Source organism: uncultured Pseudoalteromonas sp. (assembly GCF_963922945.1).
In the GTDB taxonomy this organism is placed as follows: Bacteria; Pseudomonadota; Gammaproteobacteria; order Enterobacterales; family Alteromonadaceae; genus Pseudoalteromonas.
On the sequence record NZ_CAWUKC010000018.1, the window covers coordinates 1 to 50,724 of the forward strand.

Consider the following 50,724-nt stretch of genomic DNA (forward strand, 5'->3'; position numbering starts at 1 on the left):
ACTTAGTTACAACCTAGCTCAGTCCTAAAACCATACATTGATGATTCAATCGTTTGCGCACTGTTATACGATAAGTTTGGCATGACATTTACACCTGAGCGCGACTCAACTTCATCAATACTTACTTCGGTATTTTAAAAGTTATCACTGCAATTTGCTGTTTGCTTCATAATAAATGCCGATGATTTAATTGTGCTACTAGTTTGCTACATAACAATTTTAAACTAGCCACTTGGAATGGTATGCGCTTCGTTATCTTGTGGTAACTCTGCAAAATAATATTCGTATAATGGACCAGTTACTACGTATAAATCATTTCCATTTTCTACGTGATTTCGCACTGCAGATTCAAGCCTAACCCATGGTCCTTGATTTAATGCGGATGATTGCGGCGTAATATTAGAAAGTAAGTTTGTTAGTTTCCAACGTGTCTTATTACTAAAAGATGCTAATGGTACTTGATGGCCTCTGTCGGTATTTATAGTTGCGTATGCATCGGTGTAATCATTAGTGTGAATATAAATCAGGATCGGCTTTCCACCTTCTGCTTCTTGATGGTCCCCTCATAGTGCTAGTCGTAACATGGTAAGTCACCCAATCAGCAAACTTTATATAACGATTATTTTTTAATGTATAAATGCTTCGCTCAATTGTATTCCCATTATCTAAACCTGTTGGGCAACCTTGTAAACAATTGTCTGCACTTGCACTGTGCGCAAAGCATAAACCTGACAGTACTATTGATGCCGTTTTTATTGCCTTCATTGCTTTATCCTCAATTAAATGAGGGTAAAAATTAGCAGTACATTATTACAGCAATGTGTATCTAACTAATTGTTTATAAATACAATAATATCGTCTTAAGCTTTTAATATTATTAATAAAAAGTCGCGAATATACAGTTACCCTCGCCTTATATACAAGGTAGTAACGTCGCTTGCAGACCTAGTGAATAAAGGGATATTTATACGCTGACCTGTATTATGTTAAATTGTGTATGTTATTTATTTTCGTATATAATTACCCTAATCTAAAGCGTATACACACAATTTTGCGTGTAAATAGTGAGCAATTTATAGCGTTTTATACTTAGATGGTTTAATACTAAAAATAGATGAAAACAAAAAGCCGTTTAAGCAATTGATTACACAAAAATGAAAACAGCTCAAACGGCATCGTTTTATATGCATGTTAGGCAAAATGGTTAAATTACCCCTTAAAATTAGGGTGTTTTAACACTTTTTATCAGCCAAAAACTCAGCCATCAACGCAGTTACTCGTTCTGGTTACCTAGTGCTCTGCTTTTTCTATCCAAGTTAGTGTTGTATTTGCTAAGGTTTGAGCTAACTGAGGTGCATATTTAGGTTTTGAAAGTTATCTTCCTCACCCCATAAAATGAGGGTTTCATGCTTTAAGCTTTTAAGAGCACCCGCAATTGCTTGTGTGTACTCTTTATTAAGTCGGCGCATATTATTGAATAACGCTGCTTTACTTTGCTCATTACTTCATTGGTTTAAGTACTGTTTTTTTAGCTCATCGCTCATTACGGTTTTATCGTATACACCTTTTGGCATAAAATCATTTAGCGTATCAACAAACTCATCAACCGATGTTTCTTGTTCTACAACAGGCTCAAGCAAAGGTTCAAATTCGGGTATTGACCAAGAATCAAAACAAACACTATCAATTAATTTTAAGCTGTTTACTTTTTCTGGGTAATTTACTATCGCCATGAGTTGTTCTATTTCATCGCCAATATCATGAGAGGCAATGTCTGCTTTAGTAATACCTAGCTCATCCATAAATTCACTGATTATTTTGCACGGGGCATTAATTGATAAATCAGTATTTTTTGGCATAGCCGATTCGCCGTAATTGAGTAAATCAGGTGCAATAATACGATGTTGCTCTCTCAGTGATGGCATAACATTTCGCCACAACGATTTGTTAGTCGCAATACCGTGTAATAATAGCATCGGTGTACCCTCGCCCATTTCTTGATATACAATTTTATGGCCTTTAACGGTAATGGTTTGTGTTTTACTCATACTTAATATCCTCATCAATATTTTAAATTTAGCCTAAACCTATATATGAGTAGTGATGAGCAAATATCATCCCTGCTTGTTTTTAAAATAATTTTTTTGGCGTTTTATAATTACAAAACCCTGAGAGCGTTTAAAAGCAAGGCGCGCGGCAATTAACAGTAGGTAGGATTTATTTCCATTTAAGTGAAATGAGTAAAAATAAAGAGTATGAAATAACTTTCAATTTTAAAAATTTGAATCAAAGTAGCTGCTACATGAAATAATTTCTGACAGCTTAGGCCTATTATAAATAATAGGCCTTGTGTAATTTAAAGGTATATCGGTTTGTTCAAAAATCGTTTTAGTTTGGGTTAGCTTAGCAAGCGCTTAATCTTATTAATTAATACTTGCTGCTTAACTGGTTTTTCGAGCATGTCGTCAAACCCAAGTTCAATATACTTATTATTACTATTTGTTTGAGAATCAGAAGTGTGAGCAATAATTTTAGTATTATGACCTGTGTTGTGCTTTTTAATTTTAAGCATCGCGTCTGTGCCTGACAGTTCAGGCATAACAATATCCATTAAAATAATATCGTAATTATTTTGCGACACCATTAACATAGCTTCTATTGCGTTACTTGCGTAATCTATAGTTATGTTTTCATCTTTGAGCATGGCTTTAATAACCATTTCAACGAGCGGCTCATCATCAACTAATAACAACGATTTACTTTTATTAAACGCTGTATGCGATGCAGTTACAGTCGTAGCTTCTTGCTTGTTTGCATTGGTTGGTAATAATTCTACGGTGTTAACTAATAACGTTAAATCAATAGATGTTGTTTTACCACGCTCATTTACTGTTATGTCTTTACCACCTAACATATTGAAAATTGACAGAAATAGACGAAGCTCCAATGTGGCATCAAAATCTAAATGAGCCTCTTCGGTATTACGCTTAGAAACCATTTTAAGCTGACTATTAAAGCTCCCCTGGTTTGAAAGGTTATCTATAGAAAAGTTTAGCGATAAAAAGTGTTTTTCACCCTCTTTTATAAGCTCAGAAATAAGAGTTAATTTATTTTTATTACTGCACTGTATAAGTTCACTCGCTAATTGGGTAATTAATTGCATAATTAGATTTTCATCACTGACTATACCTTGATTGGTATTAACCTTGTTATTAACAACAATTACGTTTTCTTCTGACTCTTTATTGATGATATCGGCAGTATTATTTATTAACTTTGAAAAATTAATACTGCTCATCTTAAGCTTTAATTTCCCTGTGTCTGTTTTATTAATATTTATCAATTGCTGTATAACGCAACCTAACTGTTTGCATGCTGTATCTAACTCATTAAATAAATTAAATTGAGTATTTTTACTATTTATTTCTTTTATAGACTCTAAAAGAGTAAGTGGTGCTTTTAGTTGCATCGTTAAACGTGTTACAAACTTATCTTTTATTTGATTTGTTTGTTTTGACTTTTCTACGACTTGCGCAAGTAAAAGTTCTTTTTTATGTGCCTCGGTTTCATCTCTAAAATAGCAAACAAAGCCACCAAAATCAGTATGTCGTTGAACTACCGTTATCCAGCGGCCATCATTAAAGCCTATTTCAATCAGTTGGTTATGATTATTATCACGTTTATTATGCTCTTTATAATGCGTAATAATATTATTTTGCTGAGCAATACTAATAATTTGGCTGTAACTTAACTGCTTATTATTGTGTAAAACATTAATAAATAATTCATTAAATGCCTGATTAGTTATGACTGGTATTTCTTTACTATTGAAAATGGCAAATCCATGAGGAAGAGCATCAAGAGAGGTTGAAAATAACGACTCACGATTAAGTATATGTCTGTTTTTATCTTTTATTTCATCATGTAAGCGTCTAGGTAAGCGTAAAAAATAATAAACAAATACAAATATGGCTAAACTAATGAGTGCAAGTTTGATGAGTTCAAGCTTTGATACTTTAGGCGGTATTATAGGTTTGATTGGTTGTACATGTAAGCGCCATGTGACAGGAAATCGACTACTAGCTGCACTTATACTATTCGGTATGGTTTTTACGTTTAATTCTCCTCTACTTCCTAGTATAAATTGAGGTGTTGATATAAATAGATTGTAGTTTTGGGTGTTTAATTTACCTACAATAGCGCTTAAAAACTTACTTAAATCAAAGGCTGTTAAGGTATAAAAACGGGTATTCTCCATGTTTATTTCGGAAATTAAAAACGCAGTATCAGCCACAGTATAAACCTCAACTGATTGCTTATTCGCACGTGCAGAAAACCGATTTAACCAGTTTTTAAAACCATAGGCTGCTAAATCAAAATTGTTTTTTGACCATAGGGCTAGCTGTTTATAATCACGATCAAATACAACAAACCCTTTGTAAGTTAAGCTGTTCGATACCTGTGTTTTAACTAAATCACTTAATTGTTGCTGAGTATAGCTTTGTTGACTTTTTAAAAATCCTGCTACAATTTTGTCTTTTTGGGTAATATATAACGCTTGATTATCAAAGCGTTCAAGCGCATCAAACAATGTTTGCCTTAATTGTTGTGTTTGTGTTTCGTAAGCTCGTTTTTTTTCATTTTTTTCTAATGTGTATAAAAGTAACGCCGAAAAAGCGCAAATAACCAAGGCGATTAAAAATGCCACAGGCGCTAAACTAAATAGGTGCACATACTGACTCATTGATTTATTTTTAGTCGGTTTTACCGGTTTATTTTGCGTAAAATTTTTATTGAGTTGTGTTTGCACCAACTGTGCAAATGAGACGAATTGATCTTTTTGAGAACCAACGAGTGTTTTAGGAGCTAGTTCAGCAATAATAAGCACGCCCATTAATTTATTTGCTAAGTCGTAAATTGGGTACTGCGCGTAAAAACGAACCTGCTGGCAGTGTCTTTTAGTTAAGGAGTCAAACAACGTGTCTTCGATAGTATGCAGCTTCTCTTCTGTGCAAACGCTTAAAAGGCTACTTAGTTCACTCTCTATATTATAAGGGTCATCGCATGTAATGATTTGCTGTGTATAAATAGCCTTGTAATCAACGTATTTAACTATTGAAACGTCAAAAAATTGCTTCATTAAGCTTAATGTTTCTGCTATTGAATTATTGATCTCATCGTGCGTGTCGTTAAACTCGTTGATGTTATTTACATATGACATGTTCATGGACGTACTCCTTCACCTTTAGGGGGAGTAGAAATCCAACGCGTACTATTTGCACCTGTATGCGAAGGAAGTAAAACCCTAAATGGCGGTAGTAGGTTGTTTAAAGCAGGTTCGCCTGTAGCTAAATTTAAAACCGGCTCGGCCGAAGCTAAATTAAGTGAAGCCTCGCAATAAGTCACTCCAGGCTCAATACCAAGCAAAGCCAAGGTTTGAATAATAATCTCGTTGTTTAATAAATCGATACCCAATAATTCAAACGTAGTTTGTAAAATGGTAAATACTAAAGTTTCTACAATGTTTTCATCTTCTTCGAGGCGTGTACCTTGCGGGCAGCAAATGCTGCCAAGCTCAATATCTACACTCGCAGTTAAACCAACCAGTGCCAGTGCATCAAGCGTTGTACCTAAAAGCACCTCGACTTGAGGTAAATATAAATCGAGAATATCGCCTTGCGATTCGTAACCTGTTTGACATTCAGTACATGATTGAGATACCTGTTGAGGACTCACCCCCAAAAGCGGATTGCCAAGGGTTGTTACACCCACTAAACAACTGCTATCAGCTTGTTGCTTGTCAACCGAAAAACTTTCGCACGGATTACCTGATACCACTTTTTGAGACATATAACGAGACACTATTTCATCACCGGTTGCAGGGCATGCTAAAGCTGTACTTTTAAGTAACTGCCCCATAACTGAGTTATTTAGCTGCCCTATTGCATAGTTTGGGCCTTGTTGTAATGCGTTTATATAGCTCACATTGCCTGTATTTGAGATGCTGCTTATCCCATTACTATCTGAAAACTCATCACTTAAGCTTTTAATACAGGGATTACCTTGGCAATTGGGCGCATCATAATAAATTGCTTCACGAGAGGTGAATCTATCATCGCGAATACCAATTAAGGCCCGATAAGTGGCGTTTGCCTGGCGGTCGGTATAAAAAATTAAAGGGGCTTGGTGTTCATCAAACCCAATGGCAATGCCTAAGGGGGTGTTATTAGCATCCACAACCGTAATTTGGTTATCGACTTTTACGTGATAACGTTTTACTAGTGCATCACGTACTAAAATAACACCGCCAATTGAGCCAATAATTAAAATAGTAATAATTAAAATAAGCTCTATAGTCAGTATGTATCCGTGCTGATAACGTCTATTCATAGTGCGCTCCTATAACACTTCTACAAGCATTTTTAGTACATTCATTACTTGTAATGCAGCCGGAAAAAATACCAGTACTAAAAACATAGGAAAACAAATTAAAATTATGGGAAACGTGGTATGCAGTGCTTTTTTATTTACTTTTTTAGCTAACAAAATATTCTTTTTAAGCGCAAAACTTTCTAATTGGGACTCAACAGCCTGTATGAGTGGTGTGCCAAGTTTAGAGCCAATCAGCATTAAGTTTGCTAATTTTTTTAACCCCGTCACCCCTGTTCTTTCATACAAAGAATTAAACGCTATCTCGCGGTCTTTACCGGCTTTAAGCTCAAATAAAAATAGCTTTAGTTCTTTATATAGCGGATGCTTTTTACTTAACCCGTGTTCAACCGCTAGCGAAAAAGACCGCTCCAGCGAAAAACCTGCACGCATATACACCAACAGCACACTTAAAAAAAACTCTAAGCTATTGTTTATTTGTATTTTTCGTTGACCTTTTTTGAATAAAAACCAGCAATCGGGAGCAAAAAAACTCAGTGCACAGATACAAGTGACCACGCTTATGCTAAGTGTAAAGCCACTGATCTCTATGGCTGTGTAGGTGCAAAAAGAAGCAGCCATTTTAAAACAGTACATACTTAACATTATTTTGTTTAACTGGTATCCCGCCTGTCTAAATTGATTTTTTGAAATAATAATAAGTGGGTACCAATTTAAATTAGTTTTTACAGGCTGTTTTATTTCTGCTTTTAAAGACTGCTTTTGAATATGAATAAATGCACCCATACTCACTAATAGCCCAATAAATAAAAATATATCTATCATAATGTTACCCTCAAGCTGAGGCGTAGCCATAAAAAACCAAATAGCTGGCAAAGCACAGCAATGGTAATAAATGCCATGCCATTAGGGTTAGTTAACAAAGGTTCAAACCAGGTCGGGTCGGTGTAATTAAACAAAGGGACTAACGCATAAGGTAAAATGCCACTAAACAGCGCAGCGTACTTGGTACCAGAGAGCTTTGCCTTGAGCTGTTGACGGTCTAATGTTCGCAAAGACATCATTTTGCAAACACTTTTTAGCATGTCTGTTAAATCACATTGGCTTTGAGAATGAGTAATTATACTGTGTGCAAATAAGCGCGTTGTCTCGCAGTTATAACGACTTATTAAAGGCGTAAATACACCATGCACATCACTACCCATCGTCATGCGCTGTAACAATAATTGGCTTTGTGGTTTTATATATTTGTCAGCATGTTCATGCGCAAATTGCATCGCTTGAATAAGCGAAAGCCCAGTACTTAGGCACGATTGTATGGTTTCTATGTACTCTAAAAATAAGTGCTCAAACTTAGCAAGTTTGTAATGGGCTAAATCTATAACCACAATAAAACAGCTAATAAACACGACTAAAGATAAAATTAAAGCGCTGGTTGTTGCTTGCGGGTAATAGTAAAGCGCACCGTACCAGGCACATGTGCCAAGCGAGCACGCCACACTAATAAATGACACACTGTGTATGTTAAGCCCTAAAACATTTAAAGAAACGCTAAGAATGTCTTTCTCTTCAAGTATATCCGTATCAAGAATATTATTTGCGGGCTGTGTTTTTGTCTTAATCGAAATAAACACACTCAGCGCCAGTGTAAATGTTATAACACTTGCTATGGCCAAGAGGTAATCTAGCTTATTCATCGCTTGACCCCTCGCTTGTTTTTAGCAGTTCAATAAGTGCATTCGCATTTGCACCTTGGCTTTGCATAAAATTTATTACGCTTGAATTACTAATCACCTCTATATCAACGTGCTCAGTATCATTGACACTGTAAAGTGCAGAAAATTTCGCGCAGCCATTTACTCGTCTTATTTCACCGATACTTTTTAGCGATCTTTCGCCATGTGTATTACGCGAAACATGCACGATTAACTGAATACTTGATGCGATTAAAGCACTTGTATGGGTATCGCTAAGCTGGGCATTATGTAATTGCACAAGCGTAGATAACCGAGTGACTGCGTCGAATGCGCTATTTGCATGAATTGTTGTCATTGAACCTTGGTGACCGCAATTCATAGCTTGAAGCATATCAATAACTTCACCCGCACGTACTTCGCCTACGAGTATTCTGTCGGCACGCATTCTAAGGGCAGCTTTGACTAGGTCACGCAATGTTACAGCGCCTTTACCATCGTTATTGGTGTCGTGAGCTTCTAATTGCACAACATGGTTGTGATGAAGATTTAACTCCGCACTTTCTTCAATAGTAACAAGGCGTTCATTAGGGTTTATAGAATTGGCAAGTACATTTAAAAGGCTTGTTTTACCTGCACCGGCATTTCCGCAAACTAAAATATTAACGCCTAAACTAACGGCTGTTTTTAAAAAGCTGAGACATTGCTCAGTTAAAAACTTATTTTTGATTAAAAATTCACCATCTATTTTTTTATGATTAAACTTTCTAATCGACACAATAGCCGCACTCGTGCATGCCGGTGGCACCACAATATGCACCCGGCTGCCATCTTTTAGTTTACCATCGACAATCGGCATAAGTGCATTGACTTGACGCCCACAACTATCGAGCAATCTATCAACAAAACGACGTAAATGTCGCTCATCATCAAACTTACTGGCGGTGCACAGTAATTTGCCTTGTTTATCAATCCAAATACTTTGCGTATCGTTAATTAAAATATCGCTCACCTGATCATCAAGCATAAACTGCGCTATGGGCCCTAAGCCTTGTATTTCATCACACACAGCTTGAACTACTTGTGATTGTTGGTGGCTGTTGTAAGGCAGTTGCGCAAATTCCTCTAGATCACTGCAAAGTGACGCCACTTTTTCGTGTAATCTATCATCGAGTAAGGCACTGGGATCGTGTTCGTATTCTTCAATTACAGCATCGTGAAGAGTTTTTTTAAGCGTCTCAAACGTATTTAAATTTGTTTCGAGTGGTTCTGTTTTGCTTGATAAATTAAACATAACACCTCACTTAGCAACATAAACTGCTTGATTTTTAACGCCTTTAACAACTTCTATTGTGCGGCTAGTTTGTAGTTGAGAGAAGTTTTGTAAGCGCCCTTGCTCTATGTCGTAAGCGCTGTGCACTATTATTGATACTTTATCTTGGCTATCAATGGCTGCTAGTGAATATACATCTTTAGGAAGCACAGCGAGTACAAGAGATACACCTGCGCTGCTAGTTGTTTCTTTTTTGCCTAGACTATCCATTACACCGCTTTTTTGAGCTTGTGTTTTTGGTCCTTTTGAAATACCAATGAGTTGTACATCACGCGCTACGGTTCTAACAAGGCGGTTTGTTTTGGCAACAATGTCTAATCTATCGCCTTTATGAACACGTGATAAAGGGATGTCTAAGGTCGTTAGTTTTAATGTGTAGAGTACTCTGCCTGCTGGAATCGCCTCTGATAAATTTTGACTCTTAACCTGAATAAAGTCAGTTTCAAATAATGGCTGCTTATCTATTTTGTTTGTTGCTAACTGCTTACCAATAAAGGCACGAGGATTTTGAATACTCAGCGCCATATTAGAGTAGTTACTTGGGTCTATCTCTTTTTGTGCAATATCGTGCACGCTAATCACTTGCCCGGCCGACATATTTTTATTTACGACCCATGCTGTGATCAAGTCTTGATCATTTGCTTGCCTAATCCCAAGTGCTGAGGCCAACATGCCAGAGGTGATAAGTAATGTGAGAGCAGCGGTTGTTGCGCCTTTATTATTTTTACTTTTCATGATTTCCTCCTGACAAATTTCACTGCCACACAGCTGTGGCAGTGTACTTTAGGTCGACTTAGACTAATTACCTTGCGAACCACCTGCTGCTGTTCGAGTTGCAGCATCACCACTTGGCGTTGCACTAATAAGTGCTGCACTTTCACTGAAGTCTGAGGCAACAAAGGTGAACGAACTACCATCACCTGCGTATACATCAACAGAATCAACAAAACCTGAGCCAGAAATTTCTGCAGTGCCTTCGGCGTTGATCATGCCATCAAACACATAGCTTTGATCTAAAGAACCAATGGCTTCAGCCACATCCTCCAGCTCACTGGTTACCGAATCTCGTAAAGTTGATAAACCAATTACCAGGGCTGCAACCATTGAAGTTGATAGAATAATTAACTCAGATGTAAGTACAAAACCTTGTTGTTTCTTTGCGTTTAAGTTGCTTTTCATAGTTTTCATAATGATCACCTTAAATGTGTTAGAGCTTATGCCCACAATACATATAGCGAGGACCGTGCCATTTATTTTAACTTTTAAAATCAACACCTTAAACAATATGCTAAAGTAACCTCTTTGATTCTGCGTGTTATGATTCGCATTTTGCAAATCATAATTAAAGACTGGATGAGCACATGCAAAAGGTGAAAAAAAAGCAAATTTTTAACGTGAATTTCTTAAAAAATTTTCTTTGGTATTAACGTTTTTGAGACTATTAACGCTAGGTTTATAACACTGAGATGCATGTTAAAGGCTAGCGTTTAGTTTATCTAATTAGAGGTAATTTTAGGTGGGGGTTACAAATAAAAGCGGTGTAATAAGGCTAACAAAAAAGGCCTTGAGGCCTTATTAATTACAATTACCGAGTACCGAAAGCTTGGCATAGCGGACTGTTGCTTGTTTATATTGTGGGTTATGACTCATTGCTTGATTATAGTAATGACAAGCAAGTGAGTTATCGGGTGTTGCCTCAGCTATCAGTCCCTTGTGGTAATAATAAAGGCTTTTATGCGTACCAAATTTATAGGCAAGTTCTAAATAGTTAGCAGCCATAACATAGCGCCCTTGTGAATAATAAATTGCTGCCATTTGTAGATAAGGCGACGCTTTAGTACCAAATTCATCGATAGCATATTGGGCAATTTGTTTGGCTTTGGCCAAATTACCTTGCTCGGTAGCAAGCGTAATAGCTAAAGACAGCGAATTTAACGGAGGATTAGGTAAATTCAATAGCTTATCGGTAATTGGCTGAGCTTGATCAGCGCGCCCGCTTTTGTATAGCGCATAGGCGGTGAGAGATAAAATAGCTTTATCGTTTGGGTGTTCTAGCATTAACTGATTAAGGGAATGTACAAGTGATAAACAGTTAGCAGCGCGTGGGCCCTCGCATGTTAGGGCGGTATCATGTAAATCATACTTGGTAACAACATCACTCAACGCTGTGTGAGGGTTTACACTCGGTACATAGTCAATATGCGCACAACCTGTTAAACAGATTAAAATAAATATATAGATATTTCTCATAACCCTTGCTCCTGTATAAAATCACTCATTTGGCTGTCTAAATCAACACTCTGCCACACCCGAAGCGTATTTACTGGCTCTCGTACTAAATTTGGTGTGACCACAATAATCAGCTCTCTATTGTTTTCACTGTTACTGGTTGCTTCACTTAATTTACCAAATAAGCTATTACCATTTGTGTTTGGTACAAAGTCGTGGCTTGCGTTATTGTCTGTGCTTATCAATCCACCAATAATTAAGGGTTGTCCATCTTGCAGACGAGTTGACGTTTGCATACTGCGAGTATTAAAAGCACTGCTATTTAAACTACTGCCTGTGCTTTGTGCTATTTCAGCAGTGAGTGTTGTATCAGGTAGCGAAATAACGGGGTTTAAATCAAGAGTGATACGGTCTTTATCGTCAACTAAGGCGCGTACGTTTAATTCTACCCCAAAGGATTTGAATTCAGTGCCACTGAATACCGAGCCGCTATTGCCTTGTTGCCCACTGGTAACCCCAGATGGACTATAACTGGTGGGTACCGGCACCTCACCGCCTACTTTAAATACTGCGCTTTCACCTGCAAGAACCGTTAGTGTAGGACGCGATAATGTTCTAGATATGCCTTCTTGCTCTAGTAGAGAAAACAACATATCAATGGCAAATTGTGAGGTAGATAACTGTAAATTGTTAGTCAATTGTCCACCAATGAGTTGCAATGCATTTTCAATCGACGCTGAGCCAGACTCTCGTGATTTCATGCCCTCTAAGCCAAATAAGCTTTGCTCATTGTTATAGCCATTGGATAATACACTAATATCGGGACGCCACTGTTTTAATCGTCGCTGATTAACTTCGTACAACTGCACAGATACTCTCACTTGTGGCAAATCTTCGACTTCTATACTCGAAAGTACCCTGCCGTTTGCCACTGAAAGCAACGTTGCCCTAGCTATATTTGAATTAACATTACTGAGAGTTAATCCTGAGTCCTCATCTACCAAGCCGCCAGACTCATTTGCAAGTACTTCTATGCTACTTGTGTCATTTTGCGCAGTGTTGTTGGTCAGCGCATTTGGATTAAGTGCTGAAGATGGCGTTTGGCTTAGTTGTTCTGGTTCAAATAACTTACTAATGGTATTGAGTAAACGGACTAACTCGATTTGATTTTTTACCGAGCCGCTAAGCATAAACACATCGCTTTGATCGTTTGATAGCTCGTCCACTGAAATACGCTCTACATTGACCTTATCAGCCCCCATAGACTTTAAAACTTGTGCTATGCGCTCTTCTTTTGGTTTTGGCGCTTGAGTGACTTTAATAAGATTAATAATAGCCACCTTATTTGAGCTTTGTGCCAAGCCATTGTTTAAATTTCCCATACCCTGTAAGCGCTGTGCGAGTGAATTGAACATTCCTTGATTCGGTGCAGAGGTAATAACAGGTTGAGATGATTGCGAGCTTGTTGCGTATAAATAGTTTTTTGCAGCTTCATGTGCAGCATGGCGATAATTTAAAGTAGGTACCTCACCGCGCAGTACAACGGCATGCCTGTCAGGAGCGATCGTCAAAACTAAATTAGGGTGAATATCATTAAGGGCATTTTCAAGTACGCTGTAGTCTTCGGTTACACCGAGCAAAAATGTTTCTGATGAATTGTCGTCGTACCACACCATCATTGATGTGCGGCCTAACTTTTTAGCTAAAATTAATAACTCCCGCCCATTCACTACATTTACATCTAATGTGGCCTCATGCCCTAATGCAACACGGGCTATATCGCGGTTGAATACAAAGCGGGTATGTGTCCATTTAACTAAATGTGTTACTTTTTTAACTCTATCTCCATTGGCGTTTTCTATGTAATCCAAGTTACTTTGTTTGGAGTACGCACTAAACGATAAGAAAATAAGTATAAAAACAATCGATTTAAACATATGCTCGTCCTCAAGTATGCTTTGCTATAGCAGAGCAAGTTTAAGACCAGTAAAGTTTTTTATTTAAATTCAATAAATTAAAGAGGGTTAGAGGAGCTAGTAAGGTGTATTTAGTATTTTGATTTGCAAAATGCAAATGAAGATAAGAGTGTAGGCACAAAGCGCGGCTTTGTGCCTATATGCATTAATGCAGCGCGGCTGTAAAAGGAATGTTTTTACAAATTTCGGCTTCTGCAACGAGTAGCTCTTCCAGTCGAGTATCAACCTCTTCTTTATCAAAGTATTCGTATGCAAGCTCAACAAATAAGTTTTTATGTTTTTCTTCTGATTTAGCAATCGCCACATAAAAGTCTTTTTCTTTACCCTCTGGCAAAGCTTGTGCAACGAGAGAGAAACGCTCATGCCCACGTGCTTCAATCACACCGCCAACCAGTAATCTATCCATTAAAAATCCATCGCGGCCATGTCTAAATAACGCGCGAATTTGCTTTATGTAGGGATCTTTTTTGTCATCACCTAAAGTGGTATTACGATCCGTAAGGAGTTTTAGCACTTGTTTAAAGTGAATTAACTCCTCTAGCGCCAAATCTGTCATCGCTTTTACCAGTTTACGTTTATCTGGGTAATGAGAGAGCATAGATACGGCCATGCCCGATGCTTTTTTTTCAGCAGCGGCGTGATCTTGTAAAAATGTATTAAAGTCGGCTAAAACCGCTTCAGTCCACTCAAAGGGGGTGTTGTATTTTAATTCAAACATTTTTTGTACTACTTAAAAAATAATGCGGGGATTTTAGCGTATTTAATAGTAAAAATCTTGCAAGCTAGAGCAAAATTAAAGCATATAAGGTAAATGCTTATCTATGCGCCCTTTTGCTGTCGAGTCGATTTTTAGCGGGTGTTTTATATCGTTCCAGGCCGTGACTTTGCCACCCATATTCATTTTTTCAAAATCGGTGCAATGTGTTTCTATCCCTAAAAACATTTTAAGGGCATTAAAGCTGTGTGGCTTTGCTATATCGATTTCTAAAAAATCATCGCTGCGGTGTTTAAAATAGTCACGCGCCTGAGTTAAATGTGTGTTGTAACACTTAGCTAAATACTCATCTTGATAAATATTTTCAATTGATAGGTTTTTAAATGTATTTAAATAACAACGTTTTATATGAATATTAAAGCCGCCGTCTGTACGCGTTAAATTAGTATGCATACGCAGTAATAATTGCCTAATTGAGGCAATCCATGGGGCTTTTTCACGAGCTAAATAAATAAACTTTGCACCGGGATAATGCTTATCGAGTACTTGATAGTCATTAAAAATTGGAGTGTCGGCGATTGCTTTTGCATTTTCAAAACAATGCGTAGTGTAAGCTGTATGCGCAGTGGTAATGCCAAACTCTAAAAAAGCATTGCAAACACTTGTTGTGCCCGTTCGTGGCAGGCCTATGATAAATATTTTACTCATATACTAATTACTTAGCTATTGCGTGTTATTAGCAATAATAAGGCGGATATTATTATCACTAAAAAAGTGGCAATGGTGCCAATTTGACGATACTTGAGGTTATTTTCGACTATGCCTAAATTATGAAATACACGCCCCACTAATAATGCACCACAGAGTAGGTTACAGTAATGACTTGCAAGGCCTTGATATTCTGCTAAAAAAAGTAAAATAACGGCAAAGGGTACATACTCCATAAAGTTAGCATGGGCACGTATTGCACGTTGCAATTGAGGGTTGGCATTATCGCCAAGTGATACTTGCTCACTGCGACGAATTTTTATTACGTTATAACTCAAATAAATAAAGTAAAACGCTAAAAGCGCCGCATACGTTGAAACTATCACATTGATATCCTAATTTATTTTTTTGTAATAATACCATAGTTTTGCAAAATCATAAGTTTACTAAGGAACTATGCTACAGTGTGAGATGTTGAAGTTTTTATCGTATAAAAAAGGAATCTATGTTTACACCTCGTAAAGTAGCCGATCGCTACCGTGAAATGATCAACAGTATTGGTTTTTATCCGTCAATGTTTTCTATTGGTTTTTTACTTTTTGCTGTACTTACTATGTCGCTTGAGTATGTTGCCCCCGTAGAGCAACTAAAGTCGTATATGTCGGTGGTGCTTGTAGATAGCGCTGAAAATGCCCGTACTATTTTGAGCACCTTAGCGGGCAGTATTATTTCGCTGACGGTGTTTAGCTTTTCTATGGTGATGGTGGTGTTAAACTCGGCGAGTGCTAGCTTGTCTCCGCGTGTGGTACCCGGCCTTATTACTCGCAAATCGCATCAAATGGTATTGGGCTTTTATTTAGGTAGCATAATTTACTCCATTATTATGCTTATAAATATTAATAAGCTTGAAGGCGGCGATACCGCTATTCCATCACTTGGGGTGTTACTTTCTTTGCTGTTTGGCTTAGTGTCACTGGGGTTATTTGTATTTTTTATTCACTCAATATCTAAAGCTATTCAAGTAGATAATGTACTTAATGGCTTATTTGGTCAAACTAAACAAGAGCTTAAAGCCATTGTTGATAGACAGTCAGAAAAGCCATTCACTGACTTTCCTGACTTTACACAATGGCATTCGCTCAGCAGTAACACCGAAGGCTACTATAAAGGCGTTCATACCGATAAATTATGCGCCATTTTAGCTGAAGAAAATATTCGGGTGTATATTTCGGTAAACCAAGGCTATTTTACCGTTAAAGGCTATCCGTTTTTAAAATGCGATAAAGACATTTCTAACAACGAAGAACTTGTCGCAAAAATATTAGATTGCTTTATTTTTTACATAGAAGAGTACATTAGTGATCATTATAGGTATGGGTTAACGCAGATTTCTGAAATTGCCGTTAAGGCAATGAGCCCAGGAATTAACGATCCCGGCACTGCGGTTAAATCGATTGATATGCTTAGCATTTTATTAATTGAGCGCCTCTCATTAAACGATACAAATTATTCGTTTAAACACAGCGATAACGCCCCGTTACTTTTTATACACGAAACCAGTTTTGATGAGTTATTGCACGATAACTTTACGCCACTGCGTAATTACGCAAAAAACGATGCGTATGTTATGACGAACGTATTAGAGGCATTTAAAAATATATTGTTTGTCGCACATAAAGATGAAGCTGCCCAAAACAGCCTATTTAATTACTTAGAGGCCATTGTTGATGATATAAATGAGCATGTGAGTAATCAATACGACAGGCAAGAAGTTACAAATATGCTTAATGCGATTGCTCGCATTAGCAAAGCCCAAGGCGATAAATTAGTGGCGCGGTTTGAGCGCCACAACGTTTAGTCTACTCTATAAAGTATACTGCATAGCTCGATGCGGTTACTTTAATTTCGCCAGCATGATACGCATCAGGAACAAAATTTCTCGGTGCGCTATCTGCCATCATCATTGTTTTTTCTGCGCGTGCGTAAGGCTGAGCGGGTATGTTCATAGGACTCAATGATGCTGTGTATAAGCCCTTTAATTCAACGCCGTAATCTGCACTTAACTCTTTTGCCGCTTTACGTGCATCTTTAGTGGCTAGCTTTTGCGCCTTTTTGAGCAGCTCTTCATAATTGCTCGCTAAAAATTGAGTATTATTTATTTGGTTAATACCGTTATTTACGAGGTTTTGTAACAGCTGAGGGTATTTGTCGATTTGTGAAAGTTTAACACTTAACGTACGTGATACTCTAAAGCCCTTAAACTCTTGCTCACCAGAGCTTCTGTTGTATTGGCTTTCACGATTAATAGAAATATGCCCTGCGTTAATATTACCGTCTTTAATACCAAGCTCTTTTACTAATTTGATCGCCTTTGCCATGGTTTTATCGGCTTTGTTTTTAGCATCAATGAGATCTTTGTTTATTTCAACTATGCCAACGCTTAGTTGTACGTAGTCAGGCATGGTAGTGATGGTTGCTTCACCTTTAACGTATATGTGAGGCGCATTAGGTGTTGAGATTGCATGCGCATTAGTGCTCATAGCACTTGCAGTAAGTGCACTCGCTAATAATAAAATGTGTGTTTTCATTGCATTATCCATTGTGTTTTTGTTGTCACCATTAAAGAGCCTACGTGGTTAACAATAAATGAACAAGCACAAAAAAACAGGCAATTGCCTGTTTTTTGTTAAGGGCTGTAACCCGATGTACAGCCTTATAGCCTTTACGTTACTGCAGGTAATTAAATGCTACAACGTTTATAGTTACGATACTCAGGAAGCCAGTAATTTTTATCAATGGCCGCCCACAAAGCATCATCACTAATTTCAAGAGCGACGCCCTCTTCTATTGCTTTTTTAGCCACTGCAAATGCAATACGTTTACTTAAGGTTTCAATTTCAGTTAGGGCTGGTAATAAACTACCTTTACCGGTGTTTGCTCGTGGTGATGACTCAGCTAGCATTTCGCTCGACATACTCAGCATTGCATCAGTAATGCGTGTTGCTTTTGCAGCAATTACACCCAGGCCAATACCAGGGAAAATATAACTGTTGTTGCACTGTGGAATTGGGAACACTTCACCATTAAATTCAACGGGTTCGAATGGGCTACCTGTTGCAACTAGCGCTTTCCCCTCAGTCCATTTAATAACATCAGCTGGGTGTGCCTCAACCTGTTTAGATGGATTGCTTAATGGGAAAATAATTGGTTGCTCACACCCTGAGTGCATTGCGCGAATCACTTGTTCAGTAAATAAGCCAGGTTGTCCCGATACACCAATTAAAATATCAGGTGCTGCGCAGTGCATTACATCCAATAATGAGGCGTATTCACCACTGTATGTCCAATCACTTAATGCAGCTTGCGGTTGTGCAAGTGCTAATTGGAAATCACGTAAGCCTTGCATGCCTTCAGTAACCAATCCAAAACGATCAACCATAAATACTTGGCTGCGTGCTTGAGCTTCGCTAATACCTTCAAACACCATTTGGCTAATAATTTGCTCTGCTATACCACAGCCTGCAGAGCCAGCACCAACAAATACCACTTTTTGTTCACTGAGCTTTGAGCCCTTAACACGACACGCGGCAAGTAAAGAGCCCACGGTTACTGCTGCAGTACCTTGAATATCATCGTTAAAGCTACAAATTTCGTTACGGTAACGTTTAAGTAGTGGCATAGCGTTTGGCTGAGCAAAGTCTTCAAATTGCAGTAATACATTTGGCCAGCGACGTTTAACCGCTTTAATAAATAAATCTAAAAACTCATCGTATTCGTCTTGTGCAATACGCTTATGACGCGCACCCATGTACATTGGGTCGTTCAATAGTTTTTCGTTATTGGTACCTACATCTAGCATTACAGGTAACGTATATGCTGGGCTAATACCACCACACGCTGTGTAAAGTGATAATTTACCAATTGGGATCCCCATGCCACCAATGCCCTGATCGCCTAATCCTAAAATACGCTCGCCATCGGTAACGACTATCACTTTTACTTTGCCTTTAGTGGCATTTCGTAAAATATCATCAATTTGATAGCGATCCTCATAAGAGATAAATAAACCACGGGCGCTGCGGTATATATCTGAGAATTTTTCACAGGCATCACCAACCGTTGGCGTGTAAATAATAGGCATCATTTCTTCAAGATGATCACGCACTAAACGGTAGTAAAGTGTTTCGTTGTTATCTTGAATGGCTCTTAAATAAATATGTTTATTTAAGTTATCGTTAAAGCTTGAATACTGCTGATAACAACGCTCTACCTGTTCTTCAATGGTTTCAAAACGAGGCGGAAGTAAACCCGCAAGATTAAAGTTTTCACGCTCTTTTTTACTAAATGCACTGCCTTTGTTTAAAAGCGGCGTTTCAATTAGGCCAGGGCCAGAGTAAGGAATATAAAGGTAATTAGGATCAGTATTAGTTGTCATATTTCCAGGCTTTAACGGAGTCTTAAGTTATGATCTGCCATTATCATTGTAAAAGGTTAAATTGCAATGACAATTAAGCTTGTCAGACCATTGAGAGAAAACACATGCAGGCCTCACTGCCTGCATGGCTATTATACATAAATTAAAATTTGATAGTGGCGTTTTTGTCAGTTAAATCCGACAAAGCAATCCCTTCACGACGCGGATCGGCACCGCCGTACAATTTACTGTTTCTAACCTCTACGGCATGTAGGCCAGAGTTTAAATCAAGCACACGCACATTATGGCCACGTTTAGTTAATTGTGGTGCAATGGTTTCAAGTGCAGTGCCTTTTTCTAGGCTAGTATAATCGTTACGATTGGTCGTTCTTGGCAGATTTATTGCCTCTTGTGCGGATAAATCCCAATCCAGTACACCAATAACCACTTGCGCTACGTAGTCTATAATGCGGCTGCCACCTGGCGAGCCAACCACTAAACGTAAACTACCATCGTTGTTAAACACCATGACCGGCGACATAGAGCTGCGTGGGCGTTTACCTGCTTCAACGCGGTTAGCCACGAGTTTACCATCGATACGTGGTGAAAGTGCAAAATCGGTTAATTGGTTATTTAAAATAAAACCATTGACCATCACTGTTGAGCCAAACGCCATTTCAATTGAGCTGGTCATTGATACCGCATTACCAAAGCTATCAACAATGGATACGTGTGATGTAGAGGGTAGCTCATAAGAGTCATCTTCGGCGTAGCTTAAGTAACCCACTGGGTTGCCTGCGGCTGCTTTTGTGTCTTTTTCAGTAATAAGCTTAGCGCGTGATGCAATGTACTTTTTATCTAAAAGCTCTTTTGTTGGCACTTGCGTAAAGTCTGGATCGCCCATGTACATATCACGATCGGCAAATGCAATGCGTGAAGCTTGGCTAAAGTAATGTATAGCTTCTTCGCTGTTAGGCTTAAGCGCGCTCATATCTTTGTGTTCAAGCAAGCCTAAAATTTGCAAAACTGCCACACCGCCACTACTTGGTGGGGCCATTGAGCACACATTATAAGCGCGGTATTCAATACATACTGCATCACGTTGCTTACTTTTATAGTTCGCTAAATCTGACTCGCTTAATGTACCCGGCGCAATTTTTGATTTTTGCACCGCATTTACCATTTTCTTCGCGTTATCGCCTTTATAAAATGCATCAATGCCCTGTTTAGCTATGTCTTTGTATAGATTTGCTAAGGGCTGGTTTTTTTTAATAGTACCCGCTTTAATTAGTTCGCCATTAGGGTAAAAATACTCATTAATCACCGGCATAGTCATTACACCAGGGTTTAATTGTCGTGCCAATAAACCGTGTAAACGTGGCGACACCTCAAAGCCTTGCTCAGCAAGTTTAATAGCGGGTTTAAACAACTCGCTCCACGCAAGTTTGCCGTACTGTTTATGCGCATTGGCAAACGCATGTAAAATCCCTGGCACACCGACCGAGCGACCACCAACTACAGCCTCTATCCATTTTACGGCTTTGCCGTGCTTATCTAAAAATAAGTTTTCATCTGCATTTTGAGGGGCTGTTTCACGCCCATCAAAACTAGTTAGTTTATTATCGGCTTTGTTGTAGTACATCATAAATGTACCCCCACCAATGCCTGATGATTGTGGTTCTACTAAGGTCAGCACTAATTGCGTTGCAATGGCCGCATCAACTGCGCTGCCGCCTTTAGCTAAAATCTGTTGCCCCGCTTGTGAGGCATAAGGGTTGGCTGCGGCCACCATATATTGCTCACCGCTTACTAATTGTTTTTGTACAATTGATGTGGTGGCTTCTGGTTCGCGAATTTCTACTTTTGCAGGCTCTTTGGCTATTGTTGGCAGCGTTACTGCAAACAGGCCAATGGTAAATAATGACTTAAGTTTAAAATGCATAAAAATACTAAAAACACTTAATTACATAGTTGTAATTGGCATCTTAAAGTTAAACGGGCACAATATGCAAAAATTTTGACTAAAAAAATATAATAAAATGCTGAATTTACCACTCCAACTTCGTTATTTACTTCCTCCCCTATTTTTGATTATTTTTAGCATTATTTTTGCTGCATTTGATTTAAATTATTTACTTGAATTTAACCGAGCTTTAATTGAAAACGGAGAAGTTTGGCGAGTGTTTAGCAGTCAATTTGTTCATGCTAATTGGGCACATTTAGGGTTAAATGCATTAGGTGTATTTTTAATTTGGTTACTGCATGGCGAATATACAAATCCAGCACGTTATGCCTTTAATACGTGTTTTTTAGCTCTATGGTGTGGGCTCGGCGTATTATGGTTTTGCCCCTCTATATTTATATACACAGGGCTTAGCGCGCTTTTGCATGGTGTCATTATTTGGGGGGCGGTGAAAGATATTACCTTAGGGCTTAAATCTGGCTATTTGCTATTTGTAGGTGTGTGGATAAAAATAATGATGGAGCAAGTTAGTGGCCCCGATGCCAGTATTGGCCAATTAATTAATTCAACCGTAGCCATTGATGCGCACTTAATTGGCGCGTTAGGCGGCATGGTACTTGCTGCTCCTTTACTACTAAAGTATTTAAAAAATAAAAACGCCACTTAATTTAGTGGCGTTTTTTTACTCATTTTAAAGTGTTTCTTTAAATAGTTTGTAAATACGGCGGTATTCATCTAACCAGCTCGATGGCTGTACAAAGCCATGTGGCTCAACTGGGAAGATAGCCGTTTCAAAGTTTTGCTTTTCAAGCTCAATTAAACGCTGCACTAAACGCACTGAGTCTTGAAAAAACACGTTATCATCAACCATAGGCGCGTTAATTAATAAGCGCTTATTTAAACCCTCAGCATAATAAATTGGTGAGCTTCTCTCGTACGCAATCGGGTCTACATCTGGGTGGTTTAATATATTTGCTGTGTACGCCGTATTATAATGCGCCCAATCGGTTACTGGGCGAAGTGCTGCGCCAGACTGGAATAACTCTGGGGCTGTAAATAGCGCCATAAAAGTCATAAACCCGCCGTATGAACCACCGTAAGTGCCTACTGCGTTAGTATCTACATTGGCGTTTTTTACCATCCATTTTACGCCATCTGCTAAATCTTGCGTTTCAGGTGTACCCATTTGACGATAAATTGCAGTACGCCAATCGCGGCCATAGCCTTTAGAAGCGCGGTAATCCATATCCATCACTATGTAACCTTCATCAGCGAGTAATGAATGAAACATAAACTCACGAAAATACACAGACCAACCCATGTGTGAGTTTTGTAAGTACCCTGCTCCGTGGTTAAAAATAACCGCTTTGCGCTTTTTACCGGTTTCACCTTCTACATAGTCACTTGGGTAATACACTTTTGCGTAAATTGGCTGGTCGGTATGACTCGATGGCACAGCCACAATTTTAGGTGCGGTGAGCTTTTTAGCTAAAAACTCCTCCGATACCGTGTAAGTTAAACGTGTTGCCTGCGTATTGGCTTTCGCATCGGCAACATAAAGCTCTGTTGGCATGGTAATTTTAGAATGCTTAAGCAGTAACTTACTTTCATCAGGGCTCAATGTGTAGTCGGTCATACCGTTTAGGTCAGTCACTTGCTCGTTTTTACCTGTTTGTGGGTTAACACGGTAAATTTCGTAAAGACCTGGGTGCTCTACGTTTGCCTTGTAATAAATAGCGCTATTATCATGGGTTAACGTAATGTCCGATACTTCATACTGACCACTTGTTAAAGCGGTTGCTTTGCCATTAAGCGGTTTTTTGTAAAGCTGGCTATAGCCCGATTCTTCAGAAAGGTAATATAAAGTATTTGAATTATGTAACCAGCCAAAGTTGTTAAACGCGTAGGCTATCCAAGCATCATCATGTAGGCGGTGCTGAGAAACCAGCTTATTATTTTCAAAATCGACTGTGGCTATCCAACGGTCTTTATTATCCCAAGCTTCAAGCATAATGGCCACTTGCGTACCATCATCATTCCAAAGCACTGCACTTTGGTTCAAACCCCAGTCCATTATTAGATTAATACCACGTGGTGACTTTTTAGATTTATACGTTTTACCATCACGTGCATAGTTTTCTTTTTTAACATCAGCTAAAACGTCTTCATCAAAACCTGGTAGTGTATTAAAGCTCAAAGGTGTTTGTGTTTTATCCGCTAAGTTTATGTAAATAAGCGCTGATGTTTGCTCTTTTGCATCAGCCACTCGACGGCGCACTTTTTTAGGCTCAATCGTGCCATCATTTGTAATGTAGTTTGGCATTATGTCGCTTTGACCACGCCACGACTGTTGTTTTTGTACAACTACAAGTAAGGCATCGCCATTTGGCGAAAGTTGCGCCTCTTTAATAACGTTACCTTCACCTAAGTAATAAGCGGTGTTTGCAATAGAGCTATTCTGCGTTTTAATTTGCTCATTTCGTGTTTGCGCGTCTTGCTTATTTTTATGTTGCAGCGCGACAAACTCAATCAGTTTATGTTGCTCTTTTGCTATGTAAGTGCTTGGCTCTTGTAACCCTTTTGGCTTATCGGTCAATTTTAAGTTAGCAAGCTCTGTACTTAGCCCTGTTTTTAAATCTACTTTAAAAAACACATTACCTTGGCGGTACACTAAATCGCCATTATTTAAAAACTGTGGTTTAGACTCATTAGCTGAAGTCGCTGTTATTTGCTTAAGTTCACCCGTTGTTAGGTTTTTAACAAAAACATTGCCTTTAAACGTATAAGCTTGAAGTGTTCTATCTGATGAATAAACAGCTTTAGAAGCACCGACAGTATGCAGCTTATCAAGCGGCACTTGCTGAGCATCTTTACTGTTAATTGGCTGGCTATAAATATCGTTCAGGTTGCTGCCTTGCTGCTTTTGAGCATAAATAATAGTGGCTGAATCACTAGACCAATACGCATTTTTAGGCTGGTTGCCTATCCAGTCAGGATCGGCCATTGCTTGCTCTAGCGTAATATTTTGCGAGCCTACATCAGCAGGCGTGTTTACAACCACGGCAACGCTCGTTGTAGGTAAAGCGCTTTCTTGCGATGATGAGGTATTCGCGGTAGCACTACAACCTGCAAGCATAATGCTTGAGGTTACAGCAAGCGCTACTAATGTTTTTGATGACGTGAGGTTAAAAATCATAGTGCTTCTGAACGGTTATTATAATTGACCCGTATTTAAGCAGAAGCACTTGAGTTATTGCAATTTTTTAAGATAAACAGCACTTTTATGAGGTAAAGCAGAGTTTACTCTATGGTTAAGTCAAGCCACACTAAGCGGTGATCGCTCGATGCGTTTCTGTCTTTAATCAACCTATATTGTTCGCTTTTTTCAGTTGGCCAAAACACACCACCACCTTGTACTTTAAACCCATAAGTAGAAGGTAATACATAATCTACTCGTGCCTGCCAGTTAGCAGTAAAGTGCTTAGCGTATGACTGAGTGTATTGCTCTTTAGCACCAGCGCTTTGCGGTATAAATTGCGAATTTATAAGTGGATTTTTTAAAATTTGATTGGTGGTATTAACCCGTGCCTTATCGCCCTCTGGTGCTGCGTTTAAGTCACCTAAAATAACAAAGCGAGAGTTTGCTTTTAATCCGCCTTTTTGGCCGTTATCGTCGTAAATATAGGCTTTATTAGCGACATAATCGGCAATTAACCTAACTTCGTCATGATTACGTTTGCCGTTTCTGTCTTCATCGCCATCGAACACTGGCGGTGTTGGATGCGAGGCAAGTACATGCACTGTTTTATTGTTTACGACAACGGGTACATCCCAAAACGATTTAGAGCTAAGTCTGAGCGCTTGCCATTCTTTCGTGTTATACCAATTCTCTTTTGTTTTAGGGTCTATTGGCATTTGCGCATTGGGCATATCTTTATATTTAAAGGTTTGTAATGTACGCAACTTGTCTAGATTGATTGGGTATTTTGACAAGATAGCCATGCCGTAATGCCCTTCAAAAAAGCCAAAGCCTTGAGCATCACCCATTACTTTCGTTTTTTTACCATTATTGTCTAGGTCAAAATCGGTGGCTAAACCCGTATTTACAGGAGCTATAAAACTATAGGGGTAATCAATAGTTTGTTGGTTATTTTGGCTAACCGTTAAGTAATGTTTTTTAAAGTATTCAATACCTTGTGATTTTGGTATGTAGTCAAACTCGTTTAGCAAAATAATATCAGGGCGAACACGCTGAATTATTTCCGCAACATTTTTTATTTGCTGGTGGTCTGATTTTAGCGCATTAGCGAGCGCATCTGGATTAACCTGTTCACCTTTTGCCGTGTGGTTAGTGGCATCCATACTTACATTAAAGGTGGCAATACGAAGGCTTTGGCTGGCTGTAACATTTAAACTAAATGAAGCAGCAAGGGCTAATGCGCTAGACAGTAATTTATGTTTCATTTTTTTACTTCAAAAAATTAAAAAATAGACTTTACCAGTATAACAGTACGAATACCTATTTTTATGACAAAAAAATACCGGCCAAGGCCGGTATTTAACTAATTTATTACAGCCCTTACTCACTTAGCATAAGTGCAGTAGCAGTTTTTAAAATGCCAGGGTACTCTTGCTCAGGTAGGTAATCGGCAAGTTGCCCAAGCTTATCGGCAAGGTTATTAATGTTATCTGCAGATACATTAATATGCCCCATTTTGCGTCCAGGCTTAGCTGTTTTTCCATACCAGTGGCTAGTTACATCATTAACTTTTAAAACTTCGCTAGGAATACTTGATTGGCCCAGAACGTTGATCATGGCGGTAATATGCTTAAGCTCTGTATTACCGAGTGGTAAACCAGCAACCGCTCGCATGTGGTTTTCAAACTGCGAACAATGGCAGCCTTGCTGGGTCCAGTGCCCTGAGTTATGAACTCGCGGCGCAATCTCGTTAACCAGTAAAGTGCCGTTTACATCAAAAAACTCAATGGCAAGTACGCCAACATAATTAAGCTCGTTGGCAATTTTTGTAAATGCACTATGGGCCTGCTGCCCAATCAGTCTGTTATGTTTACCCGCAATTGATAAAGTAAGCACACCATTGGTGTGCTCGTTTTCTGTAATTGGGTAAATGGCCACATTACCTTGCTTATCGCGTGCACCGATAATAGAGACTTCACGGTCAAACGGGATCATTTTTTCAGCAATAATGCTGTGCGGGGTGTCTTTAGTGCCAGAGGCAATAAAATCAGCCATTTCTGACCAAATTTGCTCTATTTGATCATCTGATTTTAAACGCCACTGCCCTTTACCATCGTACCCTGCTTGGCACGTTTTAATAACCAGCGGTTTGCCTAGGTTTTTAACTGCTAATTCTAAATGCGCTTTTTCTGTGATCAGTTGATACGGCGCACATGCTACGTTTGTTTTATCTAGTAACGCTTTTTCTAATGCACGGTCACCACCGGTTTTTATGGCAGCTTTTCCTGGGTAAAATTTATTACTATTACAGCACAGCGTAAGTACGTCATCTGGGATATGCTCAAACTCAGCGGTAATCGCATCGGCGTCACTAATCGCCTGCTCCAGTGTGGTTGTGTAAATTTCACCGGTTAGCGGATGCATAATTTTTTGACTGCCTACGTCGTACGCAACCACATTTAAATTAAGGGGGGCGCCTGCAAGGCTCATCATTCGCGCAAGTTGGCCGGCACCTAAAATTAAAATTTTCATTTTTACTCTGCAGGATTAGGGTTAGCTAAAATAGTCTCGGTTTGCTCTTTACGAAATGCTTCAATTTTTGCAAAAATTTCTGGGTTTTGGCACCCTAAAATTTGCGCTGCAAGCAAGCCTGCGTTGGCAGCCCCTGCCTCGCCAATAGCTAATGTACCGACTGCTACGCCTTTTGGCATTTGGCAAATAGAAAGCAGCGAATCAACACCATTTAACGCTTTCGACTTAACTGGAACACCCAGCACTGGTAGCGAAGTAAATGCTGCTGCCATACCCGGTAAATGCGCTGCGCCGCCAGCGCCTGCAATAATCACTTTTATGCCGCGATCGCTTGCAGAGTTTGCATAATCTGCAAGAAGTTGAGGAGTGCGGTGTGCAGAGACCACTTTTGTTTCGTACTCAATACCAAATTTTTCGAGCATGAGCGCTGCGTGTTCCATGGTTGGCCAATCTGATTTAGAGCCCATAATAATGCCAACAGTCATAAATACTCCTCAGTAATGTATTTTAAAAATAGCGGACTTATGTCCGGTTTTAGGCGGGTATTATACCCAAACAAAGTTTAATTGCGACTCACAAAAACAAAAAAGCCATGTTTAAACATGGCTTTTAAAAGGTGCTAGGTGAAAAAGGTTTATACCTCTTTACTTGCTAGGTACTCACTATAGGTACCTCTAAAGTCTATCACTTGGCCGTCTTTTATTTCCCATATGCGCGTTGCAATCGATGATACAAATTGGCGGTCGTGTGATACAAATAATAATGTGCCTTCATAAGCTTCTAATGCAAGGTTTAATGCCTCGATAGATTCCATATCCATGTGGTTAGTTGGCTCATCCATTAACAATATATTTGGTTTATGCATCATAATTTTACCAAATAACATACGGCCTTGTTCACCACCAGAAATAACATTAACTGACTTTTTAATATCGTTTTGTGAAAACAGCATACGGCCTAAAAAGCTACGAACAACTTGCTCGTCGTCACCTTCTTGTTGCCATTGCTCCATCCACTCAAATAAGTTCATGTCTTTTTCGAACTCGTCGGCATGATCTTGCGCGTAATAACCAATATTCGCGTTTTCAGACCATTTAAACTCACCTGACTTAGGAGCTAAACGCCCTGCAAGCGTGTTAAGTAGTGTTGTTTTACCCACACCATTTTCACCAATGATCGCAATACGTTCACCTACTTCCACTAAGCCCTCTAAATTAGAGAATAAGGTATTTTCTTCAAAACCCTGACTAAGATTGCTCAGCTCTAATGCATTACGGAACAACTGTTTTTCTTGTTCAAAACGAATAAATGGCGATTGGCGAGAAGAGGCTTTCACTTCTTCTAATTGTATTTTATCAATCTGTTTGGCACGAGATGTTGCTTGTTTAGCTTTTGATGCATTTGCAGAAAAGCGTGACACAAACTGTTGTAGTTCAGCAATTTGGCTTTTCTTTTTAGCATTTTCACTTAATAGGCGCTCACGCGCTTGGGTTGCTGCAAACATGTACTCATCGTAGTTACCTGGATAAATACGAAGCTCGCCGTAATCAATGTCAGCCATGTGCGTACATACTGAGTTTAAAAAGTGACGGTCATGCGAGATGATGATCATGGTACAATCGCGTTGATTAAGCACATCTTCTAACCACTTAATGGTGTAAATATCCAAGTTATTGGTAGGCTCATCAAGTAGCATAATATCAGGGTCAGAAAACAGGACTTGTGCAAGTAATACACGTAGTTTGAAGCCAGGTGCAATTTCTGACATTGGACCGTAATGCTGCTCAGTACCAATGCCTACGCCTAGTAAAAGCTCACCGGCTTTAGCCTCAGCTGAATAGCCGTCCATTTCTGCAAATTCAGTTTCTAAATCGGCTACTTTCATGCCGTCTTCTTCACTCATCTCTGGTAATGAGTAAATACGGTCACGCTCTTGTTTAATATCCCATAATTCTTTATGGCCCATGATCACAGTATCAATTACAGAGTATTGTTCGTAAGCAAACTGGTCTTGGTTTAGTTTAGCCACGCGTTCATTTGGATCTGTACTTACGTTACCCGAAGATGGCTCTAATTCACCACTTAGGATTTTCATAAATGTAGATTTACCACAGCCATTTGCACCAATTAAACCGTAACGGTTTCCTTCGCCAAACTTTGCAGATATGTTTTCAAATAACGGTTTAGCACCAAATTGCATGGTGATGTTAGCTGTACTAATAATAGCGCTACCCTCCAGGGGGACATGATGTATTTAAATTGCGCGCAGTTTAAACCAAATACGGCTTTTTTTCTATGAAAGTTTAAAGTTGAAAAGTGATGAACAGGGCCCTATTTCGCACATTAGACCCATAAAATAGTGACTTGAAAACAGGTGAATGTTTATTCAACTGAAAATAGACTTAGATACGCAGAAGTGTGTTTTTATTTGCGCCATTGTAGGGCTAAAAATACAGTTGATTAAACCGTTTAACTTGATAAGTCGATTGTTTATCGCAAAGCATTTCAAAAAATAGATTTCTGAGTATATGTTTATGATTTAAAATGCCATTTAGAGCATTTGCACTAGTGTTTTATTTTCACTCAACTTGAATTTATCTCATTTAAAAAGTTGTTTACACCTCGTATTTTCAGTACTTTTTACGTAGCTCTTAATTAAATACCACCAACCTCTTAACAGATAAAAAACACCATTAACGTCCAGTGAATATTTATTCATTTATGCCGTTATTTTTAATGATAATTTTTCACTTTTGAGCCTTTTAGGCCTTTGCTAGTCTTCGTGTCTTCTAAATTTATTGTCACATTTTATATGTTAATACACACAAGGCATCACAAATGATTAAAAACTTTGTAACCCTATTATTAGGAACAAGCATCGTAATTGCACCAACTGCTTCAGCAGTTGAGCTTTATAAAGACGACAAAAATACTATAAAAGTAGGTGGTTACCTTGATGTACGCGTTATTAACACACAAAATCAAACCGAAGTTGTTAATGGTACTTCACGCATCAACTTTGGTTTTACCCGAAAACTAAAAAAAGAGTGGTCTGCACTGGCGCTTGTTGAATGGGGTGTGAACCCTGTTGGCAGCAGCGATATTATTTACAACAACCGCTTTGAATCTATTCAAGATGAGTTTTTATATAACCGTTTAGGTTATGCTGGCTTATCGCACGAAAAATACGGGCAAATTACCATTGGTAAACAATGGGGGGCATGGTACGACGTCGTTTACGGCACCAATAACAGCTTTGTATGGGATGGTAATGCCGCAGGTGTTTACACCTATAATAAAGACGACGGTGCAGTAAATGGTACTGGCCGTGGTGATAAACTTATTCAATACCGTAATAGCTACAACGATTTTAGTTTTGCCGTACAAGCGCAACTTAAAAACAGTGAATTTTATACCTGCGATGTTGACGATATTTCGGAACAAGCCTGTGAAGCCCTTTGGAATACTGGCGACAGTGCAGCACAAGAAGTTGAATTTAACTACACCTTTGGTGGCTCTGTAACTTATAACGCAACTGAAATGCTAACGTTAACAGCTGGAATAAACCGCGGTGAATTTGATGTAACGTACGGCGATGGTACAACGCAATCCGTTGAAGATTTAATTTTTGGTGCGGGTGTAATGTGGGGCAGCATAGAAAAACCCGGGTTATACGTTGCGGCTAACATAAATAAAAGTGAAAACCACGATACCGATAACCTAGGGCGCTTAATTAAAGACTCTATTGGTGTAGAAACCTTTATGTCGTATCGCTTTGATAATGATGTACGTCCTTTTGTGGCATATAACATTTTAGATGCAGGTGATGATTATGTTATTCAGCCAAACTTTAACGCCGACCCAAATGATGTGTTTAAACGTCAATTTGCTGTAGTGGGTGTTCATTATTTAATTGATGAGAACACCATTGCCTACGTTGAAGCACGTAAAGATTTTAGTGACTTTGAAAGTGACGATAAAGAACAGCAAGCACAAATGGAAGAGTCAGAAGATGACGGTATTGCGTTTGGTTTTAGATACAAGTTTTAATTTCCCACCATAACAACACACAAAGCCCAGCTATATGCTGGGCTTTTTATTTTAAACGTTAAATGATGAAAAAATTTAAATGTTTGAATGCGTTAACAATGGCTATTATTTGTTATAACACTTTATAAAAGCTGTGTCCGCTGCGTATAAATAATGCCTATAAGCATGCTTATAAATTCACCCGAAAATTAATGGAGAGAAAATGAGTTCACTCAAAACCGCCGGTAATTTTACTCTACTATGCATTGCCAGCTTAACCATAATGGTTGGCACCCTGTTAGCGCCGGGTTTAGTTACCATTGCTGATGGCTTAGGCATACAAAGCAACAGCGTATTATTAATTACTTTACCTTCTTTAGGTGCGGTCGTGTTTGCCCCCCTAGCCGGAAGATTAATAGACAAGTACGGCGCATACCCTTTACTTATAATAGGTTTATTTTTATACGGATTAGTGGGTGCATGTGCTTACTTTTTACATGGCCCGACCTTAGTATTTATTAATCGTTTTGCATTAGGTGGTATTACAGCAATAGTGATGGCAAGTTGCACCGTATTAATTTCAACGTGGTACAGCGGCGAAGCCCGACTGAATATGATTGCCAAACAAGGTATGGCGATAGAGCTAGGTGGCGTTATATTTTTATTTTTAGGCGGTGTTTTAGCGTCAATGTATTGGGGATTACCCCTTGCTTTATATTTAATTGCTTGGTTATTTTTAGCTATGTTGCTCATGTTTGTCCCCCGTAAGCAGCAATTAAACGGGCAAAATACAGAGCAAACTCAACAAATAAAAAAGAGCCATTCAAACGCATTAACTCTTAAAGGGGTTTATATAATATCAACCCTAGCTATGACCATATTTTTTACCTCTACCGTGCTTTTACCTATTACCTTGCACGCACTAAATTTTAATGAGTCTGAAATAGGCCAACTATTGGCTTTTATATCTTTAATTGCAGTATTTACAGCGGGATTTATGCCTAAAGCAACTAAACGCCTTAGTGAGATAAATGTATTAGCAATCGCATTTTTTGCCTTTGGTTTATCATACCTTTGCTTTATACAATCAAGTACATTGATATTAGTATTAGGCGCGCTATTAATTGGTATTGGCTTTGGTTTTAGTATTCCGCTTTTAAACCACATGACCGTAGAGCTAAGCCCTGAAAATGTTCGCGGACGTAACTTATCGTATTTTACAATGGCGGTGTTCTCCGGCCAGTTTTTTACCTCTTTTATGGAGTACATACCTGGGGGTGAACATAACGTATTAATAATATGCAGTATTTTAAGCGCCGTTGTAGCTATCGCCCTTCTTGTAAAACCTAAAGCGTACTAAGCAGCAATCAATAACCGGTAAAATTATCAAATTAAGTAGCCAATTATCCCCTATTTATTGGCTACTTTTATTCATGCTCACTCTTTAGCTAAGTTTCCTACAAAACGACAAAATAGTATGATGTGTTCTTTTAGCATGAAGCCACCAGCTAATCTATATTAATTGCATTAAGAGTTTATAAAGATGGTGATAATATACTTAAATGGCAAAGTAATTAAAAAGATTATCGCTGATCACAAATGCGTAAGGATGGTTAAAAGCAATAACAGTGAGTTTGGTATATGTCTATATGTACTGATGGCATTCTAACTCAAGAGTTAAGAACTGTATATAAATACAGTTATCGTTTGAGGCTATCTACCTATTTTTAATAAATGTACTATAACCAGCTAACCCCTTTGATACACTTAGTGTTGGATTATCTGAATGTTCAGCACCTTCGTTTATAGCGCTTTGCCACACAAGGTTGTTATTAGGGTTTGCTATTAAAGCAGACTCTAAATTATCAAACGCTTTTAACATTAACGGATGTTCTGCTCCACCCACAGAAAGGTATAAATAAGTAGGCGACTTAATTTTATTTGCTTGAGTAGTTAAAAATGCTTCTACATTATTAACCACTGTCATATCGTCATACCAAGCCGCTAGGCTAAAAGCAAAGTAGCCATTAAACAGTTCAGGTTTTGTATGCAGTGTATAAAGCACAAAGCTGCCACCTGCCGAAAAACCACTTAATACACGGTTATTACTAAGCTTATATTTTACCGATAAATACGGAAGTAACTCAGTTTCAATAAACGCTAAAAACTTGTCAGCTTCACCATTTGGCTCTATAAGTGTTTCATTTTCTGTGCGCGCTTGTGTATTTACATCTTGGCGAGCATAAGGAGGCACTAAATCGCGATTACGTGTATCTGTAAAAAACAAATTAGGAATAGACACCAATATAGCCTTATCCCCTTTTTCGCTCTTAGCTTGTTTTGTAAGTACTTTATCCCATGTATCTAAATTAAAGTTACCATCGGTTTTAATAATTAACAAATACGCTCTTTTAGGCTCGTAATTAACGGGTAACCTTATAAACACTTTGCGCGACTCATTAAGCACGCTTGAGTTAATTGTTACGTCGGTATAGTGCGATACATAATGGTTGTAATAACGTATGGCTAAAATACCGATAGCAAAAATGACTACGGCTAAACTTAAATTAATAAAATAGTGTTATGTTATTTTTATTGCCATGCGTCATTCCTTTAAATGTTTAGGAGATATTTAATCCAGCGTTACCCACCGCTTAACTTCAAGTGCAGTCATTATCAGCTCTACCGAAAAAGCAGCTAGTATCATCCCCATTACGCGCGTTAAAATAGAGGCGCCGCCCGTACCAATTAGCTTAATAATTTTACCCGAAAGTAATAGCAGTATTAATGTGACTCCTAATACACCAAGCGTAACCAACGCAGTACCTATTTGAGTGGTGATGGGGTGTATGTGGTTATCGGTAAGCAGTATTACAGCTAAAATAGCCCCTGGCGTAGCTGTTGCGGGTATAGCCAGCGGAAACACTGCAATATCGTGCTCGGGATCTTGCTTTGCTTTATTAGAGTCGCTGCCAAAAATCATTTGCAGTCCAAACAAAAACAATATAATTCCGCCCCCTAACTGAAACGAAACCAACCGAATACCCATTGCATTAAGTATTAGCTGCCCTATTAAAATAGATCCAAGTAGCACAGCCCCTGCATAAAGCACCGTTTTAAATGCAGTTTTACGGCGTTGTTGATCTGTTAAATGAGAAGTAAGCGCCGCAAATAGCGCCATGGTACCTATTGGGTCGATAGTGGCCCAAATAACGAGGGCATCTTGAGATAGTTTTTCTAGCATATAAAATCCTTGTTAAGCGAACACGTTTTAAAAACTCGGGTAACAAATTCATTTGCTTACACTTCACTATAAGTCAAATAGACTAAACTTTATATTTTATTTGTTCCTATAATGATGAGTTTTTTTAATGCATATTAGCTATAACTGTTTATGCCATATAGAATGCTCGCGCAAACTAAACCCCAATTTTAAAAGTAAATTGTGCGAGCGCGCATTATGGGCACTTACCTCAGCACTTAAATATTTAAGGTCAATATGTTGTTTAAGTGTGTCTATAAAACCGGTGATCACTTCAAACATAACGCCTTTATCCCAAAAGTTAGGGTGAAGCTCAAAACCAATAAATGCCTTACTTTTACATTTAGTTAAATTATAAAGCCCACAGGTCCCCATTAACTCCCCTGTAATATTATGTTCAATTGCCACTCTGATCACTTCGCCCTCGTAATAGCCGTTAATATCATCTTGTATTAACTGTTTGATTTGGTTTTTACTCAGTGGCGTTTTGTAATCGTTAAACTGACTCACTTGCGGGTGGTTTAAAATAAAAAATAACTGCGGGCCGTGTTTGTGGGTAATTAAACGCAAAGTAACACGTTCAAGGTGAGTTGTTTTAAACATTTTATACAGGAGTTAAAATAGCGCTTTATGGTTAAGCATTATTAACTTACCATAACGTATTAACAAGTATTATCTTATAGCTAATATTGAGAGCAATAATGAGTGACGATTTTAAAGTAATTCAACCCACCACCACTGTATACTGCCCTAAACGTGGTGAAGGCTGGACCCTAACAGGTATTACCAACATTAACGAGTTTACTTCTGTTATGTTTGATGGCACACGTTATACACTTTCAGCTCGCGAAATAGTAGAAGAGTTATTACCAAACCAACTAGCCCGAGAGCAAGATAGCTAGCACTTTATAAAAAGCAGGCTGCCCCTTTACAGCCTGCTTTATAGCTAGTAACGCCAATCAAAATGTATCATCTTCACTGTATACATTAACTTTAAGCTCATTATCATCGTCGAATACGACAAACGAAATCGGTCTGCAGCATACTTGACAATCTTCTATATATGGCGCGTCTATATCTGCTGCATCAAGTAAAACGTCTATGGTTTCTCCACAATACGGACAACCTATCGATTTTTCAGTTAACTGATTCATTTCACACCTGCCGTTTTATTAATGATTTCACTTTAATAACACACTTTTAAAAATACAACTTTAAGCCTATAAGTTTTTAAATGTTCATTTGGCCTTAATTTATAATTTTTACGTATATTATCTTTTATGCTGTTCGCGTAAGTCTTCTAAAAACAATGAAATAGAATTTACAATGAACGGGTCTAACTATTAAGAATATATAAACTCATACCACAGGTGGATCATTTTATGAAAAAATCACTTACGCTTGCATTAACATCTGCCACAATTTTATTTAGCACTTTTACACAGGCAGCCAAAACCGAAAAAGCGGTGCTAGCCGGTGGCTGCTTTTGGTGTATGGAAAGCGACTTTGAAAAACTAGAAGGCGTTAAAGACGTTATATCAGGCTTTACAGGCGGTAAAATTAAAAACCCTACCTACAATGGTAATCACCAAGGCCACTATGAAGCCGTGCAAATTACTTATGACCCTGACGTAGTAAGCTATAAAGGCATACTTGATCATTTTTGGGTAAATATTGATCCATTCGATGCCAAAGGCCAATTTTGTGATAAAGGCCCAAGTTATTTAAGTGCAATTTTTGTAGCTAACGAGCAAGAACGTAAAATAGCAGAGCAAACTAAGCAAGCCGTTGTCGAGGAGTTTCATAATCAAACAGTGGTCACGCCCATACTTAATGCCAGCACTTTTTACCCAATAAAAGGTAAAGAGAGCTACCATCAAGATTATTACAAAAATAACCCTATACGCTACAACACTTACCGTTGGCGCTGTGGCCGCGATAACCGCCTAGAAGAAATTTGGGGTGATAGAGTCACTCATTAAAAGCCTATATTAAAATGCTTGATGGGTTAACACAAACCCATCAATTCTAATCGGTAATTTTAACCTGTTCTTTTAAATTATCATGCTCTGAAAGTTTATGTTGTTTAGGTATAAAAACCATTACTGTAACTGCTAGTACTAAAAGAAGTACAAACCTTAATACTGAAGATGGAATAATAGTTTCTAAAATATTCACTAAAATTATCAGAGGAATTACAGCAATAATACCAATCAGCTTATGCCTTTGGGTAAACTCATGCAGTGTCACGCATTTAGTACACCTATACTTTGTAGACATACGAGCAACAACAAACCAAGCTAATGATATATTCGTTTGACAATTAAGACATTTTGGCAACATACAAAATCCATTTAAAATTATAACGTAACAGCTAACAGCTAACAGCTAACAGCTAACAGCTAACAGCTAACAGCTAACAGCTAATTCTATACATTCCCCCTAATTATAAATATTATTTTGATTCTGTTTCCTAAAGCAGTCCGTTTATCTACTTTATTAAATATAATAAATTGCACTCCTAGATTGATAAAACCTAATTCAACAACTGGAGTTACACATTATGTCTGCCACCCAATTACAACTTGCTCGTGCTCTAGCGTTACCCTCAAGAGAGGCCATGTTAAATCGTGAGCACTCTGTACAGCATTTTTGGTATAACAACGACCAACTACTCACACAAGCCTGGAAAGAGTGGGAAGAAACCGAAGTAGATACAACCACCTTTACCCTTGACGATTCATTACTAGATAAAAACTTACGTGAAGCCGTCAATGCTGCATGGCAAAACCCATCAAAAGAACATTTTGTAAAAGCGCTTTTAGAAGAAGTAGCGACTGATGTGTACCAATTTCAGTTTTTCGATCCTGAGCGTTTAGCCGTTCTACGTGGTTACCTAGAAAAAGTATGGAATGCTAATATACCTATGCGTCCACCGTACGGTATTGTATTAAACCGCCGTGGCGCCATGCTAGACAAACGCTCAGAGGGTTATTTAGCTGCGCCAAGTTTTCAGGCATTCTATAACCAAATATTAAATATCTATATGCGCCCTATTTCGCGTTTATTATTCCCCGAAATAATGGGTTACGACACGCAAACATTTGGTTTTTCAATTTATTACGACCCTAACACTGATGCATCTATTCGTCCGCATACCGATGCATCATCGGTAACATTAAATATTAATTTAAACTTACCTGGGGAAGAGTTTAGCGGTTCAGAGCTTGATTTTTACGACCAAGTAAACGCTAAAGTTGTGCAGTTAAGCTTTAAACCAGGCACCGCCATGATCCACAAAGGCAGTGTGCCACACGCTGCAAAACCTATCACCAGTGGCGACAGAACAAACTTAGTGTTATGGCTTTTTGGCGATAACGGTCGTATACCTGCACCGGGATCAAAACGTGTAGATATTGATGCAAAAGATCGTTGGACCACGCCAAAAACCACGCAAGACGGCTATGCACCATTTTAAAACGGTGCCAAGTTTAACCTTTTGCTCCTAGTATTTGCCCATTAAAGGTATTTAATAATACTTTAATGGGCTATTAACTTGTTGCATAACCACTTAGTTACTATATTTTTACTATGCAAGTTAATTAAAACAACCTAATGAAGTTAACAATTTATAGTCTAGTTTTTTTACTTATATCACCCTTTATTGATGCAGCACCTGCAAAACAAAGTTTAGTTGTTGGTTTAGGTGAAACATTACCGCCCTATGTCATGTCACAAAGTAATAGTGGCATCACACTCGATATTATTAAAGCTGCCTTAACCCCCTTAGGTTTCAAAATAGAGCCTCGGTATTACCCTTATACTCGCCGTGTTAAAGGGTATGTTGAAGGGAGTATAGACATATTAGCCGACATCAATTTAAACACCGCTAATGGTAACCTGCTAGATGGTTATATTTCTGATGCAGCCTATGGATACGAAAATGTGGCAATAGCTTTAAAAAGCAAACAATTTAACTTTAAAAAAATAGCTGACTTAGCTAACCATAGCTTAATCTCATGGCCAAGAGCCGACATACACTTAGGTGAAGAATATGCAAAAATGGCAAATGCAAACACACAATATTACGAAGTTCACGACCAATCACTGCAAGTAAAAATGCTTTTTTCAAATAAAACTGATGTTATTCAGATGGATAAACACAGCTTTGACTATTATCGTTCAACCCTCAAAGGTATTAACACCCAACAAGCAGTACAGCACTTTGCGCTTTTTGGCAAAAGCCCTAACGGATATTTATTTAAATCAAAAAGGCTGCGTGATGACTTTAATATTCAGCTACAAAAATTAAAAAAGTCAGGCGAGTACAATAAGATATTTGAAAAATACAAACGGGAAAAATAAAAAGGGTCGCTTAAAATAAGCGACCTTTTAATTTACAGCGAATGGGCTGTCGCTGCACTTTTAGCTTAAAGCATTTTAAAACTTATAAGAGGCAGAAAACTTAACATTTCGAGGTGTACCAGGTTGTACCCATGCATCTGCAAACGAGTTGGAGTAATACGTTTCATCAAATACGTTATTTACCTCAGCGGTAATGCCAATCGCGTCTGTTACATCATAGTTTACAAAAACACGCGCGGTTGTGTAGCTGGGTAACTCAAAGTCGGTACCAAAAAAGCCATTGCGGTTGTCAACATATAACAGCCCACCACCAAATTTTATAGCTTTACCAGCAAGCTCGCTCGATTTAACCAGCTGTAAGCTAAGTTGGTGCTCTGGTACATTTAAAAGTGGCTCTCCCGCCTCAACAGTGTAACCAAAGTTTGCATCAAAAAATGAGTTTTCTATTTGGGCATCAACATACGCATACGACGCCCAAATTTCTAAACTATCGCTAAGCTCACCCGTTATATCAATTTCTATCCCTTTACTTTGAGCTTCACCAATCGCTGCATAAGTAAACGCGGTAGGGTCGTCTACCACGAGCATATTGTCTTGCTCTACTTTAAACACCGCAACAGTACCAAATAAGGCGCCATCATTTAGAGTGAATTTAACCCCCACTTCTGTAGAGGTAGATTGGTTAGGCTCAAAACCATCGCCATTGGCATCAGCGCCCGAAAGCGGACGGAAGTTTTCACCGTAAGCACCATAAACAGAAATATAATCGCTCGCTTCATAAACCAAGCCAAACTGCGGGCTCACGCGTGATTCAGTTTGTTTAGTTTTAGTGTTTGCTAAACGATTAGTTAAACGTTGCTCATAATCATCAAAACGTGCACCAATACGAATATCTAATTTATCGGTTAAGCTTATTTGATCTTGAATAAATATGCCTAGCGACTCTTGAATTTCTACGCGGTCAGTATTAGATGTTGGTGTTGGTAATTCGTACGCACCGTAAACAGGGTCAAATACATTAATGTATTGATCGCCACGTACACGCAAAATCACTTGATCGTTTTCAAATTTATCGCTATCTATACCCATTATTAAACGGTGCTCAAAACCGCCCAGCTCAATACTTCCGCTTAGCTCTGCACGCAATACGTGGTATTTTGCGTCAAAGTCGCGGTAGCGTCTAAAGCGGTTTACTTCGCCATCTACTACGCCACCAAAACCGGTTTCGGTTGCAAAGCCTTCCATAGACGTATCGCGGTAGTTTGCACCAAATAAAATACTCCAGTTATCATCAAAATCATGAATATACTCTAACTGGTGCCCTAGTACATCGGCTTCAATTGGGCCATCGCCCGGCTCACCTAAAAAGCGACTCTCAGGAATAAGGCCAAGCTCGCCATCAATTGCTAATACACCTCTATCAAACGGTACTTCTTGTTCGCTGTATTCAAGCTCGTATATAAGCTGGCTGTTATTATTAATATTCCACACTATTGATGGGCTAAATCCTTGTTTGGTGGTTTCTATCGTATCTCTAAAACTTTCGGCGTCTTCGTAAAAACCAACAAGCCTAATTGCTACGTCGTCACTAAGCGGTGTGGTGTAATCAACATCGGCACGGTAAGTATCAAAACTACCTACAGAAAGCTTAATTTCGCCTTCGGTATCAAAGGTTGGGCGTTTAGTAACTAAGTTTACCGTTCCTCCTGGCTCGCCGCGGCCAAATAAAGCCGCACGAGGGCCTTTTAACACCTCAACAGACTCAATACCCGATAAATCACGCGAGCCACCAAAACCGCGTCCTGCATTAAATCCATTTACTAAGTAGTTGCTTGGTAAGTTTTCATCGCCTACAAAGCCACGTAATGCAAAGCTATTCCACAGTCCACCAAAGTTGTTTTGACGCGCAACGGAGGCTGATAAATCAAGGGCTTGATCAAGACTTACAGCACCTGCGTTTTCAAGGGCTTCTAAGTCAATTTTGAGCTCAGACTGCGGGGTTTCTAAAGGGCTAAAGTTACCTTGGTAAGCCTGGCGAGATGCAACAACAGTTACTTTTTCAATTGCGTCATCCTTTACGCTTGTACTTTGCTGGTTTTGCTCAGCAGCCATTACTTGGCTGCTAAATAAGCTTACTAGGCAAGTACTTAAATAGGTGAGCTTAAGCCCTTTTCGATTGGTTTTCATTGTGAACCTTGTGTTATTTAAATGTTTTTTGTTGTGTTTTTATAATTGCGCTAAACAAGGCGTTTAGCGCGTGTAATCGATTATTGCTTTGGTGTGTCAAAGCGAGGCATATTCTCTAGTGCAGTTTTAGTGGGGTCACCTTTATAAAATAACCAAGGGTAATAAAACTCACGCAATTGTTGATGATAATCTCTGATTTGCTGCTCATACGCATAAGCCGCAATCGAATCAGTGTTAGCTGCACGCGTAAGGCTGCGCTGCAGTAACAGCGGTGGCGAAAACCACGACACAACACCTGCTAAGTCGTATTTTTTTTCCGCCGCATCTCTATACGCCTTCGACAACTTAGCCGCTTTTACATCACCCATTTGTTGAAATGCGTAGTACCATTTCCACTCAAATTCACTACTCATACGGGTGTAAGGTGCTAAAGCTGGGTAAAGCTCAATAAAAGGTTCCATCGTGGCCGACTTTGGTAAATCCCACGCATCGTTAACAGCCTCACGCTGAGTAAGCATAATGTCGCCACCTTTTGGTGAGTACACTGACTTATTGATAGCCAAATCACCTAGAATAGGAATAATAAACGCAAACAATACCCACACGCCTATTAAGCTCGATGCAACACGCGGTGCACTGCTTGCCCTTTTACCCCACCACACGCTAAGTGCAGTCCAAAAACCAAGGTAAGCAATACATAATAGTGATACATAAACAATGTCTAGCGCAGTTGCCCCAGCTATAAATGCACCAACTAAAAATGGCAACATTAAACACACCATAACCGCAATAAATCTCACCGTTATACGTGCGCCCCATAACGCAAAGTACGACTTAGCCGTAGTAACAAGTAAATCATGCCTGCCGCTAGTACGCTCATTTGCAAATAAATCATGAAACAGCAAAATAATAACCAGCGGTGCTAACGCACTAATTACGAATACAAAGTCGATTTTACCCGCTTGCGCAAGCTCAGCATTTTGCGCATCACTTTCGTAAATTTGTCCCTCAAGTGCTAATAAATTAATGCGGTGTTTCCACGGAAAAATATCGCGCTCACCTAGGGCCGCAAACGCAAGGTTCGAAGGCTGAGAGTAAGTTAAATGAAAACTGTAATAAGCCAACATACCAGGATCAGTTTGCTTATTTTGAACTTTAGCGCGATCGCTTTGATCTGCTACTTTTAAGCGCTCTATGGTTTGCTGCTGCGCATTTACTTCGCTTAGCCCGCTGTAAATTGCAAAGGCTGATAAAACAAAGCTGCACAAAAGTAATACCACTAAATATTTTTGGCGAAGTAAAAAACCCCACTCACGGCTAAGTTGTGTAATTAAATAACTCATATTAAGCGTTTTCCTACCAATTTAATGCAACCTAAAAGCACAACAATCCACAGTATTAATTGTAAAAAAGCGGGAATACTACGCTGCATGCGCACTTGCGCGCTATCTGCACTAAAATTAAAGTCTTGCAGAATTTGCCAGTTGTCAGCGCTCACGCGGGCTTTTTTAGTGGCTGCAGCATCTGCATTGCGGTTCATGTCTGTTTGATAATCAAGCTCTTCAATGTGTACTTTGTTAAGCCCTTGTACAAAATCAAATCGTAATTGTTCTGTTTCGCGCAAAAAGCGATGATGTGTTTCTATACTTGTCCCTACCACATTCATCGATAAAGAACGAATAGCCACCATAGGAGATACCCATCCAAAGTAACGCGATACCTGCGTTTGCTTGAGCTCGGCTTGCATACGTTGCTCTGCAAAATGATTTAGTACTTTGGTTTGTTTAGCTTCTGATTCACTCGCCACTAGTCCTCTAAAGTTTACCGGCAGCTCATCAATACTATTTACGTTGTATTTTTTAAGGAGTGATTGTTTAAATTGCTTAAAGGCAGGGTCGTTGGTGTTATGGCCATCACCTAACTTTCTAAGCTCTGCTTTTACTGCAAAATCGGTTTCTATTTTTCCAGCCGAAGGCACAGCAGTAGACGCACTGGTACTGGCGACACGTGGCATAACAATACAGAGTAAAATCCATACAAACGCAAGCGCTGTGAAGCTACCGCTATTTTTATTAAACACGCTCGATGCAAGTAAAACCACTAACACCCACACGCTCAAATACACTGCGTAACCCACTATAAAGCTTACAACGGCTAATACACTCTCTCCCGCGCTTAGGGTAAATAGCGCCGATACCGCCAATGGAGTAATAATCAGCCCAACAATAGAAAGAAGCGCCAAGCCTTTACCTGCAATAAGGGTGCTGCCTTTAGTCCCTTGCGCTAATAAATACGACAGGGTTTGCGATTCACGCTCACGACTAATAGAACTGTAACCAATTAATATAAGCAGTAACGGCGCTAATGTTTGTACTATAAACGCAGGGGTTAAGCTCCCTAATTTGGTAAGCGCTGTACCTTGGCGCTGCTCAGCAAACATGGCGCTATTTTGCCTGTGCCCTTCTAAAAATATTGAATTTCCCGTGTAGGCATCAATACCAGGATCGAGCGTGCTAAGGGGGGTTGGGGTTCTAAAAGCATAATGCCCATAGTGCACCATTCGGTGAGGGTGGCGATCGGGCTGATCAACAAAGTTTTGCTCTGCGTTTTGCTGTAATTCATGACGCGTATGACTCAGCTCGTGCATGGTAATGGCCGTCACGACCACCGATGAAAGCGTTAATAATAAACCGATAGCTAAAACGGTCATTGCCAGTTTTGAGCGTAGCCAATAGCGCCATTCATCTTTTGCAACTATCACCACTTTTGAGAAGTTATTGATACTCATTTCACGCCTCTTTGAGCAAAGGCTGCGTGTACTTGTTCGGTATCAATACGGCCGTTTTCAGGGGCGTCAAATTCGCCCACCAGCTCACCGGCTCTAAGTAAACCAATACGGTTAGCGACTTGGCAGGCACCATACACATCGTGTGTCACCATTAAAATAGTGGCACCTGATAATGCAAGTTCTCGCACTAGTTGGTTAAACTCATCAATTGCAACGGGGTCTAATCCCGATGTAGGTTCATCAAGTAAAAATATGGGGGCTTCACGTAAAATGGCTAGTGCAATTGCGGTTTTTTGCCTCATGCCTTTAGAATACGTTTGCATTGGGCGCTCCCACGCCCCTTCTTGTAAAGCAACACGCTTAAACGCGGCATTAATTTGCTCATTGGTTTTTTTTATATCAGCAAGAGATAAAAAATATTCTACGTTTTCGCGAGCTGTTAAATGCGGGTATAACGTTGCTGACTCTGGTAAATATGCAGTTTTTCCGCGTACAAAATCAAGCGCCTGTGTTACCTCTTTACCCGCTACTTTTACTGAGCCTTGAGTAGGCTTATTAAAACCCAATAACGTTTTTAAGGTGGTTGACTTACCCGCACCATTACCACCAAGTAACGCGTATATTTCGCCTGAGCCTACAGTAAAGTTTAAGTTTTTTAAGATGGCGTTATTTTTAATACTGAAACTTAATGACTCTACTGAAACAATTGTGCCTTTGGTGTTTTCACCTTGTTGAGATTCTATAGGTGTTGTTTGATTTACTTCTGTAGGTGTACTCACATTCAAACTCGATTAGGGGGAAATTAGAATGTGGTGAATGTTATACTATATCAAACGCTTATTGCAATAGTATAACATTCAAATTAATGCTTACTTTACACATGCTAAATTTAAAAAAGACTAACGTTAAATAACGCAGTTTTTAAAGTAATGCTAAATGACCTAGATTACGATTTTAAGTCAGTCTAATTATTTAGTTAAAAATTACGAGGTAAGTGGGTATATTTATATATTGTGCTATCTTTTCATTATATTAAACTTTATCAACCATGGGCTAATATGCTTCATCGAGGCGCAATTGCTATTGCATTACTAGCAAGTTTTGTAACAAATAAATCTTACGCAAACAACCTAGATGTCAATTTTAGTGGCTTTGCGTCTTTAACTTTTAGTTACTCTGACGACTCAGATATTGGCTTTGCATCAAGCTATGCAAATAAAAACGAAGCTGGTTCTTCAGTTACACGAGATTCAATTTTAGGCGGGCAAGCAAATGTATCACTGGCGAAAAATTGGGATTCTGTTATTCAGGTAGTACTACAAGATCGCACCTTTAAAAGTTTTGATAATTATTTAGAACTCGCTTTTGTGCGTTATCGCCCTTCGCGCCATTGGGCATTACGTGTTGGCAGGTTAAATAGCGATCTTTACTTACTTTCTGAATACCCCTATGTAGGATACGCCTATACATGGGTACGCCCGCCCCATTCTTATTATTCATTTGCAAACATAGCAAGCAACTTTGATGGGATTGATCTAGAGTACAGCAAGTATATAAATGAAGGTTTTTTACGTTTAAAACTCGCTTATGGTACCTCAACTGCCAAGCTCAAAGCCTATAACAATGATTTTTTTATTGATTTTGATAACTTAGCTACATTTAGTGCAAATTACATGTTAGATGAATGGACTATGCGCTTTTCGTTATCACATTCAAATTTAGGCGACTATAAATCATCTAATTTACATGCATTTATAGATGCACTTGACGCCGTACCACAGAGTATTTGGCCGCAAGCTCAACGTATATCGGCTAAATTTAACACCCAAGGCAATACCCTAGAATACGCTGCTTTTGGACTCACTTACGATAATGATAATTGGCTTGTTCAATCTGAATTAGGGGTCTCAGAGTCTGATTGGATAGTGGCACCCTCTGTATTGAGCGCTTATGTTAGTGCTGGTTACAGGGTAAATAATGCAATTTTTTACACTGGTTTTTCAGCAGCTAAAAATCGTGACGACGTGGTTAAAATCACAGACCCTATTATACCGCCTGGCATACCTGATCAAACCTCTGCGCCCATACAACAACTCGCAGCTATCACAGAGTCAGCTGTAAAAATAACTAACGTGCATCAACACGTGATTAATATAGGAGTTAAATGGCAGCTTTCTGAGCGCATTGCACTAAAAGCCCAGTTAGACCGCTTTGACATAAAGCCAGAAGGAGCCGGTCTGTGGAGCCTAGCTGACCCAAACGATGCAACTAAAAGCAACAAAGTACATATAATTAGCTTAAATGCGAGTATGGTGTTTTAGTTATGTTAAAACCTCGCAACCTTTGCATAAATATAATACTCGCTTGGTACCTGCTTTTTGCTAGCGCCTATGCTAATTCAACAGAGTTTGCTGTAGTGGTAAATAAAAACAATGCAATAAACACCCTATCAAAACGAGAAATTATTGATATTTATATGGGACGCTATTTAACCTTCCCCGATGGTGAGGCCTCAAAACCACTTGATTTACCTGCTCAATCAGCACTAAAAAACGATTTTTATATACAGCTGGTCAATAAAGACGAGCAAAAAATAAATGCCTATTGGGCACGATTACTATTTTCTGGTCGCGCTAAGCCCCCCACCCCCTCAACATCCGTAGACGATGTTATAAATAAAATTGCAGCATCAAAATTTGCCATAGGTTATATCCCTCTAACTAAAGTAACAGATGCAGTTAAAGTGGTGTACACGTTTGATTAAAGTTAACAGCCACAACCTTTATATACGTGTTGCACTCTCAATTGCCATGATTGCAATTGTCGTATCTATTGTGTCGTCAATGTTGTCGTACTTTTCAGGTTTTAAAGAAAAGAAAAACACTAACTATCAGCTAGTACAACAGTTAGCACGAACAACAGAAAAAACAGCAGCAATAGCCGCTTATATAAATGATAAAGAATTAAGCCAAGAAATAATAAACGGCTTATTGAGAAACGATTTAGTCCAAGGCGCAAGCCTCGAAGGCGATGCAAATGCAAAAGGCGAAATTGAGCTGTTCATTGCTAATGGCACCACAAATAAAAACAAAGAAGCAGTTATTGTTAAACTGGTACACCCTTTTTTAGACGACACTTATATAGGTGAGCTGGCAATATACCCAAACGATAACTTTATAAAACAGCAAGCTCAAGCTGCACTTATCAAAGAATTTATCTTAATGCTCATACAATCCATTGTTATTGCTTTTTTTGTATCGTTGGTCGTGCATCGTTGGCTTACTAAACCAATTCAAGACCTAACCGACAGCTTTGCTAAAATAAACCCGAGCGAGCCCGAAACATTCACAAAGCTGACTTATAAGCAAGGTAAGCGAGATGAAATAAGCAGATTAACCCGAGGTATCAATGCCTTAATGCACGAACTGCATTTAACAATCAGCAACGAGCAAGCACTGCGTAAAAAAACTCAAGAACTAGAAGCCAAATTCAGGCTAATATTTGAGCAAGCTAGTGCGGGTATTTGTTTGCTTAATGACAAAAACATTATAACCACCTCTAACCCTGCATTTAAGCGCTATTTTAGTGTATTTAGTGAAAACCAATTATCAAACGTATACTTTACTGATTTAGTTAACAATGCTGATGAATTACAAAGTCTACTTTTAGCTATTCGTGACAACAAAAAACCTTCTCAAGCCACTTTAGATATTGAATGTAGCCTAGGTGATAGAACCGTATGGTTTCATTGTTTATTTGCAAGGTTAACTGACCAGCGAAATACCCAACGAGGCCAACAGCAAGTGCCCTTAGTAGAGGTGATTTTACATGATATAACCGAACGTACAGAGCGCGAGCTTAAAACACGATTTGAAGCTGATCACGATCCACTTACCGGCCTATTAAACAGGCGCGCCGGAGAAAAACGTCTTACTAAAACACTTCGAGAATGCATAAATAACAACAGTCATTTAGTTGTTATGATGATTGATTTAGACAAATTTAAGCCTATTAACGATACCTACGGCCACGAAGCTGGCGACAAAGTGCTTATAGAAACAGCGCACCGATTTAAAACGCTTTTCCACCAAAAAAACGATATGTGTATCCGCTTAGGCGGTGACGAGTTTATAGTTGCACGGCAGCTAAATAAGGTCGATAAAAAAGAAATACAAAAACATGCGACCGCCCTATTAAATGAGCTACAACAAAAGGTAAGTATTTCAAGCACACAAGCATGTGCAGTAGGTGCAAGCATAGGTATTGCAATAGCCCCTTATGATGGCACTGAACTTCACGAATTAATGCATAACGGTGACAATACCCTTTATCACGTAAAAGAAACAGGCAGAGGTAGAGTGGCCTTTTATGACGATATAAAAAATTAGCTAGCGAATGCTATAGCGTTTTTAAGGCTTTTAAATAATCTTTATTATAAAAATAAGCCGCTAAGCCAAAATACGAAATAGCACCTAAATAAGCGATTGGAAAGTGGCTATATGCGCTAAGGTAGATTAGCAATAATATAAAGAACAAACTGATGCTAAAACAAACCACTGCCAAAAGCCTGCCTAACCAAGATATAGATTGGGCTGCAATATTTAAAACAAACAATGCAATAGCGCCAAATATTACATACCCTAAAGTGTTTAAATCTTCCCCGTGCGCTAAACCGTCTTCACTGTAGTACATCATGTAATGAGCAAGCGGAGTCAGTGCTAATAAAGCCCAAAAACCATAACTGCTCCACGTTGATGAAACAAAATAGTGACTACCAATGTTAGGCGCAGGAAACGATGCTTTATATCTATTTTGATTCATAAAAAATGACCTTTCATTTAGTCTGCTAAACTAAAATAGCTACGCTTATTATTGATTTTTATAAAAATAATTATAATTCACTTCATTGTTCACAAACCTACACTAGTAAAAAGTGATAAATCAGCCCTCTAAAACATAGATTTACATCCAAACCTTTAAAGTAAATTGAACAATTAAGTTTTCAGTTGCTAGAATGCCAACCTATTTTTCTATCAAGAGATACAATGGCAAATTTCAATACTCATCTTAATACTGCAGTCATCATCACCGGTTTGGGCTCAGCCACTTTATTATCTGCAGGCCATATTGATTTAAACGGCGCACTTTGGTTATGGTTTTTAGGTTCAATTGGCGGCTTATTACCCGACATAGACTCAGATAACTCCACCTCACTCGACACTATTTTTAACTTATTTGCACTAAGCGCTGTATTACTGGTGCTGCATTACATAACCACCGAACTAATTATTCACATTAGTTTTATTGAGTTAATTATAGTACCGCTATTAGTGTACGGATTTATGAAATACATCCTAAGACCCATTTTTGAATGGATCACCGTTCATAGGGGCAGTTGCCATTCTTTACTATTTTTACTGCTATGCGCGCTATTAACAACGCAAGTAACCTGGCAACTCAATGAGCAAACGACCACACAAGCAGCTACTTTTGCTTGGTTAACAGGTGGGTTTATTTTACTCGGCGGATTAATCCATCTATTACTTGATGAACTTTACAGTGTAGATTTAAATAATACCACCATTAAACGCTCGTTCGGCACTGCGCTTAAAATTGCCGACTTTGATAATAAGTTAATTACATTGGCATCGGTTATTGCCGTTGCAGGTTTAATCTATGTAGCCCCACCCACAGAGCAAACTATTACCGCATTAAGTGATTGGTCTCAATTTAGGCTTTTATCTTAATAAGCTTATAAGTACTTACCCCATTAAAGTACCCATAAACACTATTTATGGGTATAGATGTTTTTATCTAATGTCTATTTTAATGTTGAAAACCACCCGTTTAGCAAATCAAAGTAACCTCAATATTTAAATTAAAAACTAAAGCTTGGCTCTATTTGTAATTAATTATTATTTTTATTGGTTTTAGTGAAATTTTTAAATTGCTTTGCCTGTCTTATAGTTTCAATATTTATATAAAAGTTTCAACGGTTTGATGCGTGAAAACGTCTGCATTTTTAAAACGTTAAATATAAAATCATAAGAGGTCCCTAATGGAATTTACACATAAACGCACCATCCTAATTTCAGCATCTTTATTGTTGTTATTGGCTATATCACAGGCTATCTTTTCAGCTCTTTACAGTGCTCAAATTAGCTTTTCTAGGCAGTTTGCATGGGGACTAGAAGCACTAGTATTTACCTTACTCGTTGCCTTTGCGGGCTCAGCTATGTTGCAAGCAAAAAATGCACAACTAGGCTGGTCAGCTATCACGTTTAGTGCAGTACTTAACATCGTGCAGGTAAGCGTTGGTCTTACTTTGTTTTCTACATTTGGTAAAGTTGCAGGCACAGTAGAAGGCGCACAGCCTTTAATTGGTGGCGTGGTTTCGCTGTCATTCATGATTTACTACGCAGCTAAATTATTATTAGGTTTAGCAGCTGTTGTATTTGGTTTATCTTTTATTGCAAAAGGCGGCAAAGCCATTGGCGGCCTTACAGCCTTAACGGGTGTGCTTGCAATGTTAGCCAATGCAGTATTAATTACCGTTGGCCGTGATGGTTTCCTACCATCAGGTGTGGCTGGCGCATCAGGTATGATTGCAACGTTACTGTTAGCAATCTGCTTATTTAGTCTTAACCGTAAGCAAGATTAAACCCTAATAGCTTAAAGTTATGTGCTTTTTAAAATAAAGGTTAAACATCGGCGTGTATTAAAATGTTAATCCGCCGATGTTTTATATTTTTGGTTACGCTTAGCACATCCCTCGTTTGTATTTTTTAGTAATCAATCATATCCCTAACTCATAAAGAGAATATGAGACACTGCGCTTTTAGAGACCATAAATAGCTTGAACCAAAGCAATTTTATTAATTTTAGTTTTAATGTCTGAAGTCAAGATTTGATAATCATATAGAAAGCTCCTCGAGTTTTT

The 50,724-nt window shown here is 38.7% G+C and carries 44 protein-coding genes and 2 pseudogenes; 13 read left to right on the forward strand and 33 right to left on the reverse strand.

Features of this window, described 5'->3' with window-relative positions; translation table 11 throughout:
- Positions 1 to 341: 341 nt before the first annotated feature.
- From AABI99_RS06045 to AABI99_RS06115, 15 genes and pseudogenes are all read right to left on the reverse strand, one after another.
- Positions 342 to 530, reverse strand: a pseudogene (locus AABI99_RS06045) (DNA/RNA non-specific endonuclease); the annotation flags it as partial.
- On the reverse strand, positions 508 to 765 hold the full coding sequence (locus AABI99_RS06050; RefSeq protein WP_338364448.1) for a hypothetical protein: 258 nt from the start codon (positions 763 to 765) through the stop codon (positions 508 to 510). The pseudogene AABI99_RS06045 and the gene AABI99_RS06050, both read right to left, overlap by 23 nt.
- Positions 766 to 1,293: 528 nt before the next feature.
- Positions 1,294 to 2,048 (reverse strand): annotated as a pseudogene (locus AABI99_RS06055) (alpha/beta hydrolase); the annotation flags it as partial.
- A gap of 350 nt (positions 2,049 to 2,398) precedes the next feature.
- Positions 2,399 to 5,227: a response regulator gene (locus tag AABI99_RS06060; RefSeq protein WP_338364450.1), complete on the reverse strand. Its 2,829-nt coding sequence runs from the start codon at positions 5,225 to 5,227 to the stop codon at positions 2,399 to 2,401.
- Positions 5,224 to 6,390, reverse strand: coding sequence for a hypothetical protein (locus AABI99_RS06065; RefSeq protein WP_338364452.1), 1,167 nt, complete (start codon positions 6,388 to 6,390; stop codon positions 5,224 to 5,226). The genes AABI99_RS06060 and AABI99_RS06065 overlap by 4 nt, the downstream gene beginning before the upstream one ends.
- Before the next feature lie 9 nt (positions 6,391 to 6,399).
- Complete coding sequence (locus AABI99_RS06070; RefSeq protein ID WP_338364453.1) at positions 6,400 to 7,215, reverse strand: type II secretion system F family protein; 816 nt, start codon at positions 7,213 to 7,215, stop codon at positions 6,400 to 6,402.
- On the reverse strand, positions 7,212 to 8,087 hold the full coding sequence (locus tag AABI99_RS06075; protein ID WP_338364455.1) for a type II secretion system F family protein: 876 nt from the start codon (positions 8,085 to 8,087) through the stop codon (positions 7,212 to 7,214). The genes AABI99_RS06070 and AABI99_RS06075 overlap by 4 nt, the downstream gene beginning before the upstream one ends.
- Positions 8,080 to 9,378 carry an ATPase, T2SS/T4P/T4SS family gene (locus tag AABI99_RS06080; RefSeq protein ID WP_338364458.1) on the reverse strand — a complete coding sequence of 433 codons (1,299 nt, stop codon included), beginning with the start codon at positions 9,376 to 9,378 and terminating at the stop codon, positions 8,080 to 8,082. The genes AABI99_RS06075 and AABI99_RS06080 overlap by 8 nt, the downstream gene beginning before the upstream one ends.
- A 6-nt stretch (positions 9,379 to 9,384) precedes the next feature.
- Positions 9,385 to 10,152: a hypothetical protein gene (locus tag AABI99_RS06085; RefSeq protein WP_338364460.1), complete on the reverse strand. Its 768-nt coding sequence runs from the start codon at positions 10,150 to 10,152 to the stop codon at positions 9,385 to 9,387.
- Positions 10,153 to 10,215: 63 nt separating this feature from the next.
- On the reverse strand, positions 10,216 to 10,605 hold the full coding sequence (locus tag AABI99_RS06090; protein ID WP_338364462.1) for a hypothetical protein: 390 nt from the start codon (positions 10,603 to 10,605) through the stop codon (positions 10,216 to 10,218).
- Positions 10,606 to 10,992: 387 nt separating this feature from the next.
- Positions 10,993 to 11,667 (reverse strand): hypothetical protein, encoded by a 675-nt coding sequence (locus AABI99_RS06095; protein ID WP_338364464.1) that lies wholly within the window; start codon positions 11,665 to 11,667, stop codon positions 10,993 to 10,995.
- Positions 11,664 to 13,583 (reverse strand): pilus assembly protein N-terminal domain-containing protein, encoded by a 1,920-nt coding sequence (locus tag AABI99_RS06100; protein WP_338364466.1) that lies wholly within the window; start codon positions 13,581 to 13,583, stop codon positions 11,664 to 11,666. The genes AABI99_RS06095 and AABI99_RS06100 overlap by 4 nt, the downstream gene beginning before the upstream one ends.
- A gap of 184 nt (positions 13,584 to 13,767) precedes the next feature.
- Positions 13,768 to 14,340: a tRNA-(ms[2]io[6]A)-hydroxylase gene (locus tag AABI99_RS06105; protein ID WP_338364468.1), complete on the reverse strand. Its 573-nt coding sequence runs from the start codon at positions 14,338 to 14,340 to the stop codon at positions 13,768 to 13,770.
- Between the two features lie 75 nt (positions 14,341 to 14,415).
- Positions 14,416 to 15,045, reverse strand: coding sequence for a sulfotransferase (locus AABI99_RS06110; RefSeq protein ID WP_338364470.1), 630 nt, complete (start codon positions 15,043 to 15,045; stop codon positions 14,416 to 14,418).
- 11 nt (positions 15,046 to 15,056) lie between these two features.
- Complete coding sequence (locus AABI99_RS06115) at positions 15,057 to 15,431, reverse strand: MAPEG family protein (RefSeq protein WP_338364472.1); 375 nt, start codon at positions 15,429 to 15,431, stop codon at positions 15,057 to 15,059.
- 119 nt (positions 15,432 to 15,550) lie between these two features.
- Between AABI99_RS06115 and AABI99_RS06120 the strand changes: the two genes are divergently transcribed.
- Positions 15,551 to 16,903, forward strand: a complete 1,353-nt coding sequence (locus AABI99_RS06120; protein ID WP_338364474.1) for a DUF2254 domain-containing protein — start codon at positions 15,551 to 15,553, stop codon at positions 16,901 to 16,903.
- Between the two features lies 1 nt (position 16,904).
- On the opposite strand, the gene AABI99_RS06125 is transcribed toward AABI99_RS06120, so the two are convergent.
- The 3 genes from AABI99_RS06125 to ggt form a co-directional block, all read right to left on the reverse strand.
- Entirely contained in the window at positions 16,905 to 17,633 is a 729-nt protein-coding gene (locus AABI99_RS06125) for an SIMPL domain-containing protein (protein ID WP_338364475.1), read from the reverse strand.
- A gap of 152 nt (positions 17,634 to 17,785) precedes the next feature.
- On the reverse strand, positions 17,786 to 19,480 hold the full coding sequence (locus AABI99_RS06130) for an NAD-dependent malic enzyme (protein WP_338364477.1): 1,695 nt from the start codon (positions 19,478 to 19,480) through the stop codon (positions 17,786 to 17,788).
- A 142-nt stretch (positions 19,481 to 19,622) separates the two neighbouring features.
- Positions 19,623 to 21,401, reverse strand: coding sequence for a gamma-glutamyltransferase (ggt, locus tag AABI99_RS06135; RefSeq protein ID WP_338364479.1), 1,779 nt, complete (start codon positions 21,399 to 21,401; stop codon positions 19,623 to 19,625).
- Positions 21,402 to 21,498: 97 nt separating this feature from the next.
- Here ggt and rrtA point away from each other — a divergent pair, with 97 nt between their 5' ends.
- Positions 21,499 to 22,089, forward strand: coding sequence for a rhombosortase (gene rrtA / locus AABI99_RS06140; protein WP_338364480.1), 591 nt, complete (start codon positions 21,499 to 21,501; stop codon positions 22,087 to 22,089).
- A gap of 24 nt (positions 22,090 to 22,113) precedes the next feature.
- Here the strand turns inward: rrtA and AABI99_RS06145 are convergent, their stop codons facing one another.
- The 5 genes from AABI99_RS06145 to AABI99_RS06165 form a co-directional block, all read right to left on the reverse strand.
- Positions 22,114 to 24,618 carry a prolyl oligopeptidase family serine peptidase gene (locus tag AABI99_RS06145; RefSeq protein ID WP_338364482.1) on the reverse strand — a complete coding sequence of 835 codons (2,505 nt, stop codon included), beginning with the start codon at positions 24,616 to 24,618 and terminating at the stop codon, positions 22,114 to 22,116.
- Between the two features lie 104 nt (positions 24,619 to 24,722).
- Positions 24,723 to 25,886: an endonuclease/exonuclease/phosphatase family protein gene (locus tag AABI99_RS06150; RefSeq protein ID WP_338364484.1), complete on the reverse strand. Its 1,164-nt coding sequence runs from the start codon at positions 25,884 to 25,886 to the stop codon at positions 24,723 to 24,725.
- A gap of 115 nt (positions 25,887 to 26,001) precedes the next feature.
- Positions 26,002 to 27,153 (reverse strand): 5-(carboxyamino)imidazole ribonucleotide synthase, encoded by a 1,152-nt coding sequence (locus AABI99_RS06155; RefSeq protein WP_338364486.1) that lies wholly within the window; start codon positions 27,151 to 27,153, stop codon positions 26,002 to 26,004.
- A gap of 2 nt (positions 27,154 to 27,155) precedes the next feature.
- On the reverse strand, positions 27,156 to 27,638 hold the full coding sequence (gene purE, locus AABI99_RS06160) for a 5-(carboxyamino)imidazole ribonucleotide mutase (RefSeq protein WP_338364488.1): 483 nt from the start codon (positions 27,636 to 27,638) through the stop codon (positions 27,156 to 27,158).
- A 149-nt stretch (positions 27,639 to 27,787) separates the two neighbouring features.
- Positions 27,788 to 29,377: an ABC-F family ATPase gene (locus AABI99_RS06165; protein WP_338364528.1), complete on the reverse strand. Its 1,590-nt coding sequence runs from the start codon at positions 29,375 to 29,377 to the stop codon at positions 27,788 to 27,790.
- Between the two features lie 614 nt (positions 29,378 to 29,991).
- On the opposite strand from AABI99_RS06165, the gene AABI99_RS06170 reads away from it, so the two are divergent.
- Positions 29,992 to 31,203 (forward strand): porin, encoded by a 1,212-nt coding sequence (locus AABI99_RS06170; RefSeq protein ID WP_338364490.1) that lies wholly within the window; start codon positions 29,992 to 29,994, stop codon positions 31,201 to 31,203.
- Between the two features lie 202 nt (positions 31,204 to 31,405).
- Positions 31,406 to 32,542 carry an MFS transporter gene (locus tag AABI99_RS06175; RefSeq protein WP_338364492.1) on the forward strand — a complete coding sequence of 379 codons (1,137 nt, stop codon included), beginning with the start codon at positions 31,406 to 31,408 and terminating at the stop codon, positions 32,540 to 32,542.
- A gap of 357 nt (positions 32,543 to 32,899) precedes the next feature.
- On the opposite strand, the gene AABI99_RS06180 is transcribed toward AABI99_RS06175, so the two are convergent.
- The 3 genes from AABI99_RS06180 to AABI99_RS06190 form a co-directional block, all read right to left on the reverse strand.
- Entirely contained in the window at positions 32,900 to 33,754 is an 855-nt protein-coding gene (locus tag AABI99_RS06180) for an alpha/beta hydrolase-fold protein (RefSeq protein ID WP_338364530.1), read from the reverse strand.
- Positions 33,755 to 33,814: 60 nt separating this feature from the next.
- The gene (locus tag AABI99_RS06185) at positions 33,815 to 34,426 is read right to left on the reverse strand and encodes a MarC family protein (RefSeq protein WP_338364494.1); all 612 of its coding nucleotides are present in this window, start codon (positions 34,424 to 34,426) and stop codon (positions 33,815 to 33,817) included.
- Between the two features lie 138 nt (positions 34,427 to 34,564).
- The gene (locus AABI99_RS06190) at positions 34,565 to 35,047 is read right to left on the reverse strand and encodes a GNAT family N-acetyltransferase (protein WP_338364496.1); all 483 of its coding nucleotides are present in this window, start codon (positions 35,045 to 35,047) and stop codon (positions 34,565 to 34,567) included.
- A 98-nt stretch (positions 35,048 to 35,145) separates the two neighbouring features.
- On the opposite strand from AABI99_RS06190, the gene AABI99_RS06195 reads away from it, so the two are divergent.
- A complete protein-coding gene (locus AABI99_RS06195; RefSeq protein WP_338364498.1) occupies positions 35,146 to 35,346 on the forward strand; it encodes a hypothetical protein in 201 nt (66 codons plus the stop codon).
- Positions 35,347 to 35,403: 57 nt separating this feature from the next.
- Here the strand turns inward: AABI99_RS06195 and AABI99_RS06200 are convergent, their stop codons facing one another.
- Positions 35,404 to 35,598: a CPXCG motif-containing cysteine-rich protein gene (locus tag AABI99_RS06200; RefSeq protein WP_338364500.1), complete on the reverse strand. Its 195-nt coding sequence runs from the start codon at positions 35,596 to 35,598 to the stop codon at positions 35,404 to 35,406.
- A gap of 228 nt (positions 35,599 to 35,826) precedes the next feature.
- Here AABI99_RS06200 and msrA point away from each other — a divergent pair, with 228 nt between their 5' ends.
- Entirely contained in the window at positions 35,827 to 36,426 is a 600-nt protein-coding gene (gene msrA, locus AABI99_RS06205) for a peptide-methionine (S)-S-oxide reductase MsrA (protein ID WP_338364502.1), read from the forward strand.
- Positions 36,427 to 36,472: 46 nt separating this feature from the next.
- Here msrA and AABI99_RS06210 read toward each other — a convergent pair whose 3' ends face one another.
- Positions 36,473 to 36,787 carry a hypothetical protein gene (locus AABI99_RS06210; RefSeq protein WP_338364504.1) on the reverse strand — a complete coding sequence of 105 codons (315 nt, stop codon included), beginning with the start codon at positions 36,785 to 36,787 and terminating at the stop codon, positions 36,473 to 36,475.
- Positions 36,788 to 37,007: 220 nt separating this feature from the next.
- On the opposite strand from AABI99_RS06210, the gene AABI99_RS06215 reads away from it, so the two are divergent.
- The gene (locus AABI99_RS06215; protein WP_338364506.1) at positions 37,008 to 37,922 is read left to right on the forward strand and encodes a 2OG-Fe(II) oxygenase family protein; all 915 of its coding nucleotides are present in this window, start codon (positions 37,008 to 37,010) and stop codon (positions 37,920 to 37,922) included.
- Between the two features lie 137 nt (positions 37,923 to 38,059).
- On the forward strand, positions 38,060 to 38,809 hold the full coding sequence (locus AABI99_RS06220; protein WP_338364508.1) for a transporter substrate-binding domain-containing protein: 750 nt from the start codon (positions 38,060 to 38,062) through the stop codon (positions 38,807 to 38,809).
- Between the two features lie 75 nt (positions 38,810 to 38,884).
- Here AABI99_RS06220 and AABI99_RS06225 read toward each other — a convergent pair whose 3' ends face one another.
- The 4 genes from AABI99_RS06225 to AABI99_RS06240 form a co-directional block, all read right to left on the reverse strand.
- On the reverse strand, positions 38,885 to 40,996 hold the full coding sequence (locus tag AABI99_RS06225; protein ID WP_338364510.1) for a TonB-dependent siderophore receptor: 2,112 nt from the start codon (positions 40,994 to 40,996) through the stop codon (positions 38,885 to 38,887).
- Positions 40,997 to 41,076: 80 nt separating this feature from the next.
- Positions 41,077 to 42,339 (reverse strand): DUF3526 domain-containing protein, encoded by a 1,263-nt coding sequence (locus tag AABI99_RS06230; RefSeq protein WP_338364511.1) that lies wholly within the window; start codon positions 42,337 to 42,339, stop codon positions 41,077 to 41,079.
- Positions 42,336 to 43,784: a DUF3526 domain-containing protein gene (locus AABI99_RS06235; protein WP_338364513.1), complete on the reverse strand. Its 1,449-nt coding sequence runs from the start codon at positions 43,782 to 43,784 to the stop codon at positions 42,336 to 42,338. The genes AABI99_RS06230 and AABI99_RS06235 overlap by 4 nt, the downstream gene beginning before the upstream one ends.
- Positions 43,781 to 44,563, reverse strand: coding sequence for an ATP-binding cassette domain-containing protein (locus AABI99_RS06240; RefSeq protein WP_338364515.1), 783 nt, complete (start codon positions 44,561 to 44,563; stop codon positions 43,781 to 43,783). Before AABI99_RS06240 ends, AABI99_RS06235 begins: the two co-directional genes overlap by 4 nt.
- A 279-nt stretch (positions 44,564 to 44,842) precedes the next feature.
- Here AABI99_RS06240 and AABI99_RS06245 point away from each other — a divergent pair, with 279 nt between their 5' ends.
- From AABI99_RS06245 to AABI99_RS06255, 3 genes are read left to right on the forward strand one after another with little or no spacing between them, the layout of a single operon-like run.
- Positions 44,843 to 46,105, forward strand: a complete 1,263-nt coding sequence (locus AABI99_RS06245; protein WP_338364517.1) for a hypothetical protein — start codon at positions 44,843 to 44,845, stop codon at positions 46,103 to 46,105.
- A 2-nt stretch (positions 46,106 to 46,107) separates the two neighbouring features.
- Entirely contained in the window at positions 46,108 to 46,548 is a 441-nt protein-coding gene (locus AABI99_RS06250) for a hypothetical protein (protein WP_338364519.1), read from the forward strand.
- A complete protein-coding gene (locus AABI99_RS06255; RefSeq protein ID WP_338364521.1) occupies positions 46,541 to 48,172 on the forward strand; it encodes a sensor domain-containing diguanylate cyclase in 1,632 nt (543 codons plus the stop codon). The genes AABI99_RS06250 and AABI99_RS06255 overlap by 8 nt, the downstream gene beginning before the upstream one ends.
- A 10-nt stretch (positions 48,173 to 48,182) precedes the next feature.
- Here the strand turns inward: AABI99_RS06255 and AABI99_RS06260 are convergent, their stop codons facing one another.
- Positions 48,183 to 48,605: a hypothetical protein gene (locus tag AABI99_RS06260; RefSeq protein ID WP_338364522.1), complete on the reverse strand. Its 423-nt coding sequence runs from the start codon at positions 48,603 to 48,605 to the stop codon at positions 48,183 to 48,185.
- A 224-nt stretch (positions 48,606 to 48,829) separates the two neighbouring features.
- On the opposite strand from AABI99_RS06260, the gene AABI99_RS06265 reads away from it, so the two are divergent.
- Both AABI99_RS06265 and AABI99_RS06270 read left to right on the forward strand, forming a co-directional pair.
- Positions 48,830 to 49,531, forward strand: coding sequence for a metal-dependent hydrolase (locus tag AABI99_RS06265; RefSeq protein ID WP_338364524.1), 702 nt, complete (start codon positions 48,830 to 48,832; stop codon positions 49,529 to 49,531).
- A gap of 311 nt (positions 49,532 to 49,842) precedes the next feature.
- Entirely contained in the window at positions 49,843 to 50,445 is a 603-nt protein-coding gene (locus AABI99_RS06270; protein WP_338364526.1) for a thiamine biosynthesis protein ThiC, read from the forward strand.
- The last annotated feature ends 279 nt before the right edge of the window (positions 50,446 to 50,724 follow it).

What these genes read in the sequence shown, in the direction of transcription:
- AABI99_RS06120 (WP_338364474.1), top strand. Translation starts at nt 15,551, where the DNA reads ATGTTTACACCTCGTAAAGTAGCCGATCGCTACCGTGAAATGATCAAC.
- AABI99_RS06095 (WP_338364464.1), bottom strand. Translation starts at nt 11,667, where the DNA reads ATGAGAAATATCTATATATTTATTTTAATCTGTTTAACAGGTTGTGCG.
- AABI99_RS06085 (WP_338364460.1), bottom strand. Translation starts at nt 10,152, where the DNA reads ATGAAAAGTAAAAATAATAAAGGCGCAACAACCGCTGCTCTCACATTA.
- AABI99_RS06050 (WP_338364448.1), bottom strand. Translation starts at nt 765, where the DNA reads ATGAAGGCAATAAAAACGGCATCAATAGTACTGTCAGGTTTATGCTTT.
- AABI99_RS06100 (WP_338364466.1), bottom strand. Translation starts at nt 13,583, where the DNA reads ATGTTTAAATCGATTGTTTTTATACTTATTTTCTTATCGTTTAGTGCG.
- AABI99_RS06260 (WP_338364522.1), bottom strand. Translation starts at nt 48,605, where the DNA reads ATGAATCAAAATAGATATAAAGCATCGTTTCCTGCGCCTAACATTGGT.
- AABI99_RS06245 (WP_338364517.1), top strand. Translation starts at nt 44,843, where the DNA reads ATGCTTCATCGAGGCGCAATTGCTATTGCATTACTAGCAAGTTTTGTA.
- AABI99_RS06250 (WP_338364519.1), top strand. Translation starts at nt 46,108, where the DNA reads ATGTTAAAACCTCGCAACCTTTGCATAAATATAATACTCGCTTGGTAC.
- AABI99_RS06070 (WP_338364453.1), bottom strand. Translation starts at nt 7,215, where the DNA reads ATGATAGATATATTTTTATTTATTGGGCTATTAGTGAGTATGGGTGCA.
- AABI99_RS06175 (WP_338364492.1), top strand. Translation starts at nt 31,406, where the DNA reads ATGAGTTCACTCAAAACCGCCGGTAATTTTACTCTACTATGCATTGCC.
- AABI99_RS06145 (WP_338364482.1), bottom strand. Translation starts at nt 24,618, where the DNA reads ATGATTTTTAACCTCACGTCATCAAAAACATTAGTAGCGCTTGCTGTA.
- AABI99_RS06235 (WP_338364513.1), bottom strand. Translation starts at nt 43,784, where the DNA reads ATGAGTATCAATAACTTCTCAAAAGTGGTGATAGTTGCAAAAGATGAA.
- msrA (WP_338364502.1), top strand. Translation starts at nt 35,827, where the DNA reads ATGAAAAAATCACTTACGCTTGCATTAACATCTGCCACAATTTTATTT.
- ggt (WP_338364479.1), bottom strand. Translation starts at nt 21,401, where the DNA reads ATGCATTTTAAACTTAAGTCATTATTTACCATTGGCCTGTTTGCAGTA.
- AABI99_RS06090 (WP_338364462.1), bottom strand. Translation starts at nt 10,605, where the DNA reads ATGAAAACTATGAAAAGCAACTTAAACGCAAAGAAACAACAAGGTTTT.
- rrtA (WP_338364480.1), top strand. Translation starts at nt 21,499, where the DNA reads ATGCTGAATTTACCACTCCAACTTCGTTATTTACTTCCTCCCCTATTT.
- AABI99_RS06105 (WP_338364468.1), bottom strand. Translation starts at nt 14,340, where the DNA reads ATGTTTGAATTAAAATACAACACCCCCTTTGAGTGGACTGAAGCGGTT.
- AABI99_RS06190 (WP_338364496.1), bottom strand. Translation starts at nt 35,047, where the DNA reads ATGTTTAAAACAACTCACCTTGAACGTGTTACTTTGCGTTTAATTACC.
- AABI99_RS06065 (WP_338364452.1), bottom strand. Translation starts at nt 6,390, where the DNA reads ATGAATAGACGTTATCAGCACGGATACATACTGACTATAGAGCTTATT.
- AABI99_RS06080 (WP_338364458.1), bottom strand. Translation starts at nt 9,378, where the DNA reads ATGTTTAATTTATCAAGCAAAACAGAACCACTCGAAACAAATTTAAAT.
- AABI99_RS06185 (WP_338364494.1), bottom strand. Translation starts at nt 34,426, where the DNA reads ATGCTAGAAAAACTATCTCAAGATGCCCTCGTTATTTGGGCCACTATC.
- AABI99_RS06155 (WP_338364486.1), bottom strand. Translation starts at nt 27,153, where the DNA reads ATGAAAATTTTAATTTTAGGTGCCGGCCAACTTGCGCGAATGATGAGC.
- AABI99_RS06150 (WP_338364484.1), bottom strand. Translation starts at nt 25,886, where the DNA reads ATGAAACATAAATTACTGTCTAGCGCATTAGCCCTTGCTGCTTCATTT.
- AABI99_RS06200 (WP_338364500.1), bottom strand. Translation starts at nt 35,598, where the DNA reads ATGAATCAGTTAACTGAAAAATCGATAGGTTGTCCGTATTGTGGAGAA.
- AABI99_RS06270 (WP_338364526.1), top strand. Translation starts at nt 49,843, where the DNA reads ATGGAATTTACACATAAACGCACCATCCTAATTTCAGCATCTTTATTG.
- AABI99_RS06130 (WP_338364477.1), bottom strand. Translation starts at nt 19,480, where the DNA reads ATGACAACTAATACTGATCCTAATTACCTTTATATTCCTTACTCTGGC.
- AABI99_RS06110 (WP_338364470.1), bottom strand. Translation starts at nt 15,045, where the DNA reads ATGAGTAAAATATTTATCATAGGCCTGCCACGAACGGGCACAACAAGT.
- AABI99_RS06225 (WP_338364510.1), bottom strand. Translation starts at nt 40,996, where the DNA reads ATGAAAACCAATCGAAAAGGGCTTAAGCTCACCTATTTAAGTACTTGC.
- AABI99_RS06195 (WP_338364498.1), top strand. Translation starts at nt 35,146, where the DNA reads ATGAGTGACGATTTTAAAGTAATTCAACCCACCACCACTGTATACTGC.
- AABI99_RS06075 (WP_338364455.1), bottom strand. Translation starts at nt 8,087, where the DNA reads ATGAATAAGCTAGATTACCTCTTGGCCATAGCAAGTGTTATAACATTT.
- AABI99_RS06220 (WP_338364508.1), top strand. Translation starts at nt 38,060, where the DNA reads ATGAAGTTAACAATTTATAGTCTAGTTTTTTTACTTATATCACCCTTT.
- AABI99_RS06230 (WP_338364511.1), bottom strand. Translation starts at nt 42,339, where the DNA reads ATGAGTTATTTAATTACACAACTTAGCCGTGAGTGGGGTTTTTTACTT.
- AABI99_RS06210 (WP_338364504.1), bottom strand. Translation starts at nt 36,787, where the DNA reads ATGTTGCCAAAATGTCTTAATTGTCAAACGAATATATCATTAGCTTGG.
- AABI99_RS06265 (WP_338364524.1), top strand. Translation starts at nt 48,830, where the DNA reads ATGGCAAATTTCAATACTCATCTTAATACTGCAGTCATCATCACCGGT.
- AABI99_RS06215 (WP_338364506.1), top strand. Translation starts at nt 37,008, where the DNA reads ATGTCTGCCACCCAATTACAACTTGCTCGTGCTCTAGCGTTACCCTCA.
- purE (WP_338364488.1), bottom strand. Translation starts at nt 27,638, where the DNA reads ATGACTGTTGGCATTATTATGGGCTCTAAATCAGATTGGCCAACCATG.
- AABI99_RS06170 (WP_338364490.1), top strand. Translation starts at nt 29,992, where the DNA reads ATGATTAAAAACTTTGTAACCCTATTATTAGGAACAAGCATCGTAATT.
- AABI99_RS06125 (WP_338364475.1), bottom strand. Translation starts at nt 17,633, where the DNA reads ATGAAAACACACATTTTATTATTAGCGAGTGCACTTACTGCAAGTGCT.
- AABI99_RS06060 (WP_338364450.1), bottom strand. Translation starts at nt 5,227, where the DNA reads ATGAACATGTCATATGTAAATAACATCAACGAGTTTAACGACACGCAC.